Source organism: Methylosinus trichosporium OB3b, from assembly GCF_002752655.1.
Lineage (GTDB): Bacteria > Pseudomonadota > Alphaproteobacteria > Rhizobiales > Beijerinckiaceae > Methylosinus > Methylosinus trichosporium.
Map to the genome: position 1 here is coordinate 1 of NZ_CP023738.1, position 57,671 is coordinate 57,671.

Below are 57,671 nucleotides of genomic sequence, written 5' to 3' on the forward strand. Positions count from 1 at the left end.
ATGATCATGATCGATGGCGCCCTCGGCGAGGGCGGCGGGCAGATCCTGCGCTCCGCTTTGAGCCTGTCGATGGCGACGGGGAGGCCTTTCGTCATCGACAGGATTCGCGCCGGTCGCCCGAAGCCGGGCTTGATGCGCCAGCATCTCTCCGCGGTGAAGGCGGCAAAGGACATTTGCGGCGCGAAAGCGACAGGCGATGAGGTGGGGTCGACACGCCTCGCCTTCGAGCCCGGCGCCGTGCGCGCCGGCGAGTTTGTTTTCGACATAGGTTCGGCGGGCTCGACCAGTCTCTTGCTTCAGACTGTGCTCGTTCCGCTGACGCTCGCAGGCGAACCGTCGCGCGTGACGATTCGCGGCGGCACCAATAATCTCGCTGCGCCGCCTTTCGAATTTATCGATCGCGCCTTCCTGCCGCAGCTTCGACGCGCGGGCTATGACATCGCGGCCGCATTGACGCGCCCCGGATTCTACCCCGCGGGCGGCGGCGAGATCATCGTCGAAATCGGCGTGTCGACGCAGATGCATCCGCTCGACATGATGACACGCGGCTCGCTGATCGGGCGAAAGGGCGAAGCGGTCGTCGCCAATCTCGACATATCGATCGCCCGCCGGGAGGCAGAGACTCTATGCACGCTCTTGGATTGGCCGCAGGACGTCGTGCGGCCGATCACCGAGCGACGCGCCAAAGGTCCGGGCAATATTCTCGTGGCGACGCTCGCGTACGAGCATGTGACGGAGGTCTGCATCGCTTTCGGTCGCCTCGGCGCGAGCGCCGAGGTGATCGCCGAGGAATGCGCCACGCAGGTCAGATCATATCTTCTCGGCGACCATCCGGTCGGGCCCCATCTCGCCGATCAGCTGCTTCTGCCCCTGGCGCTCGGCGCGGGCGGCGCTTTCGTCACCTGCGCGCCGTCGCCACATATGTTGACCAATATCGCGATCATCGAGATGTTTCTCGGCGAGAGAATTACAACGACGGACCTTGGAAAGGGCAACTGGCGCGTTGTGATTCGATAGGAGGGTGGCGGCGCATGCGGTTGCGCCAGAACTTCGGACGCCACGCGCGCTCCATTCATCACATGACAGCCCACGCCCTGTATCGACCGCGTCCAGTCAGCTCGCGAAGGTTCGACGAGAGTTCGTCGATCATCTGGGTGGCGGCTTGTTGAGAGACCCGAAGTTCCTTAGCGGCAAGAGGGACGGTGACGACCGGCGAAGCGAGACACAAATCGACGAGCTGCGGCATCCTCGAATTCGTTCTTCGGCCTTTGCATTTTCTGAGTAGGAGCTCGCGCGCAAGCGTCAATCTGTCGAGTTCCTTCGAGTCCGCCTTCGCCATCGTTTCGATCGCACACGCGAACGCGATCAGTCGAGATTCAAAATCATCCCGGCCGACTCGGCGATATTTGGCCTGTCGAAATCCCGAATGCAGCGCTGTGAGACAGTGCCGCGTCTTTCCACGGGAACGGAGCAAGGCCGCGGCGAGCAAGGGACCGAGCCAAGCGCTTCGCTGTAACGGCTCGATCTCCTCCCAGGCATCGAGCGCGATGCTTGCGGCCATCAAGGGCGGAAGGTTCTGGGTTCCGCCCAGACGCTGGCGCCATTCCGCGACGCGCGCCTCGTCATCCCAATCTTCGTCGTAGACCAAACCAGAGTCGTCCCGCTTCAGCGGAGCCGGCTGGATTCGCTCTATCGGGCGTGACGTTCGCGCCAGCAATTCGTCGATTTCAGCGAATTCTCCTGTAATGATCGTCTCACCGTCCTCATCATCCAGCTCTCCATCCGCCACTTCGTCCATGGCGCCCGAACCAATGGTTGGCTCGGACACCGCATCATGCGGTCTCCCTGCGCCACGTAGATTGGCGAGGCCCTCGGTCGTCAACGCCCAGGCCGGTTCGCGATCGGCTATGCGACGACGCGTGAGCAGAACGGCGTGGGCCCGTACGAGCTCGTGCGTCGGCGTGCGCACGTCCATTCCGGCGTCATGAAGCACGAGGTCTTCGAGTTGCACGAACTCGCCCGCGCGCCACAAGGCGGCGCAGGCGTCGTTGAAATGCGCGCGGAGAGCGAACGCCTCGGCGACGGGACTGGAGCGAAGCCGTTCGTCGAAACGCGCGAGGGCGTCCGACGCGCTCTCGAAGGGCGCTTGCAGGCGCTCGTATGAAACAGAGGCGGGAAGATCTAATCCCATTTTAATCCTGCACGAATCAAGGCGATTTTCAATTTATATCGAATTTAGCTTGAGTCATAGAAGATACTTTTTTCCCTTCGTCCAACGGGATCGAAATGGAGCGCCGCGGCCGCCGAAAGCAAGCCTCGGGACGGCTCTGGAGGCGGGCTTCTGCCCGCAAATCGACGAAAAGGGCTGTTTTTCGGGCCTTTCTCCTGCTCACCTCTATGTCGCGGCGCGGAACTTCAGCCTTCGGATGCGTTTTCAAACGACCGATTTATAATGATTTCCAATTTTGGAATTTCGCCCAGTGACACATCCTATGGGATGTATTATATAAAGCCATGAAGCGCCTCGTTCTCGACACCTCGGTCATCGTCTCGGCGTTCCGCAGCTCGCGTGGCGCGAGTTTCGTAATTTTGAACCTCGTGGCCAAAAGACGCCTCGTCCCGCTCGTCTCGACGGCGCTGTTCCTCGAATACGAGGACGTTCTGCAGAGACCGGAACAGCGGGAGGTCCATGGGCTCGATCCGAGCACGGTCGCGAAAGCTCTCAAAGAGCTGGCGGCGCTGTGTGAACCCATCGAGCAGCATTTCAGCTGGCGACCACAATTGTCGGACCCGGCCGACGAAATGGTCTTGGAAGTCGCGCTGAATGGAAGGGCCGACGGTATCGTGACGCACAATGTGCGCGACTTCCACCAAGCGGTCCCAAAATTCGGGATTCCGGTTTTGACGCCAGGCGCCTTGCTGGAAAGGATCGGAAAATGAGCAAAGCGACTTATCCCCTGAAGCTGCCCACCTCCCTCAAGAAGGAGGCTGCCAGACTTGCGAAACAGGACGGCGTTTCGTTGAATCAATGGATCGCGACGGCCGTTGCCCAGAAAATCGGCGTCGTAGAAACGACGGCCGAGTTCCTGAAGCGCCGCGCTGGGAACGCGAGCGGCTCCGGTTTGTCGGAAATTCTTCGGCAAGCGCCCGACCGCGCGCCAGATCCCGGCGACGAGTTGCCTCCCGACTGGGTTTCGTCGTGAAGACGCCTCCTTCGCTCATCTCGAAACCAGTCCCCTGACCCATGCCCCTGATCGGCTATGCCCGCGTCTCGACCGAGGATCAGGTCACGGACGCGCAGACCGATGTGCTGAAGGCGGCCGGCTGCGTCGAGATATTTCGTGAGCACATGTCTGGCGCCAAGGCCTCGCGGCCGGAACTGGCCAAGGCGCTGGCGCGGGTGCGCCGCGGCGACGTGCTGGTCGTCGTGCGGCTCGACCGATTGGCCCGTTCGCTGTCGCATCTCCTGGCCGTGATCGCCGAGCTCGACGCCAAGGGCGCACATTTCAAATCACTCGCCGATCCGATCGACACGACGACCCCGCAAGGCCGTTTCGCCCTGCAGGTTCTGGGCGCCGTGGCCGAGCTGGAGCGCGCCCTGATCCGGGAGCGCACCAAGGACGGCCTGCGCGCCGCCAAAAAGCGCGGCCGCATCGGCGGCAATCCAAAGCTCCGCGCCGGCGACCGCGACGCCATCCAGCGCATCGTCGACGCCAAGGCGGCGAATTATTTCGCGCGCGTCAATCGAACGGCCGAACATTGGCTGCCGGTCGTCCGGCAAATGCGCCCGGATCACCGCTGGCAAGATGTCGTGCGCGTTCTGAACGCCAAGCGCGATGGCGCCAATGGCGCTCCCCTGCCCCAATGGACCGCCGAGCGCCTGAAGCGCGCGGTCAAATGCTTCGTCGCCGAGGGTTTGATCGAGCCCCGCCTCCTCCATCAGGCCGCCAGCCGAAAAGTCAGCAGCGAACGACTCGTCACGCTCGTCGCCGGGATCAAGCGGGCCAATCCCGATCTGACGCTCGCGCAAATCGGCGCGCAGCTCGAGGCGATGTATGAGCGCACGCCGCGCGGCGGAACGCGCTGGGCGCCCTCCTCCGTCAAAAGCCTGCTCGACCGCGCCGAAAAGCTCCGATTGCTCGCCGCCGAAACGCTGTGATCGAGCGGACGGCCGAGGCTCGTGAAAACCCATCCCCACGTCACCCCGTTTTCTTACGCTCGCGCGCCGCTTTCGCAGCCTTGCCGCGCAACAGCGCCATCAACACGGGCCCGAGCGAGAACTCCCCTGCCCTCGCCTTTTCGGTCAGGACACGGAGATAGCCGCCAGCACTCTTGATCTCCTCGCCGCGTTGCAGGATGGCGGCGATGACGATCGAAGCGTCATGCTCGCCCAAGACGTCCACGGCCTGCGCCCAAGCGTCTGGCGAAACGCCGAGAGCCGAGCGCACGATCGCCGCCGCAGCCGCCAAGTCTCGCCAGGAGGCAATTTCGCCGCTCGGAGCATAATCGACGATGTCTGGACAAGCCTCCAGCACCATGCCGAGCGGATAGGCGCGAAGCGCTGGTTTGGGATCGACGGTTCGCGAACGATCCGAGGACGTTTCAGCGCCATGTTCGATCGGTTTCCTACCCTTTTCGAGATTTGGCCCGGACGGATCGGCCCTGCCTTTTCGAAGGCTAGGTTCAAGATCAGAAGAGTTTGTGGTTTGATTCTGTATGTGGCGCTCAGTTTGAGACTCATTGCCGCTCATATTCTGAGCTTTTATGTGCGTTTCCAGCGACTTGTGGATTTCGGCCGCTAGCGCGGTCAGCTCGCCGGCCAGGGCCTCCAGATCGGCGCGGGAAAGCCTCCGACCATAGCGCCCCGAGAGCGTCGCGTAGCGTTCATGTGCGCCGTCCCAGTCGCCCGAGACGCCCTCCTCCAAAGCGGTTTCGATCATTTTTGCGATGTCGCGGCGGGTGAGCGTGATCTTCTCGCGCAGCAGCGCGATCGCACGGTTTTCGGCCCGCATCTCCTCGGCGAGGTTCTCGATTTCGCTCGAGCGCGCCACGAGCGGCGCGAGATCGAAGCCGAACGCGTCCTCTATGGCTCCCCCCTGCCCTTTTCTGGCGAAGCGTTTGCCGTTCGGAGAGTCACGGCGGATGATCAGTCCGGCGTCGACGAGGCAGGCGAGGTGCCGCCGCAGCGTCGCCGGCGCCATGCCATGGGCGCGGATCGATAGCTCCTTGTTCGAGGGAAACACGACGATGCCGCCGGCGGCTCCGCTCGCCTCCTCACGCCTCGCATTATTCCCCGCCAAAGCGAGGGCGGTCTCCTGATGGAAGCTCAACAGCGCGTGCAATACGGATAGCGCGCGCTCGGTGACGCCGAGCGGCTCTTTGGCTTCGGTGAGCGCCCGAAACAATCGCCATTTGTGCACGACGGTTTCGGATGCGCCCGGTTTCGCCGCGAACTCCTCGGTCGCGGTCTGGCTCGCCACCATGGCGAGCGACAGCGACCGCCGCCCGAAGGGCGTCGTTGGACGTGTCTGCATGATCCTTTGCCTCGTTCGGGCAAAAGAAATTCGCTCGCCGAAACGGCGCCGACTCTTGACAGCGATTCGCGGAAGTGTGATTCTCTTAGGTGCGAACTTTGAGAAGGGCTTCCGAGGCGTTACGTTTCGGGGGCCTTTTTCTTTTGCGGTTCAATCTCCGTGATCGACGTTTGTCTTTTCCTGCCTGAACGCTCGATACATATCGGCCAATCGTTCTGACAGATATTCTCCGAACGCTTTCGCGTCAGGACCTTTCGCTTTTAGCGACACCGTATAGCGCTTACCCTCGGCCTTCATTTCAGCAGCCAGCACTCCATCTTCGGACGCCCACTTCGACTGCTGTCCGCTTCTTGCGCGGTTCGTCGATTTTTTGGATTTGAGCCGCGCCACGATCGCGTTGAATCTCTCATCACTGGAAAGGCCGGAGAAACCCGCGTCCTCGATGACTGCTTGCACGCCATCGATCGTACCGGGCCTTTCGAGAAGCGCCTTGAGTTCATACCAACGATCCCGACCTACCCCCTTTGCCGGCCCAATCGCCTCGAGGACTTTCTGGGGCAAGCTCGCAACCGAGAGCATTTTGGAAAGTGTCGTTCGGTCGATAGCAAGAGCGGTGAGGATCGTGGCGTTGTCCTCGTCGTAATGCAGCCGCGAGAGCTTTGCGGCGAACAGCGCCTTCTCGATGAAGGACAGGTTTGCTCTGGCCGAGTTCTCCTGCCCTTGAGCGACGACGTGTTCCCGGTCCCCGAGTTCCTTGATAACGGCCCGAACTTTTCGCTCGAGCAGCTTCGCGACGTGTGCGCGCCTATGGCCGAATACGATCATGTATCGCCCAGGCCGAGAAGGATGCGGACGAACCAGGATCGGCGAATCCTGCCCGTGATCGCGAATAGCCGCCAGGAGCTCGTCGAATTCTCGATCATCCTCGTCGAGTCGATCACGAACAAACGACACGTCGATGCTGTCGGGGTCGAGATCGACGACGGTCTCGCCTTCCATGAGCTTGTCCGCTCGGGCAGCCAACTCGTCGATAGAGCTTAAAATCGAACGAGAGGCGCCTTTCAGCGCATAATCGAGGGCAGGGGTCTTTTCGTCGACGCCACCTTGATCCATGAGGTTGGCGAATGGGTTTTTTCGAGCCACGACTCATCCTCCTCATTGATCTAGTTGATTGAAAGCAAACCGTGTTCTTGCTGATTTGACGGCCGTCAACGTCACGACCTCCCCCACGCCTGGTGAATGAGGCCTTGGATTTCAAAATTCACGGCGTCCATGCATTCGATCGCTCGATCATAGGTGTCGCGGTTGAAGTTCGCTCTGTCGACCTCATACAATGTCTGCTTCGTAAGACCGGCGTCGGAGATCGCCGTCGACTTGAGCATCGGGCTTTTCAGAATTTCCTCGGCCAACATGGATTGCATGAACCCCAGCATTTGAGCTTGAGGCACATCCGTCGGCTCGTATCGCGTGATGAGGTATCGCAACCAGTCCATCTGCACGCGAGCCCCGACCTGTTTGATGGTCCTGGTGATATTGCCGAGCATGAGCAGGAACTGACTCATCGACATCAGGTCCAACATTTGCGGATGCACCGTGATCAATACGGATGTTGCGGCGGCGAGCGCGGTCAGAGTCAGATATCCGAGCTGGGGAGGGCAGTCGATGATAACGACATCATACCGATCGTCCACCGCCTCGAGCGCGTTCCCGAGCCGGGCGAAAAACCGCTTGCCCTCCTTCGAACCCTGCATCGCGAGCGGCGTGGTATATTCATATTCCTGCAGTTCCAGATTGGCGGGAATGATGTCGAGAGACGGAAAGTTCGTCGCCAGAATGACGTCATGGATCGACGTCCTGTCCTCATCATAACGAATGGCGTCGTAAAGTGACGGGTTGCGGTCGATTTCTGGCTGGAACCCATGCAGGGCGGAGAGAGACGCCTGCGGATCCAAGTCGATGACCAGCGTCCGATGCCCGGTCAAAGCCAGATGTTGACCAAGATGCGCGGCCGTCGTGGTCTTGCCGGATCCACCTTTGAAATTCACGACCGCGATAACCTGCAGCTTCTCTCCGACTTTTCGATGCGGCACGTATTTCTTGGCGTCAGAACGACCGTTCTTGTCCAAATATTGCCTGAGCTCGATCATCTGCTCAGCGCGATAGAATCGACGGCCCCCTGCAGCGATTGTGGGCTCGGGACCTTTCTTCTCGAGGTGAAGTCGCTTCAGATTGTTCGGACTTACGCCCAAATAATGCGCCACCTCGGCCATCGAGAATTGACGCAGGGTCTTCTTGGCGTTTGGAGGAAATTTCTCCAAACGGAGTTGGTTGAGCTTCCGCGAGATCTCGGCGCCTTGCGCCAGGATCTTGTCGTCGAATTCGAATGTCGGAAGCATGTGTTCTTGCCCGGTGTCGTCAAATAGCGCCAGGAAGGCCTTTCCCGCGAATTTAGCGCCATTATGTGCGATTCTCTCGGGCTGGCAAGAACAATAGGGTTAACAAAATCCTAACTCAGAGCGCTCTCGCTTTCGCGTCCATGCGCGCAGGATCTTCAATGGCGTGCGCATATGGCTGAATTAGCGGCGCTTTGTTCGACTTTTTACGGCCGTCAACATATCGGCTGCGCTTCGACATCCCACCGCCGATGCGCCGGGCGACCTCCCTATCGCGGATAAAGGCCGCCCGCATTCTCGATGAAAGCGGCGATCCGATCGAGGCCGAGATCGCTCTTCAGGCTGGCGAAGACGAAAGGCCGCTCTCCGCGCATGCGGCGCGCGTCGCGATCCATCACCTCGAGCGAGGCGCCGACCATCGGCGCGAGGTCGATCTTGTTGATGATCAAAAGGTCGGAACGCGTGATGCCGGGCCCGCCCTTGCGCGGGATCTTGTCGCCGGCAGAGACGTCGATCACATAGAGCGTGATGTCGGCGAGTTCCGGGCTGAAGGTGGCGGCGAGATTGTCGCCGCCGCTTTCGATCAGAATGAGGTCGAGATCGGGAAATCTGCGATTGAGATCGGCGACCGCGGCGAGATTGGCGGAGGCGTCCTCGCGGATCGCCGTATGCGGACAGCCGCCGGTCTCGACGCCGACGATGCGCTCGGGCGCGAGCGCGCCGGAGCGCGTCAGGAATTCGGCGTCCTCTTTCGTGTAGATGTCATTGGTGATAGCGGCGAGGCGATAATTTTCGCGCAGCGTCTTGCACAGCCGATCCATCAACGCCGTCTTGCCGGAGCCGACAGGGCCGCCGACGCCGACGCGCAGAGGTCCATGAGGAGAAGTCATCGAACCATCCTGCTCATGAGAGGCGAGCGACCAAAGCGCCCGGCCGCCAGGGCGGCGAGGAAGCCGAGCGCATGGCCGAGCGTCGTCGCCGCGACGAGGCCGCAGAGGAAGGCGACGCCCTCCGCGCCCTGCGGCGCTTCCGCTCCATGCGCGAGACCGTGCATCACGCCGAACGCGCCGACGAGGAACAAGCTGATCAGCGCATTGGCGCCGAGCCGCGTCGTCAGCATGACGCCGAGCAGGATCGCCGAATTGAACGTCAGCGCCTGCAGAAGGTTCGGCGGAACGTCGAGCTCCCCGAGCGTCGCCCCCAGAGTCATCGAGGTCACGAAGGCGAGGGGCGCCGCGAGCCGCCACGTCCCGCGCATTCGCGCGCCGAGCCAGCCGACCGCGATGATCGCGGCGAGATGATCGAGGCCGCCGAAGGGATGCTCGAAGCCGAAGGCGAAGCCATGGGTCGCGCCGGCGCCGATATGCGCATGCGCCGGCATGGCGAAGAAAAAGAAGATCGTCGTGGCGATCGTCAGGCGCGGCGCGCTGCGACATTGGATCGCTTCGCTTCGGTCGCGATGACGGCGCTGGCGTGGGACGCGAATGCTCATGAGCGGAATAGCCTCGTATATTGCGTTTCATGGCGCATCGACGCCATGTCGATGCGCAGGGCGGAGGTCGACAATTCGTCGAGCGCCGTTGTTTCGGCCGCTTTGGCGGCCCTCAAAATCGTCGGCGCGAGAGCGGCGAGCGCCCGCAGCCCGTCGGTCTGCCCGAGCGGAACGAGGCGCACGCCGGCCGAAACGAGATTGGCGGCGAATGCCTGCGCATAGGCGATGAGCGCGGCGTCGAGCGGCGCCTCCTTCGCCGCGGCGCCGAGCGCGACCGGATGAGCGATCGCGCCGTCGCGCCGCTGCGCCAGCGCGGCGAGCGCGGCGCTCGGCCATGCGGCGAGCGTCGCGCGCACGAAAGCCGCGCCCTGATGACTGGACTCCAGCGCCATCTCCGCGCTGCCGCGCCAGGCGGCGCAAAGATCGGCGATCTCGTTCAGCGCTTCGAGATCGCCCGCGCGCGCCGCCCGCCAGGAGGAAGCGAGAAAGACGAGGTCGCACCAGCCGCCGCCATGCTCGAGCGTAGCGCCGACATAGGCTTCGAGATCCGTGCGGCTGCGCACCTCGCCCGCCTCGATCGCCCATTCGAGCCCATGGCTGAAGGCGAAAGCGCCGATCGGATAGGACGGCGAGGTGAAGGCGAGGAGCGGCAGCAGCCAGTCGCGCGCTTCATCCATGACGATGTCCATCGGCGTGATGATGCGCATGGTCGTGCGCGTGATCGTCGTGATGATCGCGATGTCCGTGACCGCCATAGGCGCCGGGCTCGGGATCGAACGGCGCCTCGCGCCGCAGCGCCTCTCCGCCCAATCCTTCGACCATAGCGGCAATGACGGAGTCGTCGCGAATGACGAGGCGGTCGGAAAAAATCTGAATGGCGAGATGACGATTGCCGAGATGATAGGCGAGCCGCGGCAGGCCCGCGGCGCCGGCGCGAATTTCCAGCACCGGCTCGGGTCTCGCGACAACGCGGATCACCGAACCATCGTCGAGCGCGAGCCCGTCGCCATCGGCGAGCCGCGCCGCTTCTGCGAGATCGAGCAGAAAAGGCTCGCCCTGATCGCTCGTCAGGCTGCGGCGCCGGCGATGGCGCTCGTCCCAGTCGAGCGTCGCCGTTCCGCGCTCGCGGGTTTTGTCCCAGCTTCCTGCGGGAAGCGCTCGCGACGCTCGCATCATGTCTCCTTCAGAACAGGAAGTAACGTTGCGCCATCGGCAGAACGGCGGCGGGCTCGCAAGTGAGCAGCTCGCCGTCGGCGCGCACCTCATAGGTCTGCGCGTCGACCTCGATCTTCGGCGTCGCGTCATTGAGGATCATGCTGCGCTTCGAGATTCCGCCGCGCGTGTTGGCGACCACATGCAGCGGACGCGTGAGGCCGTATTTCTGCGCGATGCAGGATTCGCGCGCTGCACGGCTGACGAAGGTGACGCTGCTCTGCGTGAGGCTGCGGCCGAAGCCCGCGAACATCGGCCGATAAAGCACCGGCTGCGGCGTCGGAATGCTGGCGTTGGGATCGCCCATCGCCGCCATGGCGATGGCGCCGCCTTTCAAAATCAGCTCTGGCTTCACGCCGAAGAAGGCGGGCGACCATATGACGAGATCGGCGAGCTTGCCGGGCGCGATCGAGCCGACGAGATCGGCGATTCCATGCGCGATCGCAGGATTGATCGTATATTTGGCCACATAGCGCCGCGCGCGAAAATTGTCATTGCCGGCGCCGTCGCCGGCGAGCCTTCCGCGCTGTCGGCGCATCTTGTCGGCGGTCTGCCAGCAGCGAATAATCACCTCGCCGACGCGCCCCATCGCCTGGCTGTCGGAGGAATACATCGACAGCGCGCCGAGATCGTGGAGAATATCCTCGGCCGCGATCGTCTCCTTGCGAATGCGGCTCTCGGCGAAGGCGATGTCCTCGGGAATCTTCGGATCGAGATGATGGCAGACGAGCAGCATGTCGAGATGCTCGTCGAGCGTGTTGACCGTGTAAGGGCGCGTCGGATTGGTGGAGGAGGGCAGCACATTGGCTTCGCCCGCCACCTTGATGATGTCCGGCGCATGGCCGCCGCCGGCGCCTTCCGTATGGAAGGCGTGAATGGTGCGGCCCTTGAAGGCGGCGATCGTCGTCTCGACGAAGCCGCTCTCGTTGAGCGTGTCGCTGTGCAGCGTGACCTGCACATCATGCTCGTCGGCGACCGTGAGCGCGCAGTCGATCGCCGCCGGGCTCGAGCCCCAATCCTCATGCAGCTTGAGGCCGATGGCGCCGGCCTCGATCATCTCGACGAGCGCGCGCGGCTCGCTGGCGTTGCCCTTGCCGAAGAAGCCGAGATTGACCGGCAATCCTTCCGCCGCCTGCATCATGCGCTTCATATGCCAGGGACCGGGCGTGCAGGTCGTCGCCTTCGTGCCTTCGGCGGGGCCCGTGCCGCCGCCGAGCATGGTGGTGACGCCGCTCGCCAGCGCCTCCTCGCATTGCTGCGGGCAGATGAAATGTATATGCGTGTCGATCCCGCCGGCGGTGACGATGCGGCCCTCGCCGGCGATGATCTCCGTGCCGGGGCCGATGATGATGTCGACGCCGGGTTGAATGTCGGGATTGCCGGCCTTGCCGATGCGCGCGATGCGGCCATTGACGACGCCGATATCGGCTTTGACGATTCCCCAATGATCGAGAATGACGGCGTTGGTGATGACGGTGTCGACGGCGCCCTCGGCATTGCTGCGCTGGCTCTGTCCCATGCCGTCGCGGATCACCTTGCCGCCGCCGAATTTCACCTCCTCGCCATAGATCGTGTGGTCGCGCTCGATCTCGATGAAGAGTTCTGTGTCGGCGAGACGGATGCGGTCGCCGACCGTCGGCCCGAACATTCCGGCATAGGCGCGCCGTCCGATTCTATTCGCCATCGCGCGTCTCCAGAGGTCCCATCACCGCGCCGTTGAATCCATAGACCGCGCGCGCGCCGGCGTAGGGAACGAGCGTCACCATGCGCGTCTGGCCGGGCTCGAAGCGCACCGCCGAGCCCGCGGGAACATCGAGCCGCATCCCGCGCGCGAAGGCGCGATCGAAGCGCAGCGCGCTGTTGGTCTCGCCGAAATGATAATGCGAGCCGACCTGGATCGGTCGGTCGCCGGTGTTGGCGACCTCGAGCGTGATCGTCGCGCGGCCTTCGTTGAGGAGGATCTCGCCGTCGGCGGGAATGATCTCGCCGGGGATCATCGGATCGGCTCGTGAACGGTGACGAGCTTCACGCCGTCGGGAAAAGTCGCTTCGACCTGCACCGCCTCGATCATCTCCGCAACGCCCTCCATCACCTGCTCGCGCGTCAGCACATTCGCGCCCTCGGCGCGCAATTGCGCGACCGAGCGTCCGTCGCGCGCGCCCTCGACGACGAAATCGGTGATGAGCGCGATCGCCTCCGGATAGTTGAGCTTGGCGCCGCGCTCGAGGCGCCGGCGCGCCACCATCGCCGCGACGGCGACGAGCAGCTTGTCTTTTTCGCGCGGCGTCAGATGCATCCCGCGTTCTCCCTGCACATCCTATTTGGACCGAGCCTCGAGGCTTGCGCTCCTTGGACCGCGAGCCTTCAGGCTCGCATCCAAGACCCGCTCATTCAATTCATCCACAGCCGCGGCGCGCCGGCGCGCCCGCCCGTCGCCAGCGGCCGCAACGCCGAGAGCGCCTCGACGACCATGCGGCGCAGCCGCGCGGCGTCGCTCTCGAGGAAGCGCAACAGCAGCACGCCATTGACGAGGCTGGCCGCACCCTCGGCGCATCGGCGCGCGAGCTCGAGCAGCTCCGCGACATTGGGTCCGACGACGACAATGGTCGCATAGCCGGCGGCGTCGCCGACGCCGAAAGGCGCGGCGCGATGCGCGGCGAGATCGCCTTCGAGGCCGATGGCGTCGGCCCAGACGAGCCGGCCGCCGATGCGCAAGCTCCAGCAATCGCGCAGCGCGCCCGCATTCAACCATTCGCCGCTGGCGCGTCGACCGAACAGCAGCATCTCGACGCCGAGGAAATGCGACGTCGGCGCGAGATCGATGTCGATGCGCCGGCGCAGACGCGCGCTGTCGAACAGAATGGTTTCTTGCGGCAGCCATTCGAGCCGGGCGCCCTCGGCGCAACGAAGGCGCGTCGCGATTTGCGCGCTCTCGCCAGCGGAGCGATAGATCTTTTCGGCCGCCGGCGTCGTGATCGTCAGCGCGGCGCCGGCCTCGACTTCTATGTCGAGAGCATAATGATCGCCGCCGACAACTCCGCCGCCGGTGTTGACGATCGCCGCCTCCGGCGCCTCGTCGGGCTCGACGGCGGGAAACAGCGCCCTCAGCGGCGCCTCCTGCGCCAGATGTCGCAACCGGCTCGCTCCCTGAACTTGCGCAAAGCGCATTTCAACGCGGCCCCTCGCACGCTCGGGACCCTTCACAACGCCACGAAATCCCTGATGCCGTCCTTGTCCATATCGGCCCCGAGCCCTTGTCTGACGATGCTGCCGCGTGACATCACCAGATAATGATCGGCGAGGTCGCGACCGAAGTCGTAGAATTGCTCGACGAGCAGAATGGCGAGATCGCCGCGCCGGCTCAAGCTCTTTATCACCTCGCCGATGAGCTTGATGATCGACGGCTGGATTCCTTCCGTCGGCTCGTCGAGGATGATCAGCTTCGGATCGGAGACGAGCGCCCGCGCGATGGCGAGCTGCTGCTGCTGGCCGCCGGAGAGATCGCCGCCGCGCCGGCGCAGCATCTCCTTCAGCACCGGGAACATCTCATAGATTTCGCTCGGCACGGAGCGCGCTTTGCCGGCGGGCTTCACGGCCATGCCCATCAACAGATTCTCTTCGACCGTGAGGCGCGAGAAGATCTCCCGCCCCTGTGGCACATAAGCGACGCCGCGCGCCGCGCGCTGGTTCGGCGTGAGCTGCGAAATATCTACGCCGTCGAGGCGGATGGCGCCGCCGCGGATCGGCGTCACGCCCATGATGCTGCGCAGCAGCGTCGTCTTGCCGACGCCATTGCGTCCGAGCAGCACGGTGCAGGCGCCCTGCGGCGCCGTGAAGGACACATCGCGCAGAATATGGCTGCTGCCGTAATATTGATGAAGGCCGCTGATCTCGAGCATCGCCTAGCGTCCCAGATAGACTTCGATGACGCGCTCGTCGCTCTGCACCTCGGACAAGGGTCCTTCGGCGAGCACGGCGCCTTCGTGCAGCACGGTGACCTTGCGGGCGATAGCGGCGACGAACTCCATATCATGCTCGACCACCATGATCGAATGCTGGCCGGCAAGCGTTTGCAGCAGCTCGGCGGTGCGCTTCGTCTCATGGTCGGTCATGCCGGCGACCGGCTCGTCGAGCAGCAGCAGCAAGGGGCGCTGCGCCAGCAGCATGCCGATCTCCAGCCATTGCTTCTGCCCATGCGAGAGCAGGCCGGCGCGCTCCTGCGCCTTGTCGGCGAGCTCGACCGTCTCCAGCAGCTCACCGATGCGGTCGATCGCCTCGCCGCTGATGCGGCGGAAGAGCGAAGCGCGCACGCTCTTGTCGGCCTTCACCGCGAGCTCGAGATTCTCGAACACGGTGAGATGCTCGAACACGGTCGGCTTCTGGAACTTGCGGCCGATGCCGGCGGCCGCGATCTGCGGCTCGTTCATTTTGGTGAGATCGAGCGAGCGGCCGAAGAAGACCTGGCCCGTATCGGGCCGCGTCTTGCCGGTGATGACGTCCATCATCGTCGTCTTGCCGGCGCCGTTCGGGCCGATGATGCAACGCAGCTCGCCGACGTCGATCGACAGCGACAGGCCGCGCAGCGCGCGAAAGCCGTCGAAAGTCACCTGCACATCGTCGAGATAGAGCGCGACGCCACTGGACATTTCGGTCGCTTCGTTCATGACGCGCGCTCCTTGCGAGGGAAGGGAAGCGCGATCCTCGGCCAGCGAGGCGCGTCGACGAGGCCGATGACGCCTTTGGGCAGCAGCAGCGTGACGAGCACGAACAGCAGCCCGAGAAAGAACAGCCAATATTCAGGGATGGCGGCGGTGAAGAGGCTCTTCGCGCCATTGACGACGACGGCGCCGACGAGCGGGCCGATCAGCGTGCCGCGTCCGCCGACGGCGGTCCATATGGCGATCTCTATCGAGGCCGCCGGCGACATCTCGCTCGGATTGATGATGCCGACCTGCGGCACATAGAGCGCGCCGGCAAGCCCGCAGATCGCCGCCGAGAAGGTCCAGATCGCGAGCTTGTAGGAGAGCGTGTCATAGCCGCAGAACATCACTCGGCTCTCCGCCTCGCGAATGGCGGTGAGCACGCGGCCGAGCTTGCTGGTCACGATGAAGCGCGAGACGAGAAGCAGCAGCAAGAGGCTCGCGCCGGAGAGCATGAACAGGATGATGCGCGTCTGCGGCGTCGCCAGCGGATAATCGAGAATGCGCTTGAAATCGGTGAACCCGTTATTGCCGCCGAAGCCCGTTTCGTTACGGAAGAACAGCAGCATCATCGCATAAGTGAGCGCCTGTGTGATGATCGAGAAATAGACGCCCTTGATGCGCGAGCGGAAGGCGAAGAAGCCGAATGCAAAGGCGAGCGCCGCCGGCGCGAGGATCGCGAGTGCGATGGCGTAGGCGAAATGATCGGTGAAGGCCCAGAACCAGGGGAACGCCTTCCAGTCGAGGAAGACCATGAAGTCGGGGAGGTCGGCGTGATAGCTGCCGTCATGGCCGATCTGACGCATCAGATACATGCCGAAGGCGTAGCCGCCGAGCGCGAAGAACACGCCATGTCCGAGGCTCAATATCCCCGCATAGCCCCAGACCAGATCCATGGCGAGCGCCAGCATGGCGTAGCAGAAGAGTTTTCCCGCGAGCGCGATCGAAGCGTCCGAGAGGTGAAGCATCGACGCTTCGGCGGTGGCGAGATTGGCGAATGGCGCGACGATGAAAATGACCGCCGCGCCGAGCGCGAAGGCGCACCAGCCGCGCCGATCGAAGAGACGCCGCGCGAGAGTGGGGGAGGGAGGGACATGGAGCATGGATTGCGCTCAATCGGCCTGTCGGCCGCCGAGCGCGAACAGGCCCTGCGGACGTTTCTGGATGAAGACGATGAGGAAGACGAGCAGGCCGATCTCCGCGAGCACGGCGCCGACGAGATTCTCGAATATCTTGCCTGCAACGCCGAGGCCGAGCGCGGCGTAGACGGCGCCGGCGAGCTGGCCGACGCCGCCGAGCACGACGACCATGAAGCTGTCGACGATGTAATGCTGACCGAGATCGGGTCCGACATTGCCGACCTGCGACAACGCCACGCCGGCGAGGCCCGCTATGCCGGAGCCGAGCGCGAAGGCGATGGTGTCGATGCGCGAGGAGTCGACGCCGACGCATTTGGCCATCGTCCGGTTCTGCGTCACCGCGCGCACGAACAGGCCGAGGCGCGTGCGCGCCAGCAGAAAAGAGACGAGCAGCAGCACCGCCAGCGAGAAGAGGATGATGACGACGCGGTTATAAGGAAGCTCGAGATTGTCGGTGACGAAGAGGCGGCCGGACATCCAGGCGGGATTTTCGACCTGCACATTCTGCGCGCCGAAGATCGTGCGCACCGTCTGCATCAGGATCAGGCTGACGCCCCAGGTGGCGAGCAATGTTTCCAGCGCGCGCCCATAGAGGAAGCGGATGACGAGGCGCTCGATGACGACGCCGACGAGCGCCGCGACCACGAAGGCGACCGGCGCGGCGGCGGCGAGATAATATTGGAAATGATCGGGCAGATGCGCGCGAAAGAGATTTTGCACCACATAAGTGGCGTAGGCGCCGATCATCATCATCTCGCCATGCGCCATATTGATGACGCCCATCAGCCCGTAAGTGACCGCGAGGCCGAGCGCCGCGAGCAGGAGAATGCTGGCCAGGCTGACGCCCGAGAAGACGATGCCGAGAGTCTCGCCGACCGCGAGGCTCGATTCGATATTGCGCAGCGACCGGGTGAGCGCCACGCGAATCTCGCCGTCCTCCTCGACCGAAAGGCGCGCCTTCAGCGCTTCGCGCACGCGGCCGGAGACGCTGGCGCGCAGCGCCTTGGCGGCGGCGAGCCGAACCGTGCGATGCGTCGACTGCAATTCCGAGAGGGCGCGAATCTGGCGCAGCGCGTCGCGCACGGCGGAATCGCGCTCGCGGCTCTCGGCCTCGGCGATGAGCGCGAGCCGCGCCTCGTCGAGCTCGGCGCTCTGCAGGCGCTTCACCGATTCGAGCCGCGTCGCGGGATCGGGAGAGGCCAGCTCCAACGCCGCGATCGACTCCTCGATCGCCAGCCGCACGCTGTTGCTCGTCGAGACCTCCTCGAGCTCTGCGGGAAGCGCGACGGGCGTGCGCTGCAGCGCGTCGAGGCCGTGATCGTCCTCGACGATGAAGACGCCGTCGTCCGCCGTTCGCACATGATCGGCGAGCAGATCTCGCAGAAAGGGAAGGGCGGCGACGTCGCGCTTCGCGACGAGCGCGTCGAGCGCGAGGCGTTGCTCCTCCGCGTCGCCGCCGGCGAGACGAGCAATCGTCTCACGATCGAGCGCCGCCGCCGGCGCGCAGAATATCGTCGCCATCGCGAGGCCGACGATCAGTCGCAGCATACGCAAATCGAGACGCTCCCTATTGCAAATTCGCTTGCGGACGGCCCTGGCGTCGAGCCGTCCGCTTCTCGCGTCAGTTGGTGTCGGGCTCGTCCTTCTTCTGATCGTTGCCGGCGATGAAGGGGCTCCAGGGCTGCGCCCGCACCGGTCCGGGCGTCTTCCACACGACATTGAACTGACCATCGGCCTTCACCTCGCCGATGAGAACGGGCTTGTGCAGATGGTGGTTCTTTTCATCCATCTCGGCGGTGAAGCCGGAGGGCGCGGCGAATTTCTGGCCGGCCATCGCGGCGATCACCTTGTCGACATCGGTGGTCTTCGCCTTCTCGACCGCCTGCTTCCACATATTGACGCCGATATAGGTCGCCTCCATCGGATCATTGGTGAGCGGCTTCTCTGGATTGGCGACGCCATGCGATTTGGCGTAGGCGGCCCATTTCTTCTTGAACTCCGCATTGGCGGGGTTCTTCAGCGACATGAAATAATTCCACGCGGCGAGATGGCCGACGAGCGGCTTGGCGTCGACGCCGCGCAGCTCCTCTTCGCCGACCGAGAAGGCGACGACCGGAACTTCCGTCGCCTTGAGGCCGGCGTTGCCGAGCTCCTTGTAGAATGGCACGTTCGAATCGCCGTTGATCGTCGACACCACCGCGGTCTTGCCGCCCGAGGCGAATTTTTTGATGTTGGCGACGATCGTCTGATAATCGCTGTGACCGAAGGGCGTATATTCTTCCATGATGTCGGCGTCGGCGACGCCCTTCGAGTGGAGGAAGGCGCGCAGGATCTTGTTGGTCGTGCGCGGATACACATAATCGGTGCCGAGCAGGACGAAGCGCTTGGCGCCGCCGCCGGCCTTGCTCATCAGATATTCGACCGCGGGAATCGCCTGCTGGTTCGGCGCCGCGCCGGTGTAGAAGACATTCTTCTCGAGCTCCTCGCCCTCATATTGCACCGGATAGAACAGGAGACCGTTCAGCTCCTTGAACACCGGCAGCACGGACTTGCGCGACACCGAGGTCCAGCAGCCGAACACCACGGCGACCTTGTCGGCGGCCAGCAGCTGGCGCGCCTTCTCGGCGAACAGCGGCCAGTTCGACGCCGGATCGACGACGACCGGCTCGAGCTTGCGGCCGAGCACGCCGCCCTTGGCGTTGATCTCCTCGATCGCCATCAGCGCCGTGTCCTTCAGCACGGTCTCGCTGATCGCCATGGTGCCTGACAAAGAGTGAAGAATGCCGACCTTGATCGGTCCCTTGTCGGCGGCGCGCGCGGGAAGCATCGCGCTCGCCGCGAGCAACGCGCCGGCGGCGACGAGGCCGAGGCTCTTGACCACTACTCTACGTTTCATTCGCTTGGCTCCCTGACGCGTTCAGAACTGGATTTGCAGGCCGAGGGTGAATTTGTCGGCGTCCTTGCGCGCGGTGAATTGATTGACCGCGTAATTGGCGGTGATGCGCAGATTATGACCGTCGATCACATAGGTGGCGCCCATGTCGTATTGGCGCTCCCATGTGAATGCGAGCGTGTCGCGGAAGGATTGGTAGCGGAAATAGGGCTGCAGCCTGCCCCAGCCGATCACATAAGGGATGAGATAGCCGGCGCCGAGCATATAGGCTTCGCCCGGACGAATGCCGCCGACGAGATCGGTCGAGCGCGCGCCGTTGAGATTGGTGGCGACGTCATTCACGCCATTCGTATAGTAGCGGTAATAGGCGCCCTCGAAGGTGACGGCGCCGAACTCGCCGAGCTTCTTCTCGAACAGCAGGTCGACGTTCCAGGCGGTGAAGTCGGCGCGCTGCAGCGCATTGCCGACGCCGTCCTGCTGATGCTGAACGGCAAAGCCGATGCCGAGAACATCCGCGCCGCCGAAATAGGTGCTGCTCGTGTAATAGGCCGGGTCCGGATCGGGGTCGAGCAGATTGAGGTTCACGCGGCCGGCGAACAAAGGATGGCCGGATTGATTCGAGGCGCCGACGATCTGGTTGTGCCCGTCATAAACGCCGAACGAATAAGTAAGCCGCTTCTCGAACAGCTTGCCCCAGATCGTGCCGCCGTCCATACGGCCGGAGACCTTCCCGGGATAGCGTGAAACGACTCCTGGATAGGACCAGCCGAGAAGATAGAACGGGCCGTCGAGGTTGGAGCGGTCGCTCGGCGGCAGCATGCGGCCGCCCCAGACGTTGATCTGGTCCATGGGCTCGATCTGGGCGTAGCCGTCGAGCACCTGAATGGTGCTGTCGCCGGTGATCTCCGTGTTCAATGTCGCTTTCAGATATTGGTTGAAGGAAGCGGAGGTGAACATACGGAAACGGTCGAGATCGACGCGGGCGGAATTGGTCCCGGGCGCGTTGTTGCGCGTCACGTCGCTGAAGAACGACCGTAGACCGAAACCGACGCTGAACCATTGGTCGTCGTCGCCGAATGGAACCACGACGCGCGCCTGCGCCGCGCCGGCCGCCAGCAGAGAGGCCGCCAGCGTCGTCATGGACGCCGCTCTCACGAAAGAATTGGAGCGCCTGCGCGCGTCGTCGCGCGCCTGCTCGTCGCCGTTTTCGGTCATAGATCCCCCTCGATGTCATGCGGCGCGCGCTCGCCCTTCGGCGCCCGCCGAGGGCTGCGATTCGTCCGCCGCGGTCTCGCCGCCCGTATCGGAGGAATAACGGGGCATGCCCTTACGCAGGAATACGCTGAAATGCGTATTGCTCCGTACGCGCTATCGTGTGGAATAGGGCGAAGGCCGGCGAAGGACCCGCCGGCGGGGGGAATGCGATGCGTAAATCGACGGCTATGGACATCATCGGCTGCGTGGCGGGGGCGCTCGCGCTGCTCGCTCTCGTGCAGCAGGCGAACGGAAAGACGGTGAAGGGCCCGGCGCCTGCGGCGACGCAGCCGCGATACGCCGTGGATCTCTGGTGGAACAGAGGCGGCGACATGGGCGGGCTGAAAAAGGCGACCGACGCCTGCGTGAAGAAGCTCGGCGATAGCGAGCGGCCGGCGAGCCTCTCGACCATGGTTCTGTCGCGGGCCATGCTAGACTGTCTCGAGGGGGAGGGGTGGCGCCCGGTGGGCGAGCCTCGCCCGGTGTGAGGTCGAGTTCAGAAAGAGCGAATGAGCGAGCAGCAGCGTATATTTCCCGTCCGGCGGACCTATAATCAGTTCGTCGCCGATCAGACGCTCGAAGATTATTCGCTGCGCTACACCGCCGAGTCGGCGCGCCGCTTCACGCCGTGGCGCGTCGCCAATACGGCGCTCGGGGCGATCTCCTTTCTCGCTTGCGAGGCGCTCGGCGGCGGCGTCACGCTGAGCTTCGGCTTCGCCAACGCCATGGCGGCGATTCTCGCCGTCGGCGCGCTGACCTTCCTCGTCAGCCTGCCGATCGGCCATTACGCGGCGAAATATGGCGTCGACATGGATCTGCTGACGCGCGGCGCCGGCTTCGGCTATTTCGGCTCCACGGTCACCTCGCTCATCTACGCCTGCTTCACCTTCATTCTCTTCGCGCTCGAAGGGACGATCATGGCCGAGGCGCTGAAGAGGGGGCTCGGCGTGCCGATCGGAATCGCCTACGCCATCTCGGCGCTCTGCGTGCTGCCGATCGCCGCGCTCGGCATGCGCTTCATCAGCCGCTTTCAGCTGTGGACGCAGCCGATCTGGCTCGTCCTGCAGATCGCGCCGCTCGCTTATGTGATGGTCGCCGGCGCGCCGGCGTTGCGCGCCTGGGCCTCGCATCCCGGCGCGCAGGGCGCGCAGGCCGCCGGCTTCGATCTCGCGGGCTTCGGCGCGGCCGTCTCAATCCTGCTCTCGCTGCTGCCGCAGATCGGCGAGCAGGTCGATTATCTGCGCTTCCTGCCGAGCAAGGGCCGCGTCGGCGCCGCGAGCCGGCGCGGCGCGCTGCTCTGCGCCGGGCCGGGCTGGATCGTGATCGGAGCGCTCAAGCTCGCCGCCGGCTCCTTCCTCGCCGCCCAGGCGCTCGCGCTCGGCGTGCCCGCCGAGCGCGCCGCGGAGCCGAGCGAGCTCTATCGTCTCGCCTTCGACGGTCTGTTCGGCTCGCCGTCGCTGGCCTTGGGGCTCACGCTCGTCTTCGTCGTCGTCTGCCAGACCAAGATCAATGTCACCAACGCTTACGCCGGCTCGATCGCCTGGTCGAACTTCTTCTCGCGGCTCACGCATAATCACCCTGGGCGCGTCGTCTGGCTGGTGTTCAACGTGATGCTGGCGCTGATGCTGATGGAGTTCGGCGTCGCCCGCGTCGTCGACAGCGTGCTCGCTCTCTACTCCAATTTCGCCGTGGCCTGGATCGGCGCTCTGACCGCCGATCTCGTCGTCTCCAAGCCGCTGGGCCTCAGCCCGCCGGCGATCGAGTTCCGCCGGGCCTATCTCTACGATCTCAATCCGGTCGGATGCGGCGCCATGCTGGTCTCGCTCGTCGTCTCGACGGCGACGCTCTACGGCCTCGGCGGCGAGACGCTGCGGCCGCTCGCGGCGCCGATCGGCTTCGTCGTCGCCTTCTCGCTGGCGCCGCTGCTCGCCTACGCCACACGCGGGCGCTATTATATCGCGCGGCCGCCGACGATCTTCGCCGGCGTCGCGCAGCCGCTGCGCTGCATGATCTGCGAGAACGCCTTCGAGCCGCAGGACATGGCCTGCTGTCCCGCCTACAACGGACCGATCTGCTCGCTCTGCTGCTCGCTCGACATGCGCTGCGGCGACCGCTGCAAGCCGGACGGCAGCCTCGTCGAGAAGGCGAAGGCGCGTTTCGCCGGCCTGCTCCCGCGCGTCGCGCTCGACGTCTTCTCGTCGCGCGCCGGCCGCTTCGTCATCGTGCTCGGCCTGCTCACGCTCGTCAGCGCGGCGATCCTCGGCGCGATCTATCTGCAATATGCGGCGGCGGTCGGACCCGCGGCGCGGCCAATCGTGCGCACGACGCTGGAGATCGTCTTCGTCGGACTGCTGCTGGTGATGGGCGTCGCCGCCTGGACCTTGGTGCTCGCGCAAGAGAGCCGTCGTCTCGCCGAGGAGGAGACGCGCCGTCAGACCGAGTTTCTGCGCGAGGAGATCGCCGCGCATGAGCGCACCGACGCCGAGCTGCAGCGCGCCAAGGAGGCGGCGGAGGGGGCGAATATCGCCAAGACGCGCTTCATCGCCGGCCTCAATCACGAAATTCGTTCACCGCTCAATGCGATCAACGGCTATGCGCAATTGCTCGAGCGGGACGTGACCGACAATCCGCAGGATGCGGCGCGCGTCATCCGCCGCAGCGCGGAGCACATCACCAATCTCATCGACGGCCTGCTCGACGTCGCCAAGATCGAAACCGGCTCGCTCGATGTCGCGCGCGACATCTTCCGCATCGACGAGACTCTCGATCAGCTCGTCGACATGTTCCGCCTGCAGGCCGCGGCCAAGGGCGTCGCCTTTCGCTATGAGCGCAGCCCGCTGCTGCCCCGCTATGTGCGCACCGACAAGAAGCGTCTGCGGCAGATCCTCATCAATCTCGTTTCCAATGCGGTGAAGTTCACCGAGACGGGTCATGCGTCGTTGAAGGTCGGCTTCCGCAACGACATCGCCGAATTCATCGTCGAGGACACCGGCGTCGGCATTCTGCCCGAGGATTTGGAAGGGATCTTCGCGCCTTTCGAGCGCGGCCGGCTGCCGCAGGTCGCCGCCATTCCCGGCACCGGCCTCGGCCTCACCATCACCAAGCTGCTGACGCAGATCCTCGGCGGCGAGATCAAGGTGGAGAGCAAGGTCGGCGTCGGCAGCCGCTTCGTCGTGCGGCTCTATCTGACCGCGGCGTCATCGCCGGACGAAGGACCGAAGCCGCCGCGAATTCGCGGCTATGCAGGGCCGCGCAAGACGATCCTCGTCGCCGACGACACGCAAGTTCATCTCGATCTGATGCGGCGAGCGCTCGGCGGGCTGGGCTTCGAGGTCATGACGGCGTCCAATGGCGCCGATTGCGTCGACATCGCGCTCGAGCATCGTCCCGATCTCGTGATGCTCGACATCGCCATGCCGAGCTTGAACGGATGGGAGGCGGCGCGACGTCTGCGCGCAGCGCTCGGCGCGGAGACGCCGATCATGATGGTTTCGGCCAATGCGCATGAGCTGATCGAGCGCCGCGCGATCGATTCGCCCCATGACGACTTTCTGATCAAGCCGATCGAAATCTCCGAAATGCTCGATCGCATCGGCAATCTTCTGGGGCTCGATTGGCTCTATGTCGCGGCGCGCTCCCTCGCCTCCGACACGCCGCTCGCGCCGCAGCGGCACGGGCTCTCGCCCGAGCGCGTCGAGCGGCTGCTGCGGCTCGCCGACATGGGCTACAGCCGCGGCATCGAGGCGGCGCTGCGCGAGATCGAGAACGAATCGCCCGGCCATGCCGCCGTCGTCGCGCAATTGCGCGTGCTGGCGAAGAACTTCGAGTTCGAAGCGTTGAAGCAGGCGCTGCGGGACGGAAGCGGCGATGTCGGCTGATCTGCGCCAGCGCGACACGGCGCTCGTCGTCGACGACAATCGCGACGAGCTCGGCTTTCTCGTCGACGCGCTGGAGCGCGCCGATTTGACCGTGCTCGCGGCGACGACCGGCGAGGCGGCGCTGTCGCTGCTGGAGCGCGTGCCACCCAATGTCGTGGTGCTCGACGCGGTGATGACCGGGCTCGACGGCTTCGAGACCTGCCGGCGCATCAAGCAGAATCCGCGCTTCGCTCATGTGCCGGTGATTTTTCTCACCGGACTCAAGGACACGAGCCATGTGCTGATGGGGCTCGAGGCGGGCGGCGTCGATTATGTCGTGAAGCCGGTGATCATCGAGGAGCTCATCGCGCGCATTCGCATCCATGTGTCCAATGCGAAAGCCGCCTTCGGCGCGCGCGTCGCTCTGGACGCCGCGGGCCGTCATCTCCTCGCGGTCGACCGAAATGCGCGCCCTCTGTGGTGCACGCCGCAGGCGGCTGATCTGCTCGCCGCGCAATTCGGCGCCTTCGAGATTTTACGCGCGGAGCCGCCGGACGCCTTCTCCGCTCTCATGCGCGCCGTCATCGAGAAGCGGGAGCAGGGCGCCGCCCAGGTCGAAACGGAACGAATGTCGATCTCCTTCCTCTGCGAGATCGGCGGCGAGGAGCTGCTGTTTCGCCTGTCGGAGCGGCATGTCGTCAGCGACGAGGCGTTTCTCGTCGGCAAATTCGCGCTCACCTCGCGCGAGGCGGAAGTGGTGAGCTGGATCGCGCGCGGCAAGTCGAATGTCGACATAGCGGAGATTCTCTGCATCTCGCCGCGAACCGTTCACAAGCATCTCGAGCGTATCTTCATCAAGCTCGGCGTCGACAGCCGTTCGTCCGCGACCTCGGTGGCGCTGCAGGCTCTGCAGAGCCGATCGAGCGATTGAGGCGAGCGTGGCGGGGATAGGGATCGAAGCAGCGCGCGCCGCCGTTGCTTTGCGCGGCGTTTCGAAGGAGAATGCCGCTCTTTCGGCGTAGTGGGAGCGCTCACTCGTGTCATTCACGAAAGACAATAGCCGTTTCGAAGATTGGCTGCGCATGCAATGCCGCGTCGACGAGGGCGCGCTCGCTCACAAGCACGAGCTGATGGCCGAGAGCGCCTTCCGTTTTTTGCGCGCCACTTATTTCCGCTGGGCGCGCAAGATCGAGGCGCTGTGTCCCGAGCTCGCGCAGGCGCCGCGGGTTCTATGCGTCGGCGACGCGCATACGGAAAATTTCGGAACCTGGCGCGACAGCGAGGGACGTCTCGTCTGGGGCGTCAATGATTTCGACGAGGCGGCGGTCATGCCCTATCCGTTCGATCTCGTGCGCCTCATGACGAGCTTTCGTCTCGCCCCGAAGACCACGGTCAAGAATCGCGAGGCCGCCGACGCCATCCTCGAGGGCTACCGGGCCGGGCTGCGCAATCCTCGGCCGACGCTGCTCGACGAGCAGGAGCTGTGGATGCGCGACCATGTCGGCTGCAGCGACGAGGAGCGCCGAAGCTTCTGGGACAAGATCGCCGATTGCAGGGAGGTCCCCGCCGATCCAGGGCTCCTCGCCGGCTTCGCGGCGAGCTTCCCCGACGGCGAGGCGAAGATCTTTCGCTATGCGACGCGGATCGCCGGCGGCGGCAGCCTCGGGCGGCCGCGCTTCGTCGTCACCGCGCGCTGGCGCGGCGGCTGCATCGTCAGAGAGGCCAAAGCGTTGACTCCCTCCGCCTGGGATTGGGCGCATGGCGAGTCCGGCGGGCCAAATCATTTCCTCGATCTCGCGCGCGGCTCCTATCGCGCGCCCGATCCCTTTCTCACGGTCGCGGGCGCATTTATTTTCCGGAGGCTCGCCGCGGATTCGCGAAAGATCGAGCTGCGCGACATCGACGGCGCCGGTCTGCCGGCGCGGCTCCTGCGCGCGATGGGCTTCGACCTCGGCTCCATTCATGCGGCGCATGAGGGCGCCGCCGACATTCCGCGTCACCTCGACGCTTTGCCGCGGGACTGGCTGCCTGCGGCGGCGAAGACAGCGGCGGCGCAGGTCGAGCAGGAACACGCCGAGTGGAAATCGCGTCGTTGAGCGAGCCGCCCTCGGCCTCGCTCGCTCTCGAGGGCTGCGCATTCGCCGATGTATCGACTATGCGAGCCAGTTCTGCACCTTCAGCCCCTCGACTCGGGCGAATTCGTCCATATTGGCGGTCACGACCGTCGCATCGATCGCCAGAGCATGAGCGGCGATCAATAGGTCATTGCCGCCGATCGGGGTTCCCCGTCGTTCCAGCCCGGCCCGGATCGCCCCATATTCGGCGGCGGCGGGGCCTTCCAGAGCAAGCACGGCCAGCTCTCCCAGCAGGCTCTCGACCGCCGCGGAGAGCCGCTTCGAGCCGCTCTTGGCGCAGCCGTAGCGCAGCTCGGCGGCCACGATGACGCTGGTGCAGACATTGGCCTCGCCCACATGAGCGATATGTGCGGCGACCCGGCCTCGCGGATTCCTGATCAAATCGGAGACGATGTTCGTATCCAGCAGATAGCGGGTCAAAAGATCGGCTCCGGCGCGGGCGGCTGATCTTCGATCTCGGGGAAGGCCTCGTCGATGGGCTCCATCGTCTCGAGCAGGCCCAGGAGACCGCGCTTGCGCGTCGGCTCCAGCACGAGACGATCGCCCTCGCGGCGCATGATCGCCTCGTCGCCGGGCAGCTCGAACTCGACGGGAATGCGCACCGCCTGGTTGCGCCCGTTCCGAAACAGCTTCACATGCCGCGCCTCGCCCATGGCCGCCTCCGTGCATAGGCTTTAAGCATATGCCGACACGTCGAAAGGTCAAGGCGCGATCGATCCACAAGAAAAAATTGCATCGCCATCGGCTTGCAGCCCCGAGGCGCGCCAAAATCTCAATCCACAGGCGTGTTTCCCCGGCGCCGCGCCGCGCGGTGACAAGGGGGGATACGTGAGCTACACCGTTGCGAACGTTCCTCTCTGAAGAGCGATTGCGTAATGCGGGTCGTCGGCGTCATCGGTATGTCCTGTCGACTGCCCGGCGCGGCTTCCTGCGAAGAATTTTGGGATCTGCTGGCCTCGGAGCGCGATGCGGTCGGCCCCATCGGCGGCGCGCGCTGGGACGGCGCGAAGCCCGACTTCGGCGGGCTTCTCGATCGCGTCGATCGTTTCGACAACGACTTCTTCGGCATATCGGCGCGCGAGGCGCGGTCGATGGATCCGCAGCAGCGGCTGCTGCTCGAGGAGACATGGCGCTGTCTCGAGGACGCCGGCGTCGCCCAGGACGAGCTGAGGTCGCGCGTCACCGCCGTCTACGCCAGCGTGATGACGATCGACTATCACCAGAATGTCGCCGCGCCAGGGACGCCGGTCGACAGCTACGCCTGTCTCGGCAATTACGTCGGCATTCTCGCCAATCGCCTGTCGCATGTGTTCGGCTGGCGCGGCGAGAGCTATGCGCTCGACGCGGCCTGCGCCGGCTCGCTCACGGCGCTGCATCAGGCGCGCCGCGCGCTGCTCGCCGGCGAGTGCGATTACGCCCTGGTCGCGGGCGTGAGCCTCATCATCAATCCCTGGCATTACCGCTCCTTCGGCAAGTCGCGCATGCTGAGCGCTAGCGGGCGCTGCCGGACCTTCGATCGCGACGCCGACGGCTATGCGCCGGGCGAAGGCGTGGCGGTGGCGCTGCTGTGCCGGGAGGAGGACGCGACGCGCAACGGCCTGCGCCTTCATGGGCGCATCCTCGGAACCGCGACCGGCCATGTCGGCTCCTCGCGCAGCATCACCGCGCCTTGCGTCGAGGCGCAGCGGCGCGTGATCGAGGCCGCCGCGCAGGCGGCCGGGATCGGCCTCGACAGCGTGTCCTATGTCGAGGCCCATGGCACCGGAACGCCGCTCGGCGATCCGGTGGAGATCGCCGCGCTCGGCGCCGCCTTCTCCGCCGGACCGCGCTCCGAGCCCTGCCGCGTCGGCTCGGTCAAGACCAATATCGGCCATCTCGAGGCCGCCGCGGGGCTCGCCGGCCTCGTCAAGACGCTGCTGATGATGCGCCATCGCCGCATCGCGCCGAGCCTGCATCTCGATTCCGTCAATCCGCTCATCGATTTCGAGTCCGGCCCGCTGCGGCCGGCGACGCGCGCCGAGCCCTGGGAGGCGCCGGTGCTGCGGGCGGGCGTCAGCGCCTTCGGCTTCGGCGGCGCCAACGCCCATGCGATCGTCGAGGAGCCGCCGCCGCTCGTCGCGCCAGCCCCGTCCGGCGCGACGCGTCTTCCCTTTCTACTGTCGGCGGCCTCGCTCGCGAGCTTTGGCGCGCTGTGGGAGTCTTGGCGCGGCTTCGTCGCCTCGGCCGCGTTCGAGCGCGCCGCTCTGGCGGATATTCTCGGCACGCTCGCGTGCGGTCGCGCGCCGCTCGCCTATCGCTTCGCGGCGGCGGTCGCTGATAAGTTCGAGCTGGCGCATCTGCTGTCCGGGCCGCCGCCCGAGCCTGGCGCATGCGCCGCGCCGCGGGTTTTGGCGGACATCGGCGGCGATCATAGCCTCGGTCTCGCCCGGCTCGCCTTGTTGCAGGCTCTCGGGCTGCGCTCGCTCATCCTCGCCCATGACGGCGATCTCGCGGACACGGATTGCGCCCTCTGGCCGCGCTATGATCGGCGCGCGCGCCGGCTGCGCCTTCCCATCGCGCTCGACGCCGCCTATCTCGCGCGCTTGCGCGAGGGGCTCGTCCTGCCGGAGGCGCCGCTGGCCGCGCGTGTCCTCGGCCGCGCCCGCGACCTTCTCCACAGCAATTTTTCCTTCCGCGCCAATATCGAGGATTGGGGCAAGCGCGCCTGCGTCGATCTCGTCGGCTGGCTCGACGCGCCGCCGGCTGGCGCGGACGATCGGCGCCTGCTGCTGCTCGCCGTCGCCGTCGCGCATCGCCGCATTCTCGCGCGCTGGCGCTTGCCGGAGCCGCGCGAGACCGCCGGCGAGTCCTTCGACGAGGTCGCTGCGCTCGTCGTCGACGGCCTGCTCGACGAGAACGAGGCGATCGCGCTTTTGGGACGCGATCCGCTGGAGCGCGTCGCCGAACGGCTCGCCCTGCGCGCGGTCGCCGCAAAAGGCGCGCCGGATCATCCGATCCTGCGCCGCGAATCCGCGGCGCGCGCCGGCGAGGTCGCGCTCGCTGCGCCGCCCGCCGCCGATCTCATCCTGCGGCTCGACGAGGGAAGCGAGACCGAGCTTCTCGCGCGGCTGTGGCGCGCCGGCGCGTCCTTCGACTGGCGGGCGCTCGGCGAGAGCTTCCGCACCGTTTCACTCCCGCTCTATCCTTTCGCGGGCGAGCGCCATTGGATCGATCTCCCGCCGCCTCCGAGCGCCGAGGATCCGCTCGACGCCTATGTCGCTAATACTTTATTCGTCGCGCTCGATCGCGCCGGGGCGTTGACGCCGCTCGGCGCGGGTTTTTCGCGCGAGGAGATGGCGCGGCGCGGCGAGGTCGATCGCGCCGATCTCGATCGCGCGCTTCACATTCTGTCGGCGCATGGCCTCGTCGCGCTCGAGGGCGGGCAGGCGCGCGCGCTGCGCACGCGGCGCGAAGCGGCGAAGGCCGCCGCCGCTCTGCGCGAGCGGCTCGCGGACGCCTCCGACAATATCGACGCCGGGCTGGAGCGGCTGCTCATGGCGCATTCGGGAACGCAGCGCGCGGCGCCGCCTCTCCCGCGGAGCGGGCTATCGAATGCGCCCATCCTCGCCCCCGCGACGTCATGGCCGGGCTTGTCCCGGCCATCCACGCCGACACGCCGTGGCTTCTCGGAAAGTTGGCGTGATGTCGACGTTCCGGCGAGCTCTACCAGGCCCTGCCCAGACGTCGCCCGACGCGAGCCGAGCGCGTGCCGGGACAAGCCCGGCCATGACTGCGGCGGGGAAGAGCCGGGAAGGGGGCTCGAGCAGATGCGCGCGCTCATTCGGCGCATCGTCGCCGAATGCGCCGGACTCGGCGGCGAGGTTGTCGCCGATGACGCGCTCTTCGCCGATCTCGGGATCGACTCGCTCGCCGCCGGCGATGTCGCCGAGCGGCTCGGCGCCGCGCTCTCGCGCCGCATCCCCGTCCATGTCGTCGACGACTGCCCCACTGTGGAGCGGCTCGCGCGTCATTTGGCGGCGGGCCATCTGGAGCAAGGCGCTCCACCTTCCCCCTCGAGGGCAGGGTCGGAAAGCGAAGCCGTCCAAGCGGAAGGCCGAAACGCTCCCTTGGGCAAGGACCGGCTGCGCGAGCTCGTCGCGCGCGTCGCCGCCTGCGATCCGGCGAGCATCGGCGATGATCGCCGCTTCGAGGAGGTCGGCGTCGATTCTCTCGCTTCCGGCGATCTCGCGCAACTCATCGGCGAGGCGCTCGGCCGGCGCGTCCCGCCCCATGTGGTCGACGATCATCCGACCCTCGCGCGTCTTGCCGCTTTTCTCGCCGACACCCCGCAGCTGGATTTCGGCGTCACGACGCAATGGCGCCTCGCCGAGCCCGGCGACCTTTCCTCGCTCGGCGCCTATGAGATCGCCCGCCGCGCCCTCGCGCCGGATGAGATCGAAGTCGAGGTCGAGGCCGCCGGCCTCAATTTCCGCGATGTGATGGAAGGGCTCGGGCGGCTCGGCGGCGCGCCACGTCCGCTCGGGCTCGAATTTTCGGGGCGCGTCTGCCGGCGCGGCGCCGGCGTCGCCGATGTCGAGATCGGCGCCGCCGTCGTCGGCGTCGTCATCGGCGCGCTCGGACGCCATGTCGTCACGCGCCGCTGTCTCGTCGCGCAAAAGCCGGAGGCGCTCTCCTTCGCCGAGGCCGCCGCCGTTCCGATCGTCTTTCTGACGGCCCTGTGGTGCCTCGAGGAAATCGCGCCGCTGCGCCGCGGCGACAGCGTGCTGATCCATGCCGGAACCGGCGGCGTCGGCCTCGCGGCCTTAGAAATCGCCGCGGCGGCCGGCGCCACGATCATCGCCACGGCGGGCAGCGAGGAGAAGCGCGCGCATCTCGCCGGGCTCGGCGTCGCCCATATCGGCGGCTCGCGCAGCGCCTCTTTCGTCGAAACCGCCCGCCGCGCCACCGCCGGCCGCGGCGTCGATGTGCTGCTCAACTGCCTCGCCGGCCCGCTGATCGACGCCGGCCTCGACCTCGTCGCGCCCGGCGGCGCCTTCATCGAGCTCGGCAAGACCGATATTCGCAGCACGGCGGAGATCGCGCGCCGCCGCCCCGATATTCGCTACGTCGTCTTCGATCTCCTCGCCGAAATCGACGAACGGCCGCAGGGCGTCGGCGAGCGCCTGCGCGCGGCGATGCAACGCTTTGCCGCCGGCGGCTTCACGGCGCCGCCGCTCAGCCTCTTCTCCTTCGACGAGGCCCCCGCCGCGCTGCGCCATCTCGCCCGCGCCCGCCATATCGGCAAGGTGGCGCTGACCGCCGCGCCGGCGCCTGCGCCGCGCCTCGCTCGCGCCGAGCCGGCGACCGACGGGCGCATCGCCATCGTCGCCATGTCGGGCCGCTTCCCCGGCGCCCCCGATGCAGCGTCCTTTTGGCGCCTGCTGCGCGAGGGGCGCGAGGCGATCGGCGAGGCGCCGGAAGGGCGCTGGCGCGATGAGGAATTCGCGGCGCTCGGCGCGCAGTCGAGCGAAGAGTCGCGCCTGCGCGCCGGCGGCTTTCTCGAGGAGGCGGAGAGTTTCGACGCCGCCTTCTTCGGCGTTTCGCCGCGCGAGGCGCTGGCCATGGATCCGCAGCAGCGGCTGCTGCTCGAGGAGGCGTTCGTCGCGCTCGCCGCGGCCGGCGTCGCGCCGCGCGGCGAGGCCGATCCGCGCGTCGGCGTCTATATCGGCGCCAGCGCCGGCGATTATGATCTCAAGACCGCGCTGCTTCGCCTGCCGCAGGATGGGCCGTCGCTGCTCGGCCAAATGCCGTCCTCGCTGGCGGCGCGCGTCAGCTACGCCTTCGATTTCGCTGGTCCGGCGTTCACGATCGACACGGGATGCACGTCCTCGATCACGGCGCTGAAGCTCGCCGCCGAGGCGCTGGAGCGCGGAGAGATCGACATGGCGCTGGTCGGCGCGGTCGCCGCGCAATCCACGCCGCAGCTCGCCGTCCAGGCGGCGCGCGCCGAAATTCTCGCCGCCGACGGCCGCTGCCGCTCCTTCAGCGGGGATGGCGAGGGCCTCGGCCTGTCGGAGGGCGTCGGCGTCGTGGTGCTGAAGCGCCTCGCCGACGCGCTCGCGGCGCCCGATCGGCCGCTCGCGGCTCTGCGCGCCGTCGGCGTGCGCCAGAACGGCGCGACGCGGGGCTTCAGCGCGCCTTCGGTCGCCGCGCAGACGGCGCTCGCCCGCGAGATTTTGGCGCGCGCGGGGGTGGAGCCGGCCGAGGTCGGCTACGTCGAGGCGCATGGCGTCGGCACCAAGACCGGCGACAGGGCCGAGGCCAGCGCGCTCGCCGCGGTGTTCGGGCGCGGCGCGCCGCTGCCTATCGGCTCGGTGAAGAGCAATATCGGCCATGCGCTGGCGACGGCCGGCATGGCCGGCCTGTTCAAAGCAGTGCTGCAGCTGCGCCACGCCCAGCTCGCGCCCTCTCTCCATGCGCGCGAGGAGCCGCCCGAATTCACCGGCTCGCGCCTCGTCCTCAATCGGCGCCTCGCGCCCTGGGCCGCGCCGTCCGGCAAGCCGCGTCTCGCCGTGGTCAACGCCTTCGGCGTCAATGGCGGCAATGGCTGTCTCCTCGTCGAGGAGGCGCCGGCCCTCGCGGAGCCGGCGCGCGCCGCGCCGGCGGAGGGGCTGCTCGTCATGACCGCGGCCGCCTCGCAGGCGAGCCTGCGCGCGCGGCTCGAATCGCTGGCGGCGTGGGTCGCCGAGGAGCGGGCGCAGCTCGCCGACATCGCCTGCACGCTGCATGCGGAGCTCGCCGCTCTGCCCGCTTGCGCGCGAAAATTCCGCGCCGCCTTCGTCGCCTGCTCCAGCGAGGAGCTGCGGGCGCAGATCGGCGCGGCGCTGGCGAAAGATCGCCTGCGCGAGGCGCGCCGGCACGATCCGGAGATGCAGCGCATCTTCGCCGGCGCGGCCGAGCAATTCTGCCGCGAGGCCGCCGTCGAGGGACGGAGCAAGCTCGAAGCCGCGGCCATGATGTTCATGGACGGCGTCGATTTTCGCCCGCCCGCGCCGCATCCGGGCGCGCGGCGCCTCGCCTTCCTGCCCGGCTATCGTTTCGAGCGGCAGAAATTCTGGCCCGGCGCCGAGCCCTCTCTCGCGACCGAGAGACCGCGCGCGGCGCAATCGCCGAACGAGGATCGCCGGTTGACGCAGCTGCGCTCCGCCGCCGCGGAGGTTCTGGCGCTGCCGTTCGCAAAGCTCGACGCAGGCGCCTCGCTCCCGAGCCTCGGTCTCGACTCCCTGCTGGCGCTCGACCTGCGGCGGCGCCTCCTGCGCGCCCTCGGCGCCGCGCCCGATGTGCCGGCGCTGCTGAGCCGGACGCCGCTCGCAGCGCTCGCGGCGGGACTGCCGCAGGACGCGGCGAGCGCCGCGCCGGCGACGATCGCCGTCGATCCCGCCGCGCGCTTCGAGCCCTTTCCGCTCACCGATATTCAGATGGCCTATTGGCTCGGCCGCGGCGGCGGCTATGCGCTCGGCGGCGCCTGCCAGGTCTATTGGGAGTTCGTCGGCGCCCCGGATCGCGATCCCGCGCGGCTCGAGGCGGCGTTCAACCGCCTCGTGGCGCTGCACGATATGCTGCGCGCCGTGGTCGCGCCGGACGCGACCCAGCGCGTGCTCCCCAGCGTCCCGCATTACGCCATCGAGCGGCACGATTTTCACGACCATGGGGAAGGGCTCGCGGCGCTGCGCGCGGCGATGTCGCGGGAACAGTTCGATCCCGAGCGCTGGCCGCTGTTTCATGTCGCCTTCAGCCGCGACGGCGCGGTGTCGCGCCTGCATCTTAGCGTCGATCTGCTCATCATCGACGTGCCGAGCCTCGCGCTGCTGATCGGCCAATGGGCGCGGCTCGAGCGCGAGCCCGAGGCGCCGCTCGCGCCGCCGGCGATCGCCTTCCGCGATTATGTGCTGCATCGCCGTCGCGCGGAGGCGGACGCGGCCTTCGAGGACGCGCGCGCCTATTGGGCGAAGGAGGGCGCGTCCCTGCCGCCGGCGCCGCGGCTCAGAGGCATGAAGCCGCTCGACGCCGCGCCCGCGCCGCAATGGCGCCGGCTGCACGGCCGTCTCGACCCCGCGCCGCGCCGCGCGCTCGAGGCCGGCGCCGCGGCACAGGGCGTCACTCTGGTCGCCGTGCTGGTCACGACGCTCGCCGAGGTTCTGGCGCATTGGGCGGAGGAGCGGCGCTTCACGCTCAATCTCACCGTCAACGACCGCGACGCGCCGCATCCGGACATTGCGCGCGTCATCGGCGATTTCACCTCGACCCTGCTGCTCGACCTCGATCTCGAGACCGAGGCGCCCTTCGCTGCACGTCTCGAGACGGCGGCCGCGCGCCTCGCGGCTCATCTCGCCCATGCCCGCTTCTCGGGCGTGAAGGTCGCGCAGCAGCGCGGATTGCGGGGCGAGGAAGCGCTGATGCCGGTGGTCTTCACCAGCATGCTCGGCTATGGCCCGCTCTCGGGACCGCTCGGCCGGCTCGATTTCGGCGCCACCCGCACGCCGCAAGTCTGGCTCGACGTTCAGGCGATGGACGACGAGGGCGCGCTCGTCCTCAGCTTCGACGCGGTCGAAGCGCTGTTCCCGAGCGGCTTGCTGGACGCGATCTTCGCGACTTGGCGCGAGGCTCTGGCGGCGCTGGCCGGCGACGCGAGCCTCTGGCGCCGCCCGCTCGGCGACTGGATCGGCGCGCGCGAGCGCAAATGGCGAGACATGCGCAACGCCACCGCGCATCCCCTGCCGGAAGGCCTGCTGCACGAGCCCTTTCTCGCCCGAGCGCTGGCGCATCCGGAGCGAATCGCTGTCATCGCCGCCGGGCAGGAGGTCAGCTATGGCCGTCTGCTGGCGCAAGCGACCGCGGTAGCCGAGGCGCTCGGCCCATGCGCGCCCAACCGGCTCGTCGCCATCGGCATGAGCAAGGGCTGGCGGCAGATCGCCGCCGCCATCGGCGTGCTGATGTCCGGCGGCGCCTATCTGCCCGTCGATCCCGCTTTGCCCGAGGACCGCCGCCGCCGGCTGCTCGCCGCCGGGGAGGTCGACACGATTCTGACGACCGCCGCGCTCGCCGCGCGCTGGCCGCGGGACATCCGCGCCATTGCGGTCGACGGACTCGCGCCGGCGCCGCGCCCCGGCTCGATCGTGGGACGAGCGCGGCCGGATCATCTCGCTTATGTGATCTTCACCTCCGGCTCCACCGGCGAGCCCAAGGGCGTGATGATCGAGCATCGCGCCGCGCTGAACACGATCTGCGACGTCAATGAGCGCTTCGGCGTCGGGCCGCATGACCGCATGCTCGCCCTCTCCGAGCTCGGCTTCGATCTCTCGGTCTATGATATTTTCGGCGTGCTCGGCGCCGGCGGCGCGCTGGTGCTGCCGGAGGGCCGCTCGGCGCGGGACCCGGACCATCTCGCCCGGCTCGTCCTCGATCATGGCGTGACCCTTTGGAACGCCGTGCCCTCCTTCATGCAGCTCTTCGTCGCGAGCGCCGAGGCGCAGGCGGCGCTGCGGCGCCTGCGCCTCGTGCTGATGAGCGGCGATTGGATCCCGCTCGATCTGCCGCCGCGCCTCGTCGCCGCCAACCCCGGCCTCGAGGTCGTGAGCCTCGGCGGCGCGACCGAGGCCTCGATCTGGTCGATCCTCCATCCCATCGGCCCGCTCGATCCGTCCTGGAGCAGCGTTCCTTACGGCTCGCCGATGCGCAATCAGCGGTTCCATGTGCTCGGCGTCGATCTCGAGGATTGCCCGGACCATGTCGCCGGCGAGCTCTACATCGCCGGGGAGGGGCTGGCGCGCGGCTATTGGCGCGACGACGCGCGGACGGCGGAGCGCTTCCTGCTCCATCCGCGCAGCGGCGAGCGGCTCTATCGCACCGGCGATCTCGGCCGCTATCGCGACGAGGGCCTCATCGAATTCCTGGGCCGCGCCGACGGACAGGTGAAGATCGGCGGCTATCGCGTCGAGCTCGGCGAGATCGAGGCGGCGCTGTCGCGCCATGCGGCGATCGAGCAGGCGGTCGTGGTCGCGCGCGCCGACTCCACCGGCCGCAAGAGCCTCGTCGCCATCTATGCGACACGGCGCGGCGAGGTGGTCGAAGGCGAGACGCTGCGCGCCTTCCTGTCGCAATCCCTGCCGGCCTATATGGTCCCCGCCGTCTATGAGCGGCGCGACGCGCTGCCGCGCAATGGCAATGACAAGATCGACCGCAAGGCGCTGGCGAGCCCGGAGGCCGAGCCGGCGCGCGCCGCCGCGGCCCCGGGAGTGGCCGAACGCATGCTCGCCGTCTGGCGCGAGGTCCTGGGCAATCCGCGCCTCGCCGAGGACGACAAGCTCTTCGAGCACGGCGCGCATTCCTTCCACGCGGTCGACGCCAATCTGCGCATCAATCGCGAGCTCGGCCTTCCCTGCACGGTGACCGATATTTTCGAGTTCCCGACCGCCCGCTCGCTCACGGCCGCTCTGCTCGCGCGCAGCGGCGCGCCGGCGCCCGAGCCCATGGCCGCGCTCGCAAGCCGCCCCGCCGATTCGCGCGGCGACCGCCGCCGGCGCTTCCGCGCCATGGCCGCGCAGTGAGGGAGCGCCGATGCACGGGACCGTGACGGATCACGACGGCGACCTCGTCGCCATCATCGGAATGGCGGCGCGGCTGCCCGGCGCCGCCGATGTCGACGCCTTCTGGCGCAATCAGCTCGAAGGTCTCTGCGCCATCACGCGGCAGGACGCCGCGGCGCTGCGCGCGGCCGGCTTCTCCGACGCGGATCTTGCCGACCCGCGCCTCGCGCCGGCATTCGGCGTTCTCGATGGCGTCGCCGATTTCGACGCCCGCTTCTTCGGCTATCCGCCGGCGCGGGCGCAGTCGCTCGATCCGCAGCAGCGGCTGCTGCTCGAGGTCGCCTGGCATGCGCTCGAGCACGCCGGCTACGGCCCGGGGACCATAGAGGGCAGCATCGGCGCCTATCTCTCGATCGCGCAGAGCGGCTATCCGGCGCCCGCCGCGACCGATGTCGCCGACGCTTTCTTCGAGCTGACATCGCGCGACAAGGATTATGCGGCCTCGCGCGTCGCCTATAAGCTCGACCTCACAGGGCCGAGCCTGATGATTCAATCGGCTTCCTCCGGCTCGCTGGCCGCCGTCCACGCCGCCGCCGAGGCGCTGATCGGCGGCCAATGCGACATGGCCATCGCCGGCGGCTGCTCCATCGCTCTGCCACAGGGCGCCTATCGCCATGCGCCGGGCCTGATGCTTTCAGCCACGGGCGTCTGCCGCGCCTTCGACGCCGCCGCCGACGGCGCCGTGCCGGGAAGCGGGCTCGGCGTCGTCGTGTTGAAGCTGCTCCGCGACGCGCTCGCCGACGGCGATGCGATCTATGCGGTCATTCGCGGCTCGGCGCTCAACAATGACGGCGCGAATAAATCCGATTATCTCGCGCCGGGCGTCGCGGGACAGGCGCGCGTCATCGGCGAGGCGCTGGCCGCCGCCGGCGTCGCGGCGGAGACGATCGGCTATGTCGAGACCCATGGCACGGCGACGCCGATCGGCGATCCGATCGAGATTCGCGCGCTGGCCCGCGCCTTCGAGGGCGTCGCGACGCCTTGCGCGCTCGGCGCGCTGAAGCCGTCGATCGGCCATCTGCATGTGGCGAGCGGCGTCGCCGGCCTCATCCGCGCGGCGCTCGCCGTTCATCATGGCGTGCTGCCGCCGACCCTCGGCTTCTCGGCGCCCAATCCGGAACTTTCGCTCGAGACGACGCCCTTCTACATCAACACATCGCTGTCGCCCTGGCCCAAGCCCGGCCCGCGTCGCGCCGGCGTCAGCGCTTTCGGCCTCGGCGGAACCAATGTGCATGTCGTGCTCGAGCAGGCGCCCGCGCGCCCGCGCGAGCGGCTTCGCCAAGCTCCGCGCCTGCCGCTCCTTCTCTCCGCCAAGACGCCGCGCGCCCTCGAGGCGATGGCGCGCGATCTCGCCGCGCATCTGCGCGCAGCGCCGGCCATCGATCTCGTCGATGTCGCCTTCACGCTCGCCATGGGGCGCCAGCGCTTCGCGCATCGTCTCGCCATCGCCTGCGCCAGCCGCGAGGAGGCGATCGAGGCGCTCTCATCCGCGCGTGAGGTCGTCGGCGAAGGGCCGATGCTCGACGCTGCGAGCCTGTGGCTCACGGGCGAAAGAGTGGATTGGGCGCCGCTGTTTCGCGATCTCGACGCGCGCCGCATTCCGCTTCCGCTCTATCCGTTCGAGCGCGCGCGCCATTGGATCGAGACGCCGGCGCGACCGACCACGCCGCGCCCGCACGACACTCTGGAGGAGGCCCGCGATCTATTTGCCCGCGTGCTGAAGCTGCCCCCGGAGGATCTCGACCCCGACGCCAATTATGAGAGCTTCGGCGTCGACTCGCTGCTCGTCGGCAGCATCACGCAAAAGCTGCGCGAGCGCTATCCGAGCCTGCGCTCCACCGTGCTCTTCGAGCACAACAGCCTGCGCCGCCTCGCCGCGCATCTCGAGGGCGTCGAACGGAGCGACGCCGAAGATGGCGCAAATGCACACATCCTCGCCCCCTCGACGTCATGGCCGGGCTTGTCCCGGCCATCCACGCCGACACGCCGAGGCGTCTCGCAAGGTTGGCGTGATATCGACGTTCCGGCGAGTTCTCCCGAGCCCTGCCGAGACGTCGCCCGACGCGAGCTGAACGCCGACGACGGCAGGCGTTTTCCTCCCGTTTCGCAGCGGCTCGGCGTGGATGGCAGGGACGAGCCCGGCCATGACGGCGGCAGGGTTTCGCTATGTGTGAATCCGACAGCCGCTCGAGAGGGAGATGGTGGGGGCGGCGCCGCTTGCGAGCCGATCGCCATCATCGGCATGGCCGGCCGCTATCCTGGCGCGCGCGATCTCGCCGCGTTCTGGGACAATCTCCAGAACGGGCGCGACAGCATAAGCGAGGCGCCGGCGGATCGCTGGGACATCCGCGACAGCGTCGATCCGCAGCGCAAGGACAAGAGCTACACGCGTTGGGGCGGCTTCCTTACCGATGTCGACGCATTCGACGCGCTGTTCTTCGGCGTCTCGCCGCGCGAGGCGCGGCTCATCGATCCGCAGCAGCGCCTTTTCCTCGAATGCGCCTGGGCGGCGCTCGAGGACGCCGGCTACACGCGCCGCGGCCTCGAGGAGAGCGCGGGCGGCGTCGGCGTCTTCGCCGGAGCGATGCATGCGCCTTATCGGCTGGTCGGATTCGACGCCGTCGCGGCCGGCGTCCCCGTGCAGTCCAATCATTGGTCGATCGCCAATCGCGTCTCCTACGCCTTCGATTTTTCAGGACCGAGCTTCGCTATCGACTCGGCCTGCTCCTCCTCGCTGACCGCGATCCATCTCGCCTGCGAGAGTCTTCGTCGCGGTGAATGCGGCGCCGCGCTCGCCGGCGGCGTCAATCTCGTGCTGCATCCGCAGCAGCCTTTGGAACTCTGCCGCGCCGGCATGCTCTCGCATGGGCCGGCGACCCGCGCCTTCGGCGACGGCGGCGACGGCTTCGTGCAGGGCGAGGGCGTCGGCATCGTGCTGCTGAAGCCGCTCGCCGCGGCGCTCGCCGATGGGGACTCGATCCGCGCGGTCATTCTCGGCTCGGCGATCAACGCCGGCGGCAAGACCTCCGGCTACACCGTCCCCAATCCGCGCGCGCAGTCGCAAGTGGTGACGCGCGCGCTACGAAGCGCGGGCGCCCCGCCCGCGAGCATTTCTTACGTCGAATGCCATGGCACCGGCACGAGCCTCGGCGATCCGATCGAGATCGCCGGCCTCGCCGACGCGCTTTCCGAGGGCCGCGCCGCGCCCTGCGCGCTCGGCTCGGTGAAGTCCAACATCGGCCATCTCGAAGCCGCCGCCGGAATCGCCGGCCTGACCAAGGCCGTGCTGCAATTGCAACATGGGCGGATCGTCCCCTCGCTGCATGCGAGCCCGCCCAATCCGAAGATCGATTTTTCGCTCGGCCCGTTTCGCGTGGCGCAGCAGCTCGAAGACTGGGACGGCGACGGCCCGCGCCGCGCCGGCGTCAGTTCCTTCGGCGCCGGCGGCGCCAATGCGCATATCGTGCTGGAGGCGGCGCCGGAGCCCGCGCCGACCACGGCGTCTTCCGGCCCCTGGCTCGTCCCCTTGTCGGCGCGCGATCCGGAACGGCTCGCCCTGATGGCGCGCAGCCTGCGTGAGCGGCTTGCCTCGGGCGTGGATCTCGCCGATGTCGCCTATACGCTCGGCGTCGGCCGCGAGGCGATGGAAGCGCGCTTCGCCGTCGTCGTCGCCGATCGCGCGGAATTGCTGCGCGCGCTGGAGCGGCCGCTCGCCTTGGCGCAGGCCGGCGCGGCTGATGCGACGGCGCTGGCGCGCGCGCTGGAGCGCCGCGACCTCCACGCGCTCGCCGAATTGTGGATGCAGGGCGCGACAATCGATTTCGCGCGGCTCTATGACGGCGAGACACGGCGCCGCGTGAGCCTGCCCGGTCATCCGCTGCTGCGCGAGCGCCATTGGCTGCCGGAGGCCCCGCGCCGCCTTCTCGGCGAGGCGACTCCGACGCTGAGCGCCGAGGCGCGCTGGCCGCTCACCATCGTTGCGACCGATAAGATCCTGGCGGAGCATCGGGTCGACGGCGTTCCGACGCTGCCGGGCGTCGCCTCGATCCTCTGCGCGACGGAAGCAATGGAGCGGCTCGGCCGCGCGCCACTGTTCGGCCTGCGCGGGCTCACCTGGCTGCGCCCGCTCGCGGTCGAGGACGGGTCCTTCGCCGCCGAGTGCCGCCTGTCGCCGGCGGCGGAAGGGCTGCGCTTCGATCTCCTGCGCGGCGAGGTCGTCCACGCCACCGGCGCGATCATCGAGCAGCCGCCGACTCGGGACCGCGAGCCTTCAGGCTCGCATTTTCCTGCGAGTCCGGACGCTCCCTCGCACCCCGGCGAAGCTCTTTACGAGCGCCTCGCCGCGCGCGGCCTCGTCTATGGCGAGGCCTTCCGCCGCATCGAGAGCTACGCCGTCTCCGGCGCGCAGGCGACGGCGGTCGCGCAGGCCGGCGAGGGCGCCGCGGCGGCCGGCTTCCTCGATTGCGTGCTGCAGCTCACCGCGGCGCTGATCGAGGAGGAGGGGCCGCTGCTGCCCTTCGCAGTCGAGGAGGCGCTGATCCTGCGCCGCCCTTCGGGGCGCTGCCGCATCGCCGTCCGCCGCGCCGAGGGCGAGTCCTCGCCCGGCCTCGTCCGCTTCGACGCCGTCGTCGAGGATGAATCGGGCGCGCTCTGCCTCGTCTTCCGCGATCTCGCCGGCCGGCTGCTGGCGACGCGGCCGGCGGCTCCGCAGCCGCGCGGCGTCATGAGCCGGCTGTTCGGAAATCGAGCCGCGGCCGTGCGCGAGCCGATCGCCTTGCCCGAGCCGCCGCCCTTCTTCGAGCCGAGCTGGCGCGAGGCGCCCGCGTCTTTGACGCCTGGCGCGCGCGCGAAGGCGCCGCTGCTCCTCGGCGCCGAGGAGCAGCCACTGATGCGCGCGGCTGTCGCAACGCTGCCGAAGACGGATTGCGACGAAGATGCGGAGGGCGTCCTCTTCCTCTGCGAGGAGAATGAAGCGGCGCTCGATCGCCTCTTCGCGCTCGTCGGCGAGCGCGCCCGGCGCGGGTCCGGCGCGCCGTTCGATCTCACGCTTCTCGGTCATTGCGCCGATGGCCGGCCCTCGCCGTGGATCGCCGCGGCGATGGGCCTCGCGCGCGTCGCCGCTCATGAATTCCCGGCCTGGCGCGTGCGCTGTCATCTGGTCGAGACGCCGGCCGATGTCGCCGCTGCGCTCGCCGATCCGGGCGATTCGCTCGGGCGCGAAATCCTGTGGCGCGACGGGCGGCGCTTCGTGCGCGCGCTGCATCCCGTCGCCCCTGCGGCGCCGCGGCCGGCCTTCCGACCGGGCGGCGTCACTTTCATCCTCGGCGGCATCGGCGGCATCGGCCTCGCGCTCGCTGCGCATGTCGCGACGCGCCACGGCGGCAGGGTGGCGCTGTTCGGACGCACGCCGCCGGGCGCGGACGTGCAACGCCGGCTCGAGGCGCTCGGCGGCATCGTCGAATTTTTCGCCGCCGACGCCTGCGATCCCGTCTCGATGCGCCGCGCCATCGCTGCGGCGAAGGCGCGTCTCGGCGCGCCCACGGGCGCGATCCATGCGGCGATGGTGATGCGCGACCAGTCGCTGACGCAGATGACGGCCGAGACCTTCCACGCCGCGCTCGATGTGAAGACCCGCGGCGCCGAGAATTTCGTCGCGGCGCTCGCGGGCGACGCGCTCGACTGGCTCTCCTTCTTCTCCTCCGCCAATTCCTTCGCCGCCAATGCAGGGCAGGCGAATTATGTCGCCGGCTGCGCCTTCGTCGACGCTTTCGCGAAGGTCGCCGCGGCGCGTCTCGGCTGCCCGGCGCCGGTGATCAATTGGGGTTTTTGGGGCGAGGTCGGGCGAGTGGCGGACCCCGCCTATCACGCCCGTCTCGCCCGTCAGGGCGTGCAGCCGATCGCCACTGCGGAAGGGCTGGCGGCGATCGAGCGCGCGCTCGGCGGCGCATCCGCACAACTCCTCGTGCTGAAGGCGGAGGAGAAGGTTCTGCGCAGCCTCGGCGTCGAGACCTCCGCGGTCGACGCCGCGCTCGAGGAACATGCGGCGCTCGATGCGCTCACCCGCGACTTCGTCGCGGCCTTCGCCGCGCGCAATGCGGACGCTCTGCGCGAGACGCAGCCCCGCCTCGCCGCAATGGCGGCCGCCATCGCCGATCTGGCGCGCCGGGCGGGGCCGCTCGTCTCGCCGTCGGAGCTCGACGAGCAGGCGGCCGCTTTCGAAGCCGCGCATCCCGATCTTCGGCCGCATGTGACGCTGCTGCGTCGCTGCGTCGACAATTACGCGGAAGTGCTGCGCGGCGAGCGGACGGCGACCGAGGTGATGTTTCCGAACGCCTCGACCAGCCTCGTCGAAGGGATTTATCGCGGCGACCGGCTGACGGCGCATTGCAACGCCGAGGTTGCTCGCGTGGTGGCGGAGGCCGCCGCTCGCGCGCAGGGACGGAAGGCGCGCATCCTCGAGGTCGGCGCCGGCACCGGCGGCACGAGCGAAGCGGTGCTCGCCGCGCTCTCGGCCGGCGGCGTCGCGGCGGATTATCTCTACACCGACGTCTCGCGCGCCTTCGCGCTGCATGGCGAGCAGCGCTTTTCGAGCCGCTATCCCTTCGTTCGCTTCGGCGCCTATGACCTCGCCCGCGATCCCGCCGAACAGGGCCTCGCGCCCGGCGGCTTCGACATCGTGCTCGGCGCCAATGTGGTCCATGTGACCTCCGATCTCGAGGAGACCGGCGCGCGGCTCCGGTCGCTGCTCGCGCCGGGCGGCGCGCTGGTGCTCTATGAGATGACGGCGCCGCCGGATTTCGCCATCGCCACTTTCGGCCTGCTCGACGGCTGGTGGGGCTTTGCCGATGCGCGCCTGCCGCATACGCCGCTGCTCGACGCGCCGGGCTGGGCGCGCCGCCTGCGCGCCGCGGGCTTCGCCGATGTGCGACTCGAAGGGATCGGCGGCGCGCGGCCCGAGGAGTTCCGCCACACGGTGATCGTCGCGACGGCGCCCGTGGCGGCGGCGCGCGCGGATACACTGGTCGAGGCGGTTCGCGCCGTGGCGGCGAAGACGCTGGAGATGCGGCCCGAGCAGCTGCGGCCCGATCGCAGCTTCGCCGATTATGGCGCGGATTCGCTGATCAGCGTCGATCTGGTCGCGGCGCTGTCGGAACGTTTCGGCGTCGCCCTCAAGCCGACGATCCTGTTCAGCCACCCGACCGCCGAGGCGTTGGCCGAGCATTTGGCTGCGCATCATGGGGTAGTTCCCCCTCCCTCACCCTCCCCCGCTCCGCGGGAGAGGGCGGCGTGCGAGGCGCCGCGAGCCGCCGATGAAGCGCGCAGCGCTGTCGCACGCGCCCATTCTGGCCCCCCCGCGACGTCATGGCCGAGCTTGTCCCGGCCATCCACGCCCGTAAGCCGAGGCGTCGCCCGACGCGAGCCGACCTCCATCGACAGCGGGTGTACTCCCCATATTGCCCAGCGGCTCGGCGTGGATGGCCGGGACAAGCCCGGCCATCACGGCAGCGGGGTCGCGCGATATGTGAATCCGATAGCGCCAAACGGGGGAGCGGCGAGGAGGGGGCGCGCCTCGGCCTGGGACGACGACATCGCCATCATCGGCCTCTCCGGCCGTTTCCCGGGCGCAGAGACCATCGCCGCTTTCGAGGCGGCGATCATCGCCGGCCGTGACGCGGTCGGCCCGCCGCCGGCCGATCGCTGGGACCATGCGGCGATTTATGATCCGACGCCGGGCCGGCCGGGGAAAACCCTTTGTCCCGCCGGCGGCTTCCTCGATCGTATCGACCTCTTCGATCCGCTGTTCTTCAACCTGTCGCCGGCGGACGCCGCGGCGATGGACCCGCAGCAGCGGCTCTTCCTCGAGGAGGCTTGGCGCGCGCTCGAGGACGCCGGCTATGGCGGGCCGCATCCGAGCCGCAGGCGCTGCGGCGTCTTCGTCGGCTGCGCGGCGGGGGATTACGAGAGCCTGCTGCGCCGCCGCGGCCGCCTGCCCGACGCGCAGAGCTTCATCGGCAATTCGGCCTCCATGCTCGCCGGCCGCGTCGCCTATCGGCTCGATCTCAACGGTCCCTCGCTGTCGGTCGACACCGCCTGCTCCTCCTCGCTCGTCGCCGTGCAGCTCGCCTGCGAGAGCCTGATGCGCCGCGAGACCGACATGGCGCTGGCCGGCGGCGTCGCGGTGATGACCACCCCAGATTTCTATATCGCGGGCAGCGGGGCCGGCATGCTGTCGCCGAGCGGCCGTTGCCGCACGCTGGACGCGAGCGCCGACGGCTTCGTCCCCGGCGAGGCGGTGGGCGCGATCGTGCTGAAGCGCCGCGCCGATGCGAAACGCGACGGCGATTCCATCGTCGCGCTCATCAAGGGCGCGGCCGTCAATCAGGACGGGACCAGCAATGGCGTCACCGCGCCGAACGGCAAGGCGCAGACGGCGCTGATCGAGCTCGCGCAGCAACGTTTCGCGCTGCCCCCCGAGACGCTCGGCTATGTCGAGCTGCACGGCACCGGCACGACGCTCGGCGATCCGATCGAGATCGAGGCGCTGAAAGCGGCGTTCGGGGCGGCGGCGGCGGGCTGCGCCATCGGCTCGGTCAAGGCCAATATCGGCCATTGCCTCGCGGCGGCCGGGATCGCCGGGCTGATCAAGCTCGCGCTGCTGCTGCGGCGCGGCGTGGTTTCGCCGGCGCTGCATTTCGCCCGCGCCAATCCGCATATCGGCGCCGATTGCGGCGGCTTCCTCGTTCCGCGCGAAACGAGCCCCTGGCCGCAACGCGGAGGGCCGCGGCGCGGCGCCGTCAACAGCTTCGGCTTTTCCGGGACCAATGCGCATCTCGTGCTCGAGGCGGCGCCGGAGCCGGCTCCCGCCGCGACTTCGGAAGACTGGCGCCTCGCCGTCTTCTCGGCGCGCAGCGAGGCGGCGCTGCAGCGCCTGCTCGCGAGCATGGCCGAGTGGCTGCGCGCGGACGGCGGCCGCACGTCCTTCTTCGATATTTGCGCGACGCTGGCGCAGGGCCGCACCCATTTCGACCATCGCGCCGCCGTGCCGGCGCGCGACTCCGCCGGTCTCGCGACCGCTCTGGCGCAGGGCGAGACGCAAGCCGCGCCGCCCGCGCTGCGCGAGGCCCGCTCGGTCTATCTTTCCGGCGGCGCGCCCGATTGGGACGCACTGTTCCCGCCGGGCCGTTTCCGCCGCGTGTCGCTGCCGACCTATTCGTTCGAGCGCCGGCGCTGCTGGCCGCAGGACGAGCCGGCGGAGCGGACCGGCGCCGTCAGCCTTTTGGAGGCCGTGCTGCAAGATCTCGGAGCCGCCTCGTGACGGCGCGCAGTGACCCCTTCCTTCTCCTCGAGCCCTATGCGCGGGCGCTGCTGCGGCGCGCGGCGGCCGGCTGCGATCTTTCCGCCATCGCTCGCCCCCGGCACGCGCGGCTGGCGCGCGCGCTCGCGCCCTTCCTGCTCGGGCCGGCGAGCGCCGATGTCGAGGCCGAGCGCGCCGCTCTGCTGCGGCGGGCGCCCGAGCTCGCGCCGCATGTGCGGCTGCTCGATCATTGCGTCGCCCATCTTCGCGATGTGCTGGAGGGCCGGGCGCTCGCCAGCGACGTGCTGTTTCCGGGCGGCGGCATGGAGCTGGTCGAGCAGATCTATCGCGGCAATCCCTGGAGCGATCATTTCAACGCGCTGACCGCCCGCGCCGCCCTCAGCGCCGTGCTGGCGCGGCATGCGCAGGCGCCGGAGGCGACGGTCCGCCTGCTCGAGGTCGGCGCCGGCACCGGCGGCGTCAGCCGCGACGTGCTGGCGGCGCTCGATCCGCACGCCGCATTCGTCGCCTATGATTACACCGACGTCTCGCCGGGCTTCGTGCAATTCGGCCTGCGCACCCATGGCGCCGGGCGCGAATTCGTTCGCGGACGCGTCCTCGATCTCGAGGCCGACCCGCAGGCGCAGGGCTTCGCGCCCCACGCCTATGACGTCGTCATCGGCTCCAATGTGCTGCACGCCACCCGCCGCATTTCGGCTTCGCTCGCCCATGTCGGCGAGCTGCTCGCGCCGGGCGGCCTGCTGCTGCTGAGCGAGCTGACCCGCGCCGGCGCCTATGCGACGGCGACCTTCGGCCTGCTGGACGGCTGGTGGGCGTTCGAGGACGAGGAGGCCCGGCTGCCGGGCGGCCCCGTGCTCTCGCCGGAGGGCTGGCGCCGCGCGCTGACGGCGGCGGGATTTTCCGCGCCGGCGGTGCTCGCCTGGACCGAGCCGGCCGAAAGCTCGTTTCAATGCCTGTTCGTCGCCGAGGCCGGCGCGGCGACAGCGGTGCGCCGGGAGGAGCCGCCGCCTTTGCCCGCGCCGGCGGCCTCGGCGGTCGCCTTGCGAGGCGACCTCGAATCCCTGCTGGCGGCGCGGCTCGCCGCGCTGCTCGGCCTCGCGGCGCGGGAGATCGCGGCGGACCGGCCCTTGAGCGACTACGGCGTCGATTCGATCGTCGCGCCGCAATTCGTCGCCGCGCTGAACCAGGAGCTCGGCGCCGATCTGCGGCCGAGCGAAATCTTCGATTGCGCGACCCTCGAAGGCCTCGCCGCGCGACTGCGCCCCACGCTCGCCGCCGCGGGCGCTCCACCCTCCCCTTCAGGGGGAGGGTCGGCCGGCGAAGCCGGACGGGGTGGGGTCGCACAGCACGGACTCGGCGGCGGCCCCACCCCCTCCCGCCCGCCTTTGGCGGTCGACCTCCCCCCTCGAGGGGGAGGTGGGCGCGCCTCCTCGAGCGCGCCGGCGCCTGTCGCCGAAACCGACATCGCCGTCATCGGCCTTTCCTGCCGCTTCCCCGGCGCGCCGGATGCGGACGCCTTCTGGGACAATCTCCTCGCCGGACGCTGCGCCGTCGGCGCGGCGCCCGCCGGCCGCTGGGACGGCGCTGAAGCCGAAACGCTGCGCCGCGGCGGCTTCCTCGACGATCACGATATTTTCGATCCGGAGTTCTTCAATCTCTCCTGGCGCGAAGCCGAGGCGATGAGCCCGCAGCAGCGCATCTTCCTCGAGGAGGCGTGGAACGCGCTCGAGAACGCCGGCTATGGCCGCCGCAGCCTCGCCGGCCGCCGCTGCGCGATTTTTGTCGGCGTCGCGCCGGACGGCTATGGCGTCTGCGACAATGACAGCCTCTCCTCGCTCGGCGGATCGGCGGCGATCCTTTCGGCGCGCCTTTCCTATCTGCTCGACCTCAAAGGGCCGAGCCTGCCGGTCGACACGGCCTGCTCCTCCTCGCTGGTGGCGGTGCATCTCGCCTGCCGCGCGCTGCTCGCCGACGATTGCGAGATGGCGCTCGCCGGCGGCGTCTCGGTGCTGATGAACGAGCCGCGCCTGCACGCTTTTCTCGACGACGCCGGAATGCTGTCGCCGACCGGCCTCTGCCGCGCCTTCGACGCCTCCGCCGATGGTTTTGCGCCCGGGGAGGGCTGCGGCGTCCTGGCGCTGAAGAAGCTCGGCGCCGCCATCGCGGATGGCGATCATATCGTCGCGGTCATCAAGGCGACCGGGATCAATCAGGACGGGCGCAGCAGCGGCATCACCGCGCCGAGCGGCGCCGCGCAGACCGAGCTCGAGCGCGCCGTTCTCGCCCGCGCGGGCGTCGGCGCCGAGCGCATCGGCCTCGTCGAGGCCCATGGCACCGGGACGCAGCTCGGCGATCCGATCGAGGTGGCGGCGCTGACCGCGACCTTCCGCGCGGCGACCGAGCAGCGCGGCTTCTGCGCCCTCGGCTCTGTGAAGACCAATATCGGCCACACGCTCGCGGCGGCGGGAGTCGCCGGCCTCATCAAGGCTATGCTCGCGGTGCGCGCGGGAGTCATCCCGCCGTCGCTGCATTTCGCCCGCGCCAATCCGGAGATCGATTTCGACTCCGGCCCCTTCTTCGTCCCGCGCGCCGCGCAGGTCTGGGAGGCCTCGCCGCGCTTCGCCGCGGTCAGCTCCTTCGGCTTCAGCGGAACCAACGCCCATGCGATCATCGGCGAGGCGCCGAGCCTTCCTGTCGCAGCGGAGGCGCCGGGGCGGGCGCTGATCCTGCTGTCCGCCCGCAGCGAGGAGGCGCTCGCCGCCCGCCGGCGCGACCTCGCCGATTGGCTCGACACGCATCGCGCGCGCCTCGCCGATCTCGCCTTCACACTCGCCCATGGTCGCTCGCATTTCGAGCATCGGCAGGCGCTCGTCGCCGCTTCGCTCGAAGAGGTCGCGCAATGGTTGCGACGCGAGGAAGCAGGCGCCGCCATCGCTCTGCCGGCGCGTGCGGAGAGCGCCGAGCTGGCCACGCTGCTCGCGGCGCCCGTCCGCGATCTCGATTGCATCGCCGCTTGCTATTTGCGCGGCGGCGATGGCGATTGGTCGCTGCTCGCCGCGCCCGGCGCGCGGCGGCTGGCGCTGCCCGGCTATCCTTTCGCGCGTATCCGCTTTCCGACGCGCCGGCTGCCCTCCGGCTTCGCCCAGCCGGCGCCCGCGCGCCATCCCTTGCTGACGCCTGGCCCGCCGGGCGACGCCATGCGCCTCGCGATCCACGCCGAGGACGGGCGTCTCGAGGCGCATCGCTTCGGCGGCGCCGCTCTACTGCCGGCGGCGACGCTGATCGAGATCATCCGCGCCGCGGGAAGCCGCGCGCTCGGCCGGCCGGTCGGCCGGCTGTCGAAACTGCGCTTCGAGGCGCCGCTGCGCGCCGGCGCGCAGGCGGCGATCCGTTTCGAGCGCGACGGCGCCTTCGCCCTGCACGCCCCCGATGGGACGCTGCATGCGAAAGGTTTCGTCGCCGCGGCGGATCAGAGCGAGCCTGAAGGCTCGCAATCCGACGCGCGCCCCCAACTGCGAGCCTTCAGGCTCGCTTCTCGCGGCGAGGAGGAGGGCCGGCGCTTCACTCGGCAAGCCGTCTACGCCGCCTTCGCGGAGCTCGGCTTCGACTACGGCCCATCCTTGCGCGTGATCCGCTCGCTGCGCGCCGATGCGCAGGAGGCGTTCGCGGAACTGGAGCCGCAAGAGCCTTGCGATCCGGCGCTGATGCTCGATCCGGCGCTGCTCGACGGCGCCATTCAGGCCGCGATCGGAACCATGATGGCGGACGCGGTGAGCCTGCGCGCCGTGCTGCCGGTCGGCGTCGATGAAATCGTCATTCACGCTCCGCTGCAGGGCCGATGCTGCGCCCATGTGGCGATGCGGCGGACGGGCGAGGACAGCCGCTCGCTCGACATTCTCCTCGTCGACCCCGACGGCCGCGCCCTCGTGGAGCTGCGCGGCGTCGCCCTTCGCATCGCCGTCGCGACGACAACGGATCGGGAGTGTCTCGCTTTTGCCCCGGTCTGGGAGCCGCGCCCGCTCGCCCCCGCCGAGCCGCCCCGAGCGCTGCTTCTCTTCGATCGCGACGAGGCGCTATGGCGCCGTCTCGGCGATGCGGCGATATTGGTGCGACCGGGCGCGGGCTTTTGCAGGCTCGAGGAGCGCTGCTTCGCCATCGATCCCGCGAGCGCCGAAGATTATCGCCGCCTCGTCGATTTGCTGCGCAGCGAAGGCCGGCTTCCAGCTGCCGTCTGGCACCTCTGGTCACACCATTCGCAACCGCTCGAGCTGCGCGGCCTCGGCGCGGAAGCGGTCGCGGCCGATCTGCGTCTCGGTCTCGTCTCGGTCGCGCTGCTGGCGGCAGCGCTGGCGACGGCGACGCCGGCCGCCACGAGCCTCATTCACGCCTTCTCCGTCGGAGGCCTCGCGGCGCTGCACGAGCCTGCCGCGGCTTTCGGCGCGGCGCTGGCGCGCGAGAACCCGCTGCTGCGCGTCGCCGCGGTCGCCATAGGCGATCGTGACGAGGCGGGGCTCGTCGCCGCCCTCGCGCGCGAAACCGCCGCGCTGTTTGGCTCCGGCGGCTGGCCGCAAACGGGCTGGGCGGCCTGCTGGCCCTCGGCCGGCGAGCGCCTGTTCCGCGTCTTCCGCGAGATCGCGCCGACTGCGTCACGGTCAGTCCGTGAGGGCGCGGTCTATCTGCTGACCGGCGCCCTCGGCGCCATTGGCAAACATATTGCGCGGCGCCTCGCGCGCGAAGGGGCGCAGCTGGCGCTGATCGGCCGCGCCGCGCCGGGGCCGGCGAGCGAAGCGCTGATCGCCGAGATTCGCGCGGCGGGCGGCGACGCGCTCTATCTTCGCGCCGATGTGACCGACTTTGCGCAAGTGGAGGCCGCGGCGGCGGCGGCGCGCGCGCGTTTCGGCCGCATCGATGGCGTTCTCCATGCGGCCGGGACGACGCGCGACAAATTCCTCATCCATAAATCGCCCGAGGATTTCGCCGCCGTGCTGGCGCCCAAGCTCCTCGGCGCTTTGGCGCTCGATCGCGCCACCGCGGGCGACGACCTCGACCTCTTCGTTCTCTTCTCCTCGCTGGCCGGAAGCTTCGGCAACGAAGGCCAGACCGATTACGCCGCCGCCAATCGCTTCCTCGATTGCTTTGCGGCGACGCGCCGCGGGCCGGGGCGAACTTTGTCGATCGGCTGGCCGTTCTGGCGCGAGGGCGGGCTCTCGCCGGGCGCCGAGGAGCTGGCGCGGCGGCTCGAAGGCTCGGGCTTGCGCAGCCTCGAGACCGAGGAGGCGCTCGAACTCTTCACGCGCTACGCCGCCGGCGCCGAGGGCGCGGTTCTCGTGCTGCCGGCGGAGCGGGAGACAGCCGAGGCGCTGCTCGGCGCCGCGCCGGCGCCGAGCGAGCGAGCGGGCGGAATGGTCGACGACACGCTGGCGATGCTGCGCAGCATGCTCGCGCGCGCCACCGCCATGCCGCAGGAGCGCATTCATCCCGATCGGCCGCTCGAGAATTACGGGATCGACTCGCTGCTCGTCTCGCGCATGAACGGCGAGCTCGCGGCGATCTACCCGCGCGTTCCGAAGACGCTGCTGTTCGAGCATCGCACTTTGCGCAGCGCCGCCGCTTTTCTCGCCGAACGCTTCGGGCCGGTCGCGCCATCGCGGGAAGAGGCGCCGCCCGCCGCCGAAGCGACCGCGCCGATCGAGGGAATCGCCATCATCGGCATGGCCGGGCGCTATCCGGGCGCGGACAATCTCGACGCCTTCTGGGACAATCTTTGCGCCGACCGCGATCTCATCGTCGAAATCCCGCCGGAACGCTGGCCGGTCGAAGGCTTCTACGATCCGCAGATCGGCGCACCGGGCCGCAGCTACAGCAAATGGGGCGGGTTTCTCGGCGGCGTCGACGGTTTCGATCCCTTGTTCTTCTCGATCGCCCCCGGCGAGGCGGCGGCGATCGATCCCAATGAGCGGCTCTTCCTCGAGACCTGCTGGGAGGCGCTCGAGGACGCCGGCCACACGCGCGCCTCGCTGGCGCCGGCGCCGCGCGCGGTCGGCGTCTATGTCGGCGTGATGTATGGCGATTATGCCCTGCTCGCCGCCGATGCGGCGGCGCCGGGGCGCGCGGTCGGCGGCTCCGCGCCCTATTGGTCGATCGCCAATCGCGTCTCCTATTGGTTCGATCTGCATGGCCCGAGCCTCGCGATCGACAGCGCCTGCTCCTCCTCGCTGACGGCGATCCATCTCGCCTGCCAGGCGCTCGCTTGCGGCGAGATCGCCGTCGCCATCTCCGGCGGAGTCAATCTCAGCCTGCATCCTTTGAAATATGTCGGCCTCAGCCAGGGCCGCTTCGCGGCGAGCGACGGGCGCTGCCGCAGCTTCACTGAGGGCGGCGACGGCTATGCGCCGGGCGAAGGCGTCGGAGCGGTGATCCTGAAGCCGCTCGCCGCCGCGCTCGCCGATGGCGACCATGTCCATGCGGTGATCCGGGGCTGGGCGACCAATCATGGCGGCAAGACCAATGGCTACACCGTTCCCGATCCCAAGGCGCAGGGCGCGGCGATCACTGCGGCGCTCGCCCGCGCGGGCGTTCCGGCCGCCAGCGTCTCTTATGTCGAGGCGCATGGCACGGGCACGGCGCTCGGCGATCCGATCGAGGTCGCGGGACTCGTCGCCGCCTTCGGCGAGGCGGGCGCCTGCGCGCTCGGCTCGCTGAAGGCCAATATCGGCCATCTCGAAGCGGCGGCGGGCGTCGCGGCGCTGACGCGCGTCGCGCTGCAGATGCGCCATCGCATGCTGACCCCGACGCGCCGGCACGGGGCGACGAATCCCAATATCGATTTCGCGGCGACGCCGTTCCGGCTTCAGCATCGGCTGGAGCCCTGGACCGGCCCGGCGCCGCTGCGCGCCGGCGTCAGCTCCTTCGGCGCCGGCGGCGCCAATGCGCATCTCATCGTCGAGGCCTTCGCGCCGGCGCCCGCCGCGCGCGCGGACGACGCGCCGGGGCTGTTCGTGCTGTCCGCGCGGACGGAGGCGCAATTGCGCGCCTATGCGGAGCGCATGGCGGAGTTCCTGCGCCGCACCGATATTCCTTTCGTCGATGTCTGCCGCACGCTGCAGATCGGGCGCGAGCCCATGGCGGCGCGCCTCGCCTTCATCGCGCGCAGCGGCGCCGAGGCGGCCGCGCTGCTCGCGGCGCCGAAGCTCGTCCTCGTGGAGGAGGAGGGGCGGCGCCCCCGCCGCCCGCACATGCCGACCTCGAGGCTCTGGCCCGCGCCTTTCTCGCCGGCGCGCCGATCGACTGGCGCGCCCTCGCCTTGCCGGGGAAACGCGCGCCGCTGCCGCCTCATCCTTTCATGCGCCGGCGCTATTGGATCGAGGCGCCGACGCGTCACGCCGACGCGACGCTGCATCCTTTCCTCGATGCGCTTCTCCCGTCGCTCGACGGCGCCCGATTCACGAAGCGCTTCTCGCCCGCTGACGCGATCGTGCGCGATCATCGCGTGCAGGGGCGTCTGCTGGTTCCCGGCGTCGTGCAGCTCGAGATGGCCCGCGCCGCGGCGGAGCGCGCGGGGCCGCCCTCCGACACGCTGGCCGATATCGTCTGGTCGACGCCGCTCGAGGTCCCGGACGAGGGAATCGACGTCACTGTGACGCTGCGGCGCACAGAGCAAGGCGCACGCTTCGAGATTTCCGGCCCTGCGGGCGAGACCTTCTGCCGGGGCGAGATCGGCGCAGGCGCCCGGCCGGTCGGGACGGTCGACACGGCGGAGCGCGCGGCGACGCGCACGCTCGAGGCGCCGGGCGTCTTCGCCGCGCTCGCCGCGCTCGGGCTCGACTATGGGCCGAGCCTGCGCCGGCTGACGAAGATCGAGATCAGCGGCGATCGGCTGATCGCGCGGATCGATCCGCCCGAGGCCGCGCCGGGCGTGGCGCTGCCGCCGGACGCGCTCGACTCCGCGCTGCAGGCGCTCGTCGGCTTCGCGGACGAAGCGGCCGAGCGCCTGTTCGTGCCCTTCAGCCTCGCGCGCCTCGCCCGCTTCGGCGATCTTGCGCACACCCGCCGCATCCTCGCCGAGCGGCGCGCGGGGGGCGAAGGCGTAATCTCATTCGATCTTTCCCTCTGCGACGACGCGGGCGCCGTTCTGGCGCGGCTCGAACATCTCGCCGCGCGGCCGCGGCCCGCGCGCGGCGTCGAGCCTCTCCAGCTGACGATCCGCCGGCCGGCATGGAAAGCGGAGCCGCTCGGCGCGACGATGACGGCCGGGACGGACGTCCTCCTCGCCCATGGCGGCGACGATCTCGGCCTCGCGGAAGCCTTCGGAAAAGACCGCGTCGCCTCATGGCGATGGCGCAACGATCCCGCCGTCCTGCCGGGCCTGCTCGCGGGACGCGATCTCGTCTGGATCGCCGTGGGCGATCCGCGACACGATCTTGCGGCGGAGGCCGAGGCGATGGCGCTCGCGCTGCTGCGCGCGGCGCAGGCGCTGGACCGCGCCGGCCGGCTCGGCGGCGGGCTGCGCCTCTTCGTCGTGACGCGCGATCTGCACGGCCTCACGCCGCGGGAGCGGCCCGATCCGCGCGCCGGCGCGGTCGTCGGCCTCGCCAAATCGCTGGCGCTCGAATATCCGGGCCTCGCGGTCGCGCTGATCGATGTCGACGCGGCGAGCCTCGCGGCGCTCGATCCCGCGCGCCTCCTCGGCGAGAGCGCGCTTCTGCCCGCGCAGGCGGTCGCCTGGCGGCGGGGCGTCCGCCATGTCGAGATCATGGCGCCCTATGAGCCGCCGGCGCCGACGCCGCCGATCGAGCCCGGCGCGGTGGTGATGATCGTCGGCGGCGCCGGCGGCATCGGCCTCGCGCTCGGCGCCTATCTGGCGCGCGAATGCGGCGCACGCGTCGCGCTCATCGGCCGCCGGCCCTTCGCCGAGGTCGCGGCGCGCCTCGCCGCTGAAGAGACGGGGCTCGGCGAGCTGCGCTATCTCGAGGCCGACGCGACCGATCGCGCCGCCATGGACCGCGCCGTCGCCGAATTGCGCGGAATTTTCGGCCGCATCGATGCGGCGATCCATGCGGCGCTGGTGCTGCGCGACCGCACCATCGCCCGCATGGACGAGGAGACGTTCCGCGCGGTCCTCGCGCCGAAGCTCGCGGGCGCCGTCAATCTGGCCGAGGCGCTCGCAGGCGAGAATCTGCGCTTTCTGGCCTTTCTCTCCTCGGTCAATGTCGTCTCCGGCTCGCGCGGTCAGGCCAATTATGTCGCCGGCTCGAGCTTCGTCGACGCCTATGCCGCCGCGCTCGCGGCGGAAAAATCCTGGCGGGTGGTCACGACCGATTGGGGCCTCTGGGGCGAGATCGGCATCGTCAGCGGCGAGGCCTATCTCGAGAGCCTCGCACGGCAGGGCGTGCGCCCGATCCGGCCGGCCGAAGGGATCGAGGCTTTGGCCTCGGTGCTGGCCGGGACCGAGGATCGCGTGGCCCTTCTGCGGGCCGAGCCGGCGGCGCTGCTGCGGCTCGGGCTCGATCGCGAGCCGGCCGTCGGCGCGGCGCCGATCGAGGCGCCCTTCGCGGCGCTCGAGCGCTACGGACGCGTCGTGCTTTGCCGCCTTCTCGGCGAGATGGCCGCCGGCGCCGAAGGCAAGGCCTGGACCTTCGAAGGGCTGCGCCGCCGCCTCGGCGTCGCCGAGCGCCACAAGACGCTGCTCACCGCGCTGCTGGAGGCGTTGGCGCAGGACGCGCTCATCGAGTCGCGCGACGGGCTCTGGCGCCTCGCTCACGAAACGCCCGACATCGAGACGGCGCGGCGCGCACTCGATGCGGCCGAGCGCGGCGCGCCCTGGCTCGCCGGGCCGCGGCGCTTGCTGCAGGCCTGTCTCGACGCCTATCCGGCGCTACTGCGCGGCGAGGTCGATCCGGTCGCGATCCTCTTTCCCGAGGCGTCGATGCGATTGGTCGAGGCGGCCTATGCCGATCATCCGCTGGCCGACCGCTTCAACCGTCTCGTCGCGGCCGAGGTCGCCGCGGCGGCCGAGGCCAGCGCGGCGCCGCTGCGGGTGCTCGAGATCGGCGCCGGCACCGGCAGCACGACGGCCGCCGTGCTCAATGCGCTGACGCGCCCGGTCGACTATCTCGCGACCGACGTCTCGCAGCGTTTCGCGAGCCATGGCCGCGCCCGCTTCGGCGAGCGGCCGGGGCTGCGCTTTTCCATCCTCGACATAGAGCGCGACGAGGATATCGAGGCCGCGGGCGTCGGCTTCGACATCGCGCTCGCCGCCAATGTGCTGCATGCGACCGCCGATCTCGCCGAGACGCTGCGGCGCGTGAAGCGCCTGCTGCGGCCGGGCGGCCGTCTGCTGCTGTCGGAGGCGACGCGGGCTTCGGATTTCGGCACGCTGGTGTTCGGCCTGACGCCGGGCTGGTGGCGCGCCGCCGATCGCCAGTCCGGTCGGCGCATTCCGTTCTCGCCGCTGTGCTCGGTCGGCGCCTGGCGCGATCTGCTCGCAGAGGCGGGCTTCGCCGCGGTCCGCGCCATCGGCGCCGAGGAGGCCGATGCGCCGCATGCGCTCCTCATCGCCGAAAACGAAGCGAGCGCTGTGCGGGTGGATGTCGCGGCGCGGCTGCAGGATCATCTGCGCCGGGTCCTCGCCGATGTGCTGAAGGTCGATGCGGAGGAGATTCGCCTCAAGGAGAGCTTCGACCGCTATGGGCTCGAATCGCTGACCGCGCTCGAGGTCCGCAATCGGCTCGATCCCGATTTCCCCGGCCTCCCGGCGACCTTGCTGTTCGAGCAATCGACGCTCGCGCGCCTCGCCGATTTTCTGCTCTCGACCCATGGCGAGCGCGTCGCGCGCCTCTTCGCCGCGCAACCCGCCGCGCCGGCCGGCGCCGAGACGGCGCCGCTCCTCGCCGCGCCGCAGCGGCGGGAGGCGGGCGAGGAGCCGATCGCCATCATCGGCTTTGCCGGTCGCTATCCGGGCGGACCCGATCCCGAGCGTTTCTGGGAGCTTCTGCGCGCGGGCGGCAGCGCCATCCGCGAGGTTCCGCCGGAGCGCTGGAACGCCGACGCGAGCTTCGATCCCGCTGGCGGCGAGGGGCGCAGCTACACCAAATGGGCCGGCTTCCTCGACGGCGACATCGG

At 68.6% G+C, this 57,671-nt stretch carries 31 protein-coding genes and 1 pseudogene (1 of these 32 running past the window's edge); 12 read left to right on the top strand and 20 right to left on the bottom strand.

Annotated elements, in window-relative coordinates:
• Positions 1-6: 6 nt before the first annotated feature.
• A complete protein-coding gene (rtcA, locus tag CQW49_RS21335; protein WP_202962495.1) occupies positions 7-1,017 on the top strand; it encodes an RNA 3'-terminal phosphate cyclase in 1,011 nt (336 codons plus the stop codon).
• A 58-nt stretch (positions 1,018-1,075) separates the two neighbouring features.
• On the opposite strand, the gene CQW49_RS21340 is transcribed toward rtcA, so the two are convergent.
• Positions 1,076-2,191, bottom strand: coding sequence for an RHE_PE00001 family protein (locus CQW49_RS21340; RefSeq protein ID WP_003615530.1), 1,116 nt, complete (start codon positions 2,189-2,191; stop codon positions 1,076-1,078).
• 323 nt (positions 2,192-2,514) lie between these two features.
• On the opposite strand from CQW49_RS21340, the gene CQW49_RS21350 reads away from it, so the two are divergent.
• Genes CQW49_RS21350 through CQW49_RS21360 form a run of 3 tightly spaced genes read left to right on the top strand, consistent with a single transcriptional unit; the run spans position 2,515 to position 4,159 of the window.
• Positions 2,515-2,940 (top strand): putative toxin-antitoxin system toxin component, PIN family, encoded by a 426-nt coding sequence (locus CQW49_RS21350; RefSeq protein ID WP_003615532.1) that lies wholly within the window; start codon positions 2,515-2,517, stop codon positions 2,938-2,940.
• Positions 2,937-3,203: a toxin-antitoxin system HicB family antitoxin gene (locus CQW49_RS21355; RefSeq protein WP_003615534.1), complete on the top strand. Its 267-nt coding sequence runs from the start codon at positions 2,937-2,939 to the stop codon at positions 3,201-3,203. The genes CQW49_RS21350 and CQW49_RS21355 overlap by 4 nt, the downstream gene beginning before the upstream one ends.
• 41 nt (positions 3,204-3,244) lie before the next feature.
• The gene (locus CQW49_RS21360; RefSeq protein ID WP_024750051.1) at positions 3,245-4,159 is read left to right on the top strand and encodes a recombinase family protein; all 915 of its coding nucleotides are present in this window, start codon (positions 3,245-3,247) and stop codon (positions 4,157-4,159) included.
• A gap of 40 nt (positions 4,160-4,199) precedes the next feature.
• On the opposite strand, the gene repC is transcribed toward CQW49_RS21360, so the two are convergent.
• From repC to CQW49_RS21445, 17 genes are all read right to left on the bottom strand, one after another.
• On the bottom strand, positions 4,200-5,534 hold the full coding sequence (repC, locus tag CQW49_RS21365; protein ID WP_040567834.1) for a plasmid replication protein RepC: 1,335 nt from the start codon (positions 5,532-5,534) through the stop codon (positions 4,200-4,202).
• Between the two features lie 150 nt (positions 5,535-5,684).
• The gene (gene repB, locus CQW49_RS21370) at positions 5,685-6,677 is read right to left on the bottom strand and encodes a plasmid partitioning protein RepB (RefSeq protein WP_003612696.1); all 993 of its coding nucleotides are present in this window, start codon (positions 6,675-6,677) and stop codon (positions 5,685-5,687) included.
• A gap of 71 nt (positions 6,678-6,748) precedes the next feature.
• On the bottom strand, positions 6,749-7,930 hold the full coding sequence (gene repA, locus CQW49_RS21375; protein ID WP_003612697.1) for a plasmid partitioning protein RepA: 1,182 nt from the start codon (positions 7,928-7,930) through the stop codon (positions 6,749-6,751).
• Positions 7,931-8,196: 266 nt separating this feature from the next.
• Positions 8,197-8,817, bottom strand: a complete 621-nt coding sequence (gene ureG, locus CQW49_RS21380; RefSeq protein ID WP_003612698.1) for an urease accessory protein UreG — start codon at positions 8,815-8,817, stop codon at positions 8,197-8,199.
• Positions 8,814-9,419, bottom strand: a complete 606-nt coding sequence (locus CQW49_RS21385) for a HupE/UreJ family protein (protein WP_003612699.1) — start codon at positions 9,417-9,419, stop codon at positions 8,814-8,816. The genes ureG and CQW49_RS21385 overlap by 4 nt, the downstream gene beginning before the upstream one ends.
• Positions 9,416-10,126 (bottom strand): urease accessory protein UreF, encoded by a 711-nt coding sequence (locus CQW49_RS21390; RefSeq protein WP_003612700.1) that lies wholly within the window; start codon positions 10,124-10,126, stop codon positions 9,416-9,418. The genes CQW49_RS21385 and CQW49_RS21390 overlap by 4 nt, the downstream gene beginning before the upstream one ends.
• A complete protein-coding gene (locus CQW49_RS21395) occupies positions 10,089-10,595 on the bottom strand; it encodes an urease accessory protein UreE (RefSeq protein WP_040567833.1) in 507 nt (168 codons plus the stop codon). The genes CQW49_RS21390 and CQW49_RS21395 overlap by 38 nt, the downstream gene beginning before the upstream one ends.
• A 7-nt stretch (positions 10,596-10,602) precedes the next feature.
• The gene (ureC, locus tag CQW49_RS21400; RefSeq protein WP_003612704.1) at positions 10,603-12,315 is read right to left on the bottom strand and encodes an urease subunit alpha; all 1,713 of its coding nucleotides are present in this window, start codon (positions 12,313-12,315) and stop codon (positions 10,603-10,605) included.
• Complete coding sequence (locus CQW49_RS21405; RefSeq protein ID WP_003612706.1) at positions 12,305-12,628, bottom strand: urease subunit beta; 324 nt, start codon at positions 12,626-12,628, stop codon at positions 12,305-12,307. The genes ureC and CQW49_RS21405 overlap by 11 nt, the downstream gene beginning before the upstream one ends.
• On the bottom strand, positions 12,625-12,927 hold the full coding sequence (locus tag CQW49_RS21410; protein ID WP_003612707.1) for an urease subunit gamma: 303 nt from the start codon (positions 12,925-12,927) through the stop codon (positions 12,625-12,627). The genes CQW49_RS21405 and CQW49_RS21410 overlap by 4 nt, the downstream gene beginning before the upstream one ends.
• A 95-nt stretch (positions 12,928-13,022) precedes the next feature.
• Positions 13,023-13,766 (bottom strand): urease accessory protein UreD, encoded by a 744-nt coding sequence (locus tag CQW49_RS21415; RefSeq protein WP_024750048.1) that lies wholly within the window; start codon positions 13,764-13,766, stop codon positions 13,023-13,025.
• A 65-nt stretch (positions 13,767-13,831) separates the two neighbouring features.
• Entirely contained in the window at positions 13,832-14,530 is a 699-nt protein-coding gene (gene urtE / locus CQW49_RS21420) for an urea ABC transporter ATP-binding subunit UrtE (RefSeq protein WP_003612711.1), read from the bottom strand.
• A 3-nt stretch (positions 14,531-14,533) separates the two neighbouring features.
• Positions 14,534-15,295, bottom strand: a complete 762-nt coding sequence (urtD, locus tag CQW49_RS21425) for an urea ABC transporter ATP-binding protein UrtD (RefSeq protein WP_003612713.1) — start codon at positions 15,293-15,295, stop codon at positions 14,534-14,536.
• On the bottom strand, positions 15,292-16,434 hold the full coding sequence (gene urtC, locus CQW49_RS21430; RefSeq protein ID WP_003612715.1) for an urea ABC transporter permease subunit UrtC: 1,143 nt from the start codon (positions 16,432-16,434) through the stop codon (positions 15,292-15,294). Before urtC ends, urtD begins: the two co-directional genes overlap by 4 nt.
• 9 nt (positions 16,435-16,443) lie before the next feature.
• A complete protein-coding gene (urtB, locus tag CQW49_RS21435; protein ID WP_024750047.1) occupies positions 16,444-18,018 on the bottom strand; it encodes an urea ABC transporter permease subunit UrtB in 1,575 nt (524 codons plus the stop codon).
• 73 nt (positions 18,019-18,091) lie between these two features.
• The gene (urtA, locus tag CQW49_RS21440) at positions 18,092-19,366 is read right to left on the bottom strand and encodes an urea ABC transporter substrate-binding protein (RefSeq protein WP_003612717.1); all 1,275 of its coding nucleotides are present in this window, start codon (positions 19,364-19,366) and stop codon (positions 18,092-18,094) included.
• A gap of 21 nt (positions 19,367-19,387) precedes the next feature.
• On the bottom strand, positions 19,388-20,578 hold the full coding sequence (locus CQW49_RS21445) for a hypothetical protein (RefSeq protein WP_003612718.1): 1,191 nt from the start codon (positions 20,576-20,578) through the stop codon (positions 19,388-19,390).
• Positions 20,579-20,787: 209 nt separating this feature from the next.
• On the opposite strand from CQW49_RS21445, the gene CQW49_RS21450 reads away from it, so the two are divergent.
• The 4 genes from CQW49_RS21450 (at position 20,788) to CQW49_RS21465 (ending at position 26,570) form a co-directional block, all read left to right on the top strand.
• A complete protein-coding gene (locus CQW49_RS21450) occupies positions 20,788-21,105 on the top strand; it encodes a hypothetical protein (RefSeq protein ID WP_003612719.1) in 318 nt (105 codons plus the stop codon).
• Between the two features lie 21 nt (positions 21,106-21,126).
• The gene (locus tag CQW49_RS21455; RefSeq protein WP_003612720.1) at positions 21,127-24,495 is read left to right on the top strand and encodes a hybrid sensor histidine kinase/response regulator; all 3,369 of its coding nucleotides are present in this window, start codon (positions 21,127-21,129) and stop codon (positions 24,493-24,495) included.
• Positions 24,485-25,405 (top strand): response regulator transcription factor, encoded by a 921-nt coding sequence (locus CQW49_RS21460; protein WP_003612721.1) that lies wholly within the window; start codon positions 24,485-24,487, stop codon positions 25,403-25,405. The genes CQW49_RS21455 and CQW49_RS21460 overlap by 11 nt, the downstream gene beginning before the upstream one ends.
• A 106-nt stretch (positions 25,406-25,511) precedes the next feature.
• Positions 25,512-26,570, top strand: coding sequence for a DUF2252 family protein (locus CQW49_RS21465; protein WP_003612722.1), 1,059 nt, complete (start codon positions 25,512-25,514; stop codon positions 26,568-26,570).
• Between the two features lie 57 nt (positions 26,571-26,627).
• On the opposite strand, the gene CQW49_RS21470 is transcribed toward CQW49_RS21465, so the two are convergent.
• Together CQW49_RS21470 and CQW49_RS21475 are read right to left on the bottom strand one after the other, a co-directional pair.
• Positions 26,628-27,029 (bottom strand): type II toxin-antitoxin system VapC family toxin, encoded by a 402-nt coding sequence (locus CQW49_RS21470; protein WP_003612723.1) that lies wholly within the window; start codon positions 27,027-27,029, stop codon positions 26,628-26,630.
• Positions 27,026-27,262 carry an AbrB/MazE/SpoVT family DNA-binding domain-containing protein gene (locus CQW49_RS21475; RefSeq protein WP_003612725.1) on the bottom strand — a complete coding sequence of 79 codons (237 nt, stop codon included), beginning with the start codon at positions 27,260-27,262 and terminating at the stop codon, positions 27,026-27,028. The genes CQW49_RS21470 and CQW49_RS21475 overlap by 4 nt, the downstream gene beginning before the upstream one ends.
• A 246-nt stretch (positions 27,263-27,508) precedes the next feature.
• Here CQW49_RS21475 and CQW49_RS21480 point away from each other — a divergent pair, with 246 nt between their 5' ends.
• From CQW49_RS21480 to CQW49_RS21495, 4 genes and pseudogenes are all read left to right on the top strand, one after another.
• Complete coding sequence (locus CQW49_RS21480) at positions 27,509-37,195, top strand: non-ribosomal peptide synthetase (protein WP_162150828.1); 9,687 nt, start codon at positions 27,509-27,511, stop codon at positions 37,193-37,195.
• A 10-nt stretch (positions 37,196-37,205) separates the two neighbouring features.
• A complete protein-coding gene (locus tag CQW49_RS21485) occupies positions 37,206-46,550 on the top strand; it encodes an SDR family NAD(P)-dependent oxidoreductase (RefSeq protein ID WP_003612728.1) in 9,345 nt (3,114 codons plus the stop codon).
• A gap of 302 nt (positions 46,551-46,852) precedes the next feature.
• Positions 46,853-53,722, top strand: a pseudogene (locus tag CQW49_RS25760) (SDR family NAD(P)-dependent oxidoreductase); the annotation flags it as partial.
• 170 nt (positions 53,723-53,892) lie between these two features.
• Positions 53,893-57,671: the 5' portion of an SDR family NAD(P)-dependent oxidoreductase gene (locus tag CQW49_RS21495; RefSeq protein WP_099831922.1), read on the top strand. It continues 1,981 nt past the right edge of the window; only the first 3,779 of its 5,760 coding nucleotides appear in the window; it begins with the start codon at positions 53,893-53,895; its stop codon lies off the right edge, out of view.

Coding starts and splice junctions, on each gene's coding strand:
- rtcA (WP_202962495.1), top strand. CDS start 7: ATGATCGATGGCGCCCTCGGCGAGGGCGGCGGGCAGATCCTGCGCTCC.
- CQW49_RS21340 (WP_003615530.1), bottom strand. CDS start 2,191: ATGGGATTAGATCTTCCCGCCTCTGTTTCATACGAGCGCCTGCAAGCG.
- CQW49_RS21350 (WP_003615532.1), top strand. CDS start 2,515: ATGAAGCGCCTCGTTCTCGACACCTCGGTCATCGTCTCGGCGTTCCGC.
- CQW49_RS21355 (WP_003615534.1), top strand. CDS start 2,937: ATGAGCAAAGCGACTTATCCCCTGAAGCTGCCCACCTCCCTCAAGAAG.
- CQW49_RS21360 (WP_024750051.1), top strand. CDS start 3,245: ATGCCCCTGATCGGCTATGCCCGCGTCTCGACCGAGGATCAGGTCACG.
- repC (WP_040567834.1), bottom strand. CDS start 5,534: ATGCAGACACGTCCAACGACGCCCTTCGGGCGGCGGTCGCTGTCGCTC.
- repA (WP_003612697.1), bottom strand. CDS start 7,930: ATGCTTCCGACATTCGAATTCGACGACAAGATCCTGGCGCAAGGCGCC.
- ureG (WP_003612698.1), bottom strand. CDS start 8,817: ATGACTTCTCCTCATGGACCTCTGCGCGTCGGCGTCGGCGGCCCTGTC.
- CQW49_RS21385 (WP_003612699.1), bottom strand. CDS start 9,419: ATGAGCATTCGCGTCCCACGCCAGCGCCGTCATCGCGACCGAAGCGAA.
- CQW49_RS21390 (WP_003612700.1), bottom strand. CDS start 10,126: ATGCGCATCATCACGCCGATGGACATCGTCATGGATGAAGCGCGCGAC.
- CQW49_RS21395 (WP_040567833.1), bottom strand. CDS start 10,595: ATGATGCGAGCGTCGCGAGCGCTTCCCGCAGGAAGCTGGGACAAAACC.
- ureC (WP_003612704.1), bottom strand. CDS start 12,315: ATGGCGAATAGAATCGGACGGCGCGCCTATGCCGGAATGTTCGGGCCG.
- CQW49_RS21405 (WP_003612706.1), bottom strand. CDS start 12,628: ATGATCCCCGGCGAGATCATTCCCGCCGACGGCGAGATCCTCCTCAAC.
- CQW49_RS21410 (WP_003612707.1), bottom strand. CDS start 12,927: ATGCATCTGACGCCGCGCGAAAAAGACAAGCTGCTCGTCGCCGTCGCG.
- urtE (WP_003612711.1), bottom strand. CDS start 14,530: ATGCTCGAGATCAGCGGCCTTCATCAATATTACGGCAGCAGCCATATT.
- urtD (WP_003612713.1), bottom strand. CDS start 15,295: ATGAACGAAGCGACCGAAATGTCCAGTGGCGTCGCGCTCTATCTCGAC.
- urtC (WP_003612715.1), bottom strand. CDS start 16,434: ATGCTCCATGTCCCTCCCTCCCCCACTCTCGCGCGGCGTCTCTTCGAT.
- urtB (WP_024750047.1), bottom strand. CDS start 18,018: ATGCTGCGACTGATCGTCGGCCTCGCGATGGCGACGATATTCTGCGCG.
- urtA (WP_003612717.1), bottom strand. CDS start 19,366: ATGAAACGTAGAGTAGTGGTCAAGAGCCTCGGCCTCGTCGCCGCCGGC.
- CQW49_RS21445 (WP_003612718.1), bottom strand. CDS start 20,578: ATGACCGAAAACGGCGACGAGCAGGCGCGCGACGACGCGCGCAGGCGC.
- CQW49_RS21450 (WP_003612719.1), top strand. CDS start 20,788: ATGCGTAAATCGACGGCTATGGACATCATCGGCTGCGTGGCGGGGGCG.
- CQW49_RS21455 (WP_003612720.1), top strand. CDS start 21,127: ATGAGCGAGCAGCAGCGTATATTTCCCGTCCGGCGGACCTATAATCAG.
- CQW49_RS21460 (WP_003612721.1), top strand. CDS start 24,485: ATGTCGGCTGATCTGCGCCAGCGCGACACGGCGCTCGTCGTCGACGAC.
- CQW49_RS21475 (WP_003612725.1), bottom strand. CDS start 27,262: ATGGGCGAGGCGCGGCATGTGAAGCTGTTTCGGAACGGGCGCAACCAG.
- CQW49_RS21480 (WP_162150828.1), top strand. CDS start 27,509: ATGTCCTGTCGACTGCCCGGCGCGGCTTCCTGCGAAGAATTTTGGGAT.
- CQW49_RS21485 (WP_003612728.1), top strand. CDS start 37,206: ATGCACGGGACCGTGACGGATCACGACGGCGACCTCGTCGCCATCATC.